The 57,671-nt window shown below is 72.2% G+C and carries 49 protein-coding genes, 3 rRNA genes, 3 pseudogenes and 1 riboswitch (2 of these 56 running past the window's edge); of the genes and pseudogenes, 48 read left to right on the top strand and 7 right to left on the bottom strand.

Features of this window, described 5'->3' with window-relative positions; genetic code table 11:
- The 3 genes from pafA to Athai_RS15340 all read left to right on the top strand — a co-directional run.
- Positions 1 to 353 carry the 3' end of a Pup--protein ligase gene (pafA, locus tag Athai_RS15350; RefSeq protein WP_203962105.1) on the top strand. Its footprint begins 1,006 nt before the window's first position, so 353 of the gene's 1,359 nt are visible here — the last part of the coding sequence; the start codon falls outside the window, past its left edge; it ends in the stop codon at positions 351 to 353.
- A 10-nt stretch (positions 354 to 363) separates the two neighbouring features.
- Positions 364 to 660, top strand: a complete 297-nt coding sequence (locus Athai_RS15345; protein WP_203966761.1) for a hypothetical protein — start codon at positions 364 to 366, stop codon at positions 658 to 660.
- Positions 661 to 785: 125 nt separating this feature from the next.
- On the top strand, positions 786 to 2,036 hold the full coding sequence (locus tag Athai_RS15340; protein ID WP_203962104.1) for an MFS transporter: 1,251 nt from the start codon (positions 786 to 788) through the stop codon (positions 2,034 to 2,036).
- A gap of 168 nt (positions 2,037 to 2,204) precedes the next feature.
- Here the strand turns inward: Athai_RS15340 and Athai_RS15335 are convergent, their stop codons facing one another.
- Positions 2,205 to 3,278 (bottom strand): DUF3866 family protein, encoded by a 1,074-nt coding sequence (locus Athai_RS15335; protein WP_203962103.1) that lies wholly within the window; start codon positions 3,276 to 3,278, stop codon positions 2,205 to 2,207.
- Between the two features lie 170 nt (positions 3,279 to 3,448).
- Here Athai_RS15335 and Athai_RS15330 point away from each other — a divergent pair, with 170 nt between their 5' ends.
- From Athai_RS15330 to Athai_RS15305, 6 genes are all read left to right on the top strand, one after another.
- Positions 3,449 to 4,435, top strand: coding sequence for a helix-turn-helix transcriptional regulator (locus Athai_RS15330; RefSeq protein WP_203962102.1), 987 nt, complete (start codon positions 3,449 to 3,451; stop codon positions 4,433 to 4,435).
- A 73-nt stretch (positions 4,436 to 4,508) separates the two neighbouring features.
- Positions 4,509 to 5,462 (top strand): helix-turn-helix transcriptional regulator, encoded by a 954-nt coding sequence (locus Athai_RS15325; protein WP_203962101.1) that lies wholly within the window; start codon positions 4,509 to 4,511, stop codon positions 5,460 to 5,462.
- Positions 5,463 to 5,595: 133 nt separating this feature from the next.
- Positions 5,596 to 5,847, top strand: coding sequence for a hypothetical protein (locus Athai_RS15320; RefSeq protein ID WP_203962100.1), 252 nt, complete (start codon positions 5,596 to 5,598; stop codon positions 5,845 to 5,847).
- A gap of 167 nt (positions 5,848 to 6,014) precedes the next feature.
- Entirely contained in the window at positions 6,015 to 6,284 is a 270-nt protein-coding gene (tatA, locus tag Athai_RS15315) for a Sec-independent protein translocase subunit TatA (protein WP_203962099.1), read from the top strand.
- Between the two features lie 73 nt (positions 6,285 to 6,357).
- A complete protein-coding gene (tatC, locus tag Athai_RS15310) occupies positions 6,358 to 7,245 on the top strand; it encodes a twin-arginine translocase subunit TatC (protein WP_420829784.1) in 888 nt (295 codons plus the stop codon).
- A gap of 65 nt (positions 7,246 to 7,310) precedes the next feature.
- A complete protein-coding gene (locus Athai_RS15305) occupies positions 7,311 to 8,213 on the top strand; it encodes a diacylglycerol/lipid kinase family protein (RefSeq protein WP_203962097.1) in 903 nt (300 codons plus the stop codon).
- Between the two features lie 89 nt (positions 8,214 to 8,302).
- Here Athai_RS15305 and Athai_RS15300 read toward each other — a convergent pair whose 3' ends face one another.
- Positions 8,303 to 9,013 carry an HAD family hydrolase gene (locus tag Athai_RS15300; protein WP_203965756.1) on the bottom strand — a complete coding sequence of 237 codons (711 nt, stop codon included), beginning with the start codon at positions 9,011 to 9,013 and terminating at the stop codon, positions 8,303 to 8,305.
- Between the two features lie 219 nt (positions 9,014 to 9,232).
- Between Athai_RS15300 and Athai_RS15295 the strand changes: the two genes are divergently transcribed.
- From Athai_RS15295 to pheT, 18 genes are all read left to right on the top strand, one after another.
- Positions 9,233 to 11,929 carry a DEAD/DEAH box helicase gene (locus tag Athai_RS15295; RefSeq protein WP_203962096.1) on the top strand — a complete coding sequence of 899 codons (2,697 nt, stop codon included), beginning with the start codon at positions 9,233 to 9,235 and terminating at the stop codon, positions 11,927 to 11,929.
- A 91-nt stretch (positions 11,930 to 12,020) separates the two neighbouring features.
- Complete coding sequence (locus Athai_RS15290) at positions 12,021 to 12,530, top strand: DinB family protein (RefSeq protein ID WP_203962095.1); 510 nt, start codon at positions 12,021 to 12,023, stop codon at positions 12,528 to 12,530.
- A 181-nt stretch (positions 12,531 to 12,711) separates the two neighbouring features.
- Entirely contained in the window at positions 12,712 to 13,347 is a 636-nt protein-coding gene (gene rpe / locus Athai_RS15285) for a ribulose-phosphate 3-epimerase (RefSeq protein ID WP_203965754.1), read from the top strand.
- Positions 13,344 to 14,339: a response regulator gene (locus tag Athai_RS15280; protein WP_239156955.1), complete on the top strand. Its 996-nt coding sequence runs from the start codon at positions 13,344 to 13,346 to the stop codon at positions 14,337 to 14,339. Before rpe ends, Athai_RS15280 begins: the two co-directional genes overlap by 4 nt.
- A 70-nt stretch (positions 14,340 to 14,409) precedes the next feature.
- A riboswitch (FMN riboswitch) is annotated at positions 14,410 to 14,566 on the top strand.
- Between the two features lie 112 nt (positions 14,567 to 14,678).
- A complete protein-coding gene (locus Athai_RS15275) occupies positions 14,679 to 15,287 on the top strand; it encodes a riboflavin synthase (protein WP_203962094.1) in 609 nt (202 codons plus the stop codon).
- Positions 15,288 to 15,304: 17 nt separating this feature from the next.
- Positions 15,305 to 16,549, top strand: a complete 1,245-nt coding sequence (locus Athai_RS15270; RefSeq protein WP_203965750.1) for a bifunctional 3,4-dihydroxy-2-butanone-4-phosphate synthase/GTP cyclohydrolase II — start codon at positions 15,305 to 15,307, stop codon at positions 16,547 to 16,549.
- Positions 16,549 to 17,028: a 6,7-dimethyl-8-ribityllumazine synthase gene (ribH, locus tag Athai_RS15265; RefSeq protein WP_203962093.1), complete on the top strand. Its 480-nt coding sequence runs from the start codon at positions 16,549 to 16,551 to the stop codon at positions 17,026 to 17,028. The genes Athai_RS15270 and ribH overlap by 1 nt, the downstream gene beginning before the upstream one ends.
- A gap of 123 nt (positions 17,029 to 17,151) precedes the next feature.
- Entirely contained in the window at positions 17,152 to 17,694 is a 543-nt protein-coding gene (locus Athai_RS15260) for a hypothetical protein (RefSeq protein WP_203962092.1), read from the top strand.
- A gap of 181 nt (positions 17,695 to 17,875) precedes the next feature.
- Positions 17,876 to 18,139, top strand: coding sequence for a phosphoribosyl-ATP diphosphatase (locus Athai_RS15255; protein WP_030446108.1), 264 nt, complete (start codon positions 17,876 to 17,878; stop codon positions 18,137 to 18,139).
- 52 nt (positions 18,140 to 18,191) lie between these two features.
- Complete coding sequence (gene hisG / locus Athai_RS15250; RefSeq protein ID WP_203962091.1) at positions 18,192 to 19,037, top strand: ATP phosphoribosyltransferase; 846 nt, start codon at positions 18,192 to 18,194, stop codon at positions 19,035 to 19,037.
- Positions 19,038 to 19,366: 329 nt separating this feature from the next.
- Positions 19,367 to 20,263 (top strand): DMT family transporter, encoded by an 897-nt coding sequence (locus tag Athai_RS15245; protein WP_203962090.1) that lies wholly within the window; start codon positions 19,367 to 19,369, stop codon positions 20,261 to 20,263.
- A gap of 31 nt (positions 20,264 to 20,294) precedes the next feature.
- A complete protein-coding gene (locus Athai_RS15240; RefSeq protein ID WP_420829783.1) occupies positions 20,295 to 20,831 on the top strand; it encodes a PH domain-containing protein in 537 nt (178 codons plus the stop codon).
- A 385-nt stretch (positions 20,832 to 21,216) separates the two neighbouring features.
- Entirely contained in the window at positions 21,217 to 21,774 is a 558-nt protein-coding gene (infC, locus tag Athai_RS15235) for a translation initiation factor IF-3 (RefSeq protein WP_203965746.1), read from the top strand.
- A 52-nt stretch (positions 21,775 to 21,826) separates the two neighbouring features.
- The gene (gene rpmI, locus Athai_RS15230) at positions 21,827 to 22,021 is read left to right on the top strand and encodes a 50S ribosomal protein L35 (RefSeq protein WP_203962089.1); all 195 of its coding nucleotides are present in this window, start codon (positions 21,827 to 21,829) and stop codon (positions 22,019 to 22,021) included.
- A gap of 90 nt (positions 22,022 to 22,111) precedes the next feature.
- Entirely contained in the window at positions 22,112 to 22,483 is a 372-nt protein-coding gene (gene rplT, locus Athai_RS15225) for a 50S ribosomal protein L20 (protein ID WP_203962088.1), read from the top strand.
- A 14-nt stretch (positions 22,484 to 22,497) separates the two neighbouring features.
- Entirely contained in the window at positions 22,498 to 23,505 is a 1,008-nt protein-coding gene (locus Athai_RS15220; protein ID WP_203962087.1) for a TrmH family RNA methyltransferase, read from the top strand.
- A 297-nt stretch (positions 23,506 to 23,802) separates the two neighbouring features.
- Complete coding sequence (locus Athai_RS15215) at positions 23,803 to 24,864, top strand: phenylalanine--tRNA ligase subunit alpha (RefSeq protein WP_203962086.1); 1,062 nt, start codon at positions 23,803 to 23,805, stop codon at positions 24,862 to 24,864.
- 3 nt (positions 24,865 to 24,867) lie between these two features.
- On the top strand, positions 24,868 to 27,363 hold the full coding sequence (gene pheT / locus Athai_RS15210; RefSeq protein WP_203962085.1) for a phenylalanine--tRNA ligase subunit beta: 2,496 nt from the start codon (positions 24,868 to 24,870) through the stop codon (positions 27,361 to 27,363).
- A 185-nt stretch (positions 27,364 to 27,548) separates the two neighbouring features.
- Here the strand turns inward: pheT and Athai_RS15205 are convergent, their stop codons facing one another.
- Together Athai_RS15205 and Athai_RS15200 are read right to left on the bottom strand one after the other, a co-directional pair.
- Positions 27,549 to 29,324 carry a DUF6311 domain-containing protein gene (locus Athai_RS15205; protein ID WP_203962084.1) on the bottom strand — a complete coding sequence of 592 codons (1,776 nt, stop codon included), beginning with the start codon at positions 29,322 to 29,324 and terminating at the stop codon, positions 27,549 to 27,551.
- Positions 29,321 to 30,019: a glycosyltransferase family 2 protein gene (locus tag Athai_RS15200; protein ID WP_203962083.1), complete on the bottom strand. Its 699-nt coding sequence runs from the start codon at positions 30,017 to 30,019 to the stop codon at positions 29,321 to 29,323. Before Athai_RS15200 ends, Athai_RS15205 begins: the two co-directional genes overlap by 4 nt.
- A gap of 293 nt (positions 30,020 to 30,312) precedes the next feature.
- On the opposite strand from Athai_RS15200, the gene argC reads away from it, so the two are divergent.
- The 8 genes and pseudogenes from argC (at position 30,313) to Athai_RS15155 (ending at position 38,484) form a co-directional block, all read left to right on the top strand.
- The gene (gene argC / locus Athai_RS15195) at positions 30,313 to 31,326 is read left to right on the top strand and encodes an N-acetyl-gamma-glutamyl-phosphate reductase (protein WP_203965744.1); all 1,014 of its coding nucleotides are present in this window, start codon (positions 30,313 to 30,315) and stop codon (positions 31,324 to 31,326) included.
- Positions 31,327 to 31,408: 82 nt separating this feature from the next.
- Entirely contained in the window at positions 31,409 to 32,560 is a 1,152-nt protein-coding gene (gene argJ, locus Athai_RS15190) for a bifunctional glutamate N-acetyltransferase/amino-acid acetyltransferase ArgJ (protein ID WP_203965742.1), read from the top strand.
- Positions 32,557 to 33,489 carry an acetylglutamate kinase gene (gene argB / locus Athai_RS15185; RefSeq protein ID WP_203962082.1) on the top strand — a complete coding sequence of 311 codons (933 nt, stop codon included), beginning with the start codon at positions 32,557 to 32,559 and terminating at the stop codon, positions 33,487 to 33,489. The genes argJ and argB overlap by 4 nt, the downstream gene beginning before the upstream one ends.
- 59 nt (positions 33,490 to 33,548) lie before the next feature.
- Positions 33,549 to 34,841 (top strand): annotated as a pseudogene (locus Athai_RS15175) (acetylornithine transaminase); the annotation flags it as partial.
- Between the two features lies 1 nt (position 34,842).
- Positions 34,843 to 35,835, top strand: a complete 993-nt coding sequence (argF, locus tag Athai_RS15170; protein WP_203962081.1) for an ornithine carbamoyltransferase — start codon at positions 34,843 to 34,845, stop codon at positions 35,833 to 35,835.
- Positions 35,832 to 36,371, top strand: coding sequence for an arginine repressor (locus tag Athai_RS15165; RefSeq protein WP_203962080.1), 540 nt, complete (start codon positions 35,832 to 35,834; stop codon positions 36,369 to 36,371). Before argF ends, Athai_RS15165 begins: the two co-directional genes overlap by 4 nt.
- A 72-nt stretch (positions 36,372 to 36,443) precedes the next feature.
- The gene (gene argH / locus Athai_RS15160) at positions 36,444 to 37,886 is read left to right on the top strand and encodes an argininosuccinate lyase (RefSeq protein WP_239156954.1); all 1,443 of its coding nucleotides are present in this window, start codon (positions 36,444 to 36,446) and stop codon (positions 37,884 to 37,886) included.
- Positions 37,883 to 38,484, top strand: a pseudogene (locus tag Athai_RS15155) (DNA-3-methyladenine glycosylase). Before argH ends, Athai_RS15155 begins: the two are co-directional and overlap by 4 nt.
- A 14-nt stretch (positions 38,485 to 38,498) precedes the next feature.
- Here the strand turns inward: Athai_RS15155 and Athai_RS15150 are convergent.
- A complete protein-coding gene (locus Athai_RS15150) occupies positions 38,499 to 38,900 on the bottom strand; it encodes a MerR family transcriptional regulator (RefSeq protein WP_203962079.1) in 402 nt (133 codons plus the stop codon).
- A gap of 58 nt (positions 38,901 to 38,958) precedes the next feature.
- On the opposite strand from Athai_RS15150, the gene Athai_RS15145 reads away from it, so the two are divergent.
- The 5 genes from Athai_RS15145 to rrf all read left to right on the top strand — a co-directional run bounded on the left by Athai_RS15145 (position 38,959) and on the right by rrf (position 47,031).
- Positions 38,959 to 39,834 carry an imine reductase family protein gene (locus Athai_RS15145; protein WP_203962078.1) on the top strand — a complete coding sequence of 292 codons (876 nt, stop codon included), beginning with the start codon at positions 38,959 to 38,961 and terminating at the stop codon, positions 39,832 to 39,834.
- Positions 39,835 to 39,889: 55 nt separating this feature from the next.
- Entirely contained in the window at positions 39,890 to 41,149 is a 1,260-nt protein-coding gene (tyrS, locus tag Athai_RS15140) for a tyrosine--tRNA ligase (protein ID WP_203962077.1), read from the top strand.
- A 654-nt stretch (positions 41,150 to 41,803) separates the two neighbouring features.
- Positions 41,804 to 43,325 (top strand): 16S ribosomal RNA (locus Athai_RS15135).
- A 373-nt stretch (positions 43,326 to 43,698) separates the two neighbouring features.
- Positions 43,699 to 46,820, top strand: a 23S ribosomal RNA gene (locus Athai_RS15130).
- Between the two features lie 94 nt (positions 46,821 to 46,914).
- Positions 46,915 to 47,031, top strand: a 5S ribosomal RNA gene (gene rrf, locus Athai_RS15125).
- Together the 16S, 23S and 5S rRNA genes form the textbook arrangement of a ribosomal RNA operon.
- Before the next feature lie 131 nt (positions 47,032 to 47,162).
- Here rrf and Athai_RS15120 read toward each other — a convergent pair.
- A complete protein-coding gene (locus Athai_RS15120) occupies positions 47,163 to 48,254 on the bottom strand; it encodes a hypothetical protein (protein ID WP_203962076.1) in 1,092 nt (363 codons plus the stop codon).
- Between the two features lie 270 nt (positions 48,255 to 48,524).
- Here Athai_RS15120 and Athai_RS35290 point away from each other — a divergent pair, with 270 nt between their 5' ends.
- Both Athai_RS35290 and Athai_RS15110 read left to right on the top strand, forming a co-directional pair.
- On the top strand, positions 48,525 to 50,243 hold the full coding sequence (locus tag Athai_RS35290) for a tetratricopeptide repeat protein (RefSeq protein ID WP_203962075.1): 1,719 nt from the start codon (positions 48,525 to 48,527) through the stop codon (positions 50,241 to 50,243).
- Entirely contained in the window at positions 50,240 to 51,283 is a 1,044-nt protein-coding gene (locus Athai_RS15110; RefSeq protein ID WP_203962074.1) for an HAD-IIA family hydrolase, read from the top strand. Before Athai_RS35290 ends, Athai_RS15110 begins: the two co-directional genes overlap by 4 nt.
- A 109-nt stretch (positions 51,284 to 51,392) precedes the next feature.
- Here the strand turns inward: Athai_RS15110 and Athai_RS15105 are convergent, their stop codons facing one another.
- Entirely contained in the window at positions 51,393 to 51,731 is a 339-nt protein-coding gene (locus tag Athai_RS15105) for an SCP2 sterol-binding domain-containing protein (protein ID WP_203962073.1), read from the bottom strand.
- Positions 51,732 to 51,850: 119 nt separating this feature from the next.
- On the opposite strand from Athai_RS15105, the gene Athai_RS15100 reads away from it, so the two are divergent.
- The 6 genes and pseudogenes from Athai_RS15100 to steA all read left to right on the top strand — a co-directional run.
- Entirely contained in the window at positions 51,851 to 52,423 is a 573-nt protein-coding gene (locus Athai_RS15100) for a phasin family protein (protein ID WP_203962072.1), read from the top strand.
- Between the two features lie 6 nt (positions 52,424 to 52,429).
- Positions 52,430 to 52,810 carry a hypothetical protein gene (locus tag Athai_RS15095; protein ID WP_203966739.1) on the top strand — a complete coding sequence of 127 codons (381 nt, stop codon included), beginning with the start codon at positions 52,430 to 52,432 and terminating at the stop codon, positions 52,808 to 52,810.
- Positions 52,811 to 52,834: 24 nt separating this feature from the next.
- Positions 52,835 to 53,656 (top strand): TlyA family RNA methyltransferase, encoded by an 822-nt coding sequence (locus Athai_RS15090; RefSeq protein ID WP_203962071.1) that lies wholly within the window; start codon positions 52,835 to 52,837, stop codon positions 53,654 to 53,656.
- Positions 53,653 to 54,540, top strand: a complete 888-nt coding sequence (locus tag Athai_RS15085) for an NAD kinase (protein ID WP_203962070.1) — start codon at positions 53,653 to 53,655, stop codon at positions 54,538 to 54,540. Before Athai_RS15090 ends, Athai_RS15085 begins: the two co-directional genes overlap by 4 nt.
- A 71-nt stretch (positions 54,541 to 54,611) precedes the next feature.
- A pseudogene (gene recN / locus Athai_RS15080) lies at positions 54,612 to 56,374 on the top strand (DNA repair protein RecN).
- A gap of 126 nt (positions 56,375 to 56,500) precedes the next feature.
- Positions 56,501 to 57,671, top strand: the 5' portion of a protein-coding gene (gene steA / locus Athai_RS15075; protein WP_203962069.1) for a putative cytokinetic ring protein SteA. The gene runs 11 nt beyond the window's last position; 1,171 of the gene's 1,182 nt are visible here — the first part of the coding sequence; its start codon is at positions 56,501 to 56,503; its stop codon lies beyond the right edge, outside the window.

The raw sequence follows: 57,671 nt of genomic DNA, 5'->3' as shown, positions 1-57,671 counted from the left end.
GGTACCGGGCGAAGCACGACCTGCCGCTGGCGCACCCACGGGTGGCTCAGCTGGACCTCGCCTACCACGACCTGCGCCGGGGCCGGGGGCTCTACCAGCTGATGGAGCGGCGCGGCGAGGTCGACCGGGTCGCGAGCGACGTGGAGATCTTCGAAGCGAAGGAGACGCCACCGCAGACCACCCGGGCCCGGTTGCGCGGCGAGTTCATCCGGCGGGCGCAGGAGAAGCGGCGCGACTTCACCGTCGACTGGGTGCACCTGAAGCTGAACGACCAGGCCCAGCGCACGGTGCTGTGCAAGGATCCGTTCCGGTCGGTCGACGAGCGGGTCGACAAGCTGATCGCGAGCATGTGACGGGCCCTGGGTGGCGGACGAGGCGACTGTGCAGACGATGGACGAGGGCAAGCAGCCGGCCGAGCGGGACGAGCCGGCGAAGGCGTCGGGCGAGGACACCGAACAGGAGGTGCCCTCGCTGCGCGACGAGCTGCGCACGGCCGCGCAGTACGGCGTGGCCGGGCGCTGGGCGACGCGGCGGCGGGCGAAGATCCGGGCCGAGATCGAGCGCAACCGGCGCGGCGACTACAAGGTGCCGACCTGGGTGCTGGGGCTGATCCTGGCCGTCGTGGTGATCGGCTGGGTGTTGCTGATCGTGCTCTCCTGAGTCCGGCCGCCCGGCCGCCCGGCCGCCCGGCGGCCCGGCGGCCCGGGTAACGGCCTCGTGGGGGTGACGAAGCTTACCGGAAAATCGCCGGCCCTCCCGGCTGCGCGACCCGCAGACTCGAAGTCATGTCCGCTTCTGTCGCCGAGTACCGCCGTGCGCTGGGAACGCCGGGAGCCCGCGGCCCGGTTGTGGCCTCGCTGTTCGCCCGGTTGCCGATCGCGATGATCGGCCTGGCCGCGCTGCTGTACGTGCAGCGCGAGTACGGCTCGTACGGGCCGGCCGGGCTGGTGTCGGCGGGCACCCTGGTCGGCGTGGCCGCTGGCTCGGTGGTGCAGGGCCGGCTGATGGACGCGTTCGGCGTCACCCGGCCGATGCTGGTGGTCGTCGCCGTGTACGCGGGTTTCGTGACCGCGGGCTGCCTGACGATCCAGGCACACGGGCCGGTGCCGCTGCTGGTGCTGCTGGCGCTGGGGATCGGCGCCTTCGAGCCGCAGGTGGGTTCGGCCTCCCGGGCGATGTGGCCGCGGCTGCTGCCGGCCGGGCCCACCCGGGACGCCGCCCTGGCGTACGAGGCGATCAGCATGGAGGTCTTCTTCATCCTCGGTCCGGGCATCGCCGGCCTGCTCGCGGCGGCGCCGTGGGCGGGCACGGGGCTGGTCGCCGGCGCCGGGCTGATGATCGCCGGCTCGCTGGCGTTCGTGCTGAACCCGACGATCCGCGGCCACCGCCCGGTCCGCGGTACCGGTGCCCGCAGCGTGCTGGGCGCCCTGGCCAGCCCCGGCCTGCGGACCGTGGCGCTCGCGGCGTTCGGCTTCGGGGTGGTGGTCGGGTTCGTCGAGGTGGCGGTGCCGGCGTCGGCGACCGCGGCCGGCAACGAGGCGGCCGGCGGCCTGCTGCTCAGCCTGTTCTCGGTCACCTCGGTGGCGTTCGGCCTGGTGTACGGGGTGCGTCCGTGGCCGCGCCCGATGCGGTTGCGGCTGCCGGCGCTGCTGGCCGGGTTCGCCGCGCTGGTGGCGCTGCTGGCGGTACCGACCGGGCTGGTCGGCCTCGCGCTGGCGCTGCTGGTGGCGGGGTGCCTGATCACGCCGCAGTCGACGGCGCACTCGGCGGCGGTGGAGCTGGTGGCCCCGGCCGGTACCGCGACCGAGGCGTTCGGCTGGATCGTGACGGCGGTGACGCTGGGCCTCGCCGGCGGCCAGTCGGTCAGCGGGCAGCTGACGGCGGGGGCCGGGCCGCGCCCGGCGTTCCTGCTCGCGGCGGGCGCCGGGCTGGTGCTGGCCGGGCTGCTCTGGTTGCTGCGCGGCACGGTCGGCGGCGACCGCCGGGCGCCGAGGCCCGACGCCCCGGCCGAGCCGCGGATCCCTGCCGGGGTGTGATCGCGGCACCGCAGTGGTGCGCTGGGCGTGCTGCGTGACCGCGCCGCGCTGCTGGCCGTGTCGCGCTGCCGGCTGGTCGGCGCCGTTTCACCGGTCCCCGCGGCGCCTGGCGGGGCCCCGCGGTGTGCCTGGCCGGTCGGTGCGGTGTCCGGCCGGTCGGCGGGCGGTTCAGCCGAGCAGGTCGGCGGCGTGCCGGCCGGCGGCGGCCGCGGCAAGGAAGTACCCGGTGTCCTGGTCCAGCCCGCGTCCCATGGTGGACAGCCGGACCGGGCTGGCCCGCAGCGCGTCCAGCAGCCCAGCGCCGTCCACCTCGACGATGCGGTGCCGGGCCGGCAGTTCGCGCAGGTCGGCGGCGACGCGGTCGGCGAGCGCCGGCGCCAGCCCGGTCGGTACCACCAGGTCGGCGCCGGCGAGCGCGACCCGCCCGTACGCGGTGCGGCTGTGGTGGCTCAGGCCCTGGTGCCGGGGACGCGGGTCGGCGTCCGAGATGCGCAGCGAGCCGACCGGCCGGCCTCCCAGCACCGCGACGGCGTTGACCGCCTCGCCGACCGTGACGCCGGAGTAGCCCCAGCGGGTGCCGGTACCGAGGTTGCCGGGGCCCTGGCTGACGATGGTGATGGCGGCGCCCAGGGCGTACCGGCAGGCGAGCAGCCCGGCATGGACGGTGGCCGCCTCCAGGTCGCCGCCGAACGCCTGGCCGGCGGTGACGGTGCCGCACAGCCGGTCGGACAGCCCGTCCAGGGTGCGGCTGAACCAGGCGGGCAGCGCCCCGCCGTCGGTCATCAGGTACGCGACCGGGATCCGCGCCGGGATCGCCGCGAGCACGGCGGGCAGCGCGGAGTGCAGGTCGGCCAGCACCACCGGCATGCCGGCCAGGTCGTCGGCGCCGGCGACCGCGGCACGGTGCGGCGCGCCGTCCTCGTCGACGGCCTGGACCACCGCCTGCAGCGGCGTGTACCGCGCCTTGACCACGTGGCCGGGCCCGGTCGGGTCGGCGGGCAGCCGGTCGGGTACGGCGACGACCAGCGCGTACCCGCCGGTGCCGAGCGACAGCGCGAGTGCGTTGGTGTTCAGCAGCACCCGGTCGCCAGCCTGCGGCGTACCGACCAGCTCGGGGTAGGCGAGCGCGCGGACCGTGTCCGGGTCGTCCGGACTGCGCGGATCAAGCCGCACCTGGTACTCGATCGCGCCGCGCCAGCGGCACCGCTCGCTGATCACCCGTCCGCTGCGCCACCGCACCACGCGCTCACCGTAGCCATCGCCGCCGATGCTGTCCCGACCGGGGCGCCCTCGGGTGTTTTGCGCTGCTTGCGACACTTCGCGGCGCCATGCCGGCTGCCCGTGCCGGCCGAACCGGCCGCCACGCCCGTCGTGCGGTGAGCGGCCGGCGGCGATGGGATAGCCTGGCCAGAGTGTCGCGCTCCCGCACCGAACGCCTGGTCAACCTGGTCATCTGCCTGCTGTCCACGCGCCGCTTCCTGACCGCCGCGCAGATCGCGGCGACCGTGCCCGGTTACCGGCACGACCCGGCCGACGCCCGCGAACACGAGGCGTTCCAGCGCAAGTTCGAACGCGACAAGGCCGACCTTCGCGAGCTGGGCGTGCCGCTGGAGACCGGCACCGACTCGGTGTTCGACGCCGAGCCCGGCTACCGGATCGCCCGCCGCGACTACGCGCTGCCGGAGGTGCGGCTGGCGCCGGACGAGGCGGCGGCGGTCGGTCTGGCCGCGCGGCTGTGGCGGCACGCCGGCCTGGCCCAGGCCGCGTCCTCCGGGCTGCGCAAGCTGCGCGCCGCCGGTGTCGAGGTCGATCCCCAGACGACCCTGGGGGTGGAGCCGGTGGTGAGCGCGGAACCGGCGTTCGAGCCGCTGACCCGCGCGGTCCGGGAGCGGCGGGCGGTCCGGTTCGACTACCGCACGCCGGCCGCGGACTCGCCCGCCACCCGGCGGCTGCAACCGTGGGGCGTGGTGTCGCTGCGTGGCCGGTGGTACGTGGTGGGTCACGACGAGGACCGCCGGGCGACCCGGTGCTTCCGGCTGTCCCGGTTCGCCGGCCCGGTGCGGCTGGTCGGCGAGCCTGACGCGTTCCGGCCACCCGAGCAGGTCGACCTGATCGACTACGTGGCGCACTCGTTCGCCGAACCGGCGCCGACCCGGACCGCGACGGTGCGGCTGCGGCCCGGCCGCGGCAACGGCATTCGCCGGCAGGCGCACGCGGTCGACGGTGACGTGGTTCGGCTGCGCTACTCCGACGTCGAGTCGCTCGCCTCCCGGCTGGTCGGCTACGGCGCGGACGTGGTGGTGCTGGAGCCGCCGGAGCTGCGCACGGCGGTCATCGACCGGCTGCGCCCGATCGCGTCCCGGGCCGGTACGGCCAGGCCGTCGGAGGTGAACTCGTGAGCGTGCGGGTGCGGCTGAGCCGGCGGCGTCGCGCACCGCGGTGCCGGAACGGCGTGACTTCGGGGGGACGGCGATGAGCGCGGCGACCGACCGGCTGGGGCGGGTGCTGAACCTGATGCCCTACCTGCTCGCGCGGCCGGGAATCCGGATCGCGGACGCGGCCGAGGATCTCGGCGTCACCGCCGCCGAGCTGCGCGACGACCTGCAACTGCTGTGGGTGTGCGGGCTGCCCGGGTACGGACCGGGAGACCTGATCGACATGTCGCTGGACGGCGACACCGTCACGATCACCTACGACGCCGGCATCGACCGGCCGCTGCGGCTGACCCCGGACGAGGGGCTGGCGCTGATGGTGGCGCTGCGCACGCTGGCCGAGACGCCCGGGCTGGCGCACCGCGACGCGGTGGAGCGGGCTCTGGCGAAGATCGAGTCGGCGGCCGGCGAGGCGGCGGACACCGCCGGCCGGGTCGCGGTGCGCGGTCCCGCCGACAGCGACCGCATCGCCGAGGTGCGTGGCGCCCTGGACCGGGGACGGGCGCTGCGGATCCGCTACTACACGGCCGGTCGCGACGTGTCGACCGAGCGGGTGGTCGACCCGATGCGGCTGCTGACCGTCGGCGCCTGGTCCTACCTGGAGGCCTGGTGCCGGCGGGCCGACGCGGTGCGGCTGTTCCGGCTGGATCGCATCGACCAGCTCACCGAGCTGGCCGAGCGGTCTGCCCCGCCACCGCAGGCGCAACCGTCCGACCTGCGCGGGGGCACGTTCCGGGCCACCGCCGACCAGCCACAGGTCACCGTGCTGGTCGACCGCGGCGCGCGGTGGATCACCGAGTACTACCCGTGCGAGCAGGTCGAGCCGCAGCCGGACGGACGCTGGCGGGTGCGGCTGCGCGCCTCCGATCTGTCCTGGGCGCGGCGACTGGTGCTGGGGCTCGGCGCCGATGCGGAGGTGGTGGGGCCGCCGGAGCTGGCCGCCGCCGTCGCCGACGAGGCCCGGGCCGCGCTCGCCGCGTACGGGATCGACTGAGATCCGGGGCGAACGGGCGACCGGTGCGCCGTCCTGGTCGGGCGCGGCGGGCAGCGATGTCGTTGTCGGGCGAATCGGGCGGCTGGCGTGCCGTTCCGGTCGGCCGGCGAGGCGATGACCTAGGGTGAGCGACGTGCATGCCATCTGGTTCGTCGTTCTTGCGATCCTGCTGGTCGGCGTGGTGCTGCTGGCGGTCGGCCTGGTGGAGCTTCGGCGCCGGCTGCCGGCGCTGCGGGCGGCCGGCACCGCGCTGCGCCAGCGGCGCGGTCAGCTGATGCTGGTGGCCGAGCGCACCGGCACGCTCGACCTGGAACTGGCCGCCGCCCGGTCCCGACTCGCGGAGGTACGGGACGAGCTGCCGCTGGCGGGTCGACACCGGTCATAGCCGTAAGATGGCGTCTGGTGTCGGGTTTCGGCCGCGCCTGGTTGACGGGGACGCATCCGGCCGGCGAGACTTGGCGCGCCGGGCCGTGCAGCAAACTGCTGGGCCGAAGACGTTCCCTACGGCGGAACGTAGGATGGGAAGGTCTTCGCACCGGGAGGTGGAGTTAGATGGGTGCCCTCAGGCCGTGGCACATCGCGATTCTCGTGGTGGTGCTGATCTTGCTGTTCGGCGCGAAGAAGCTGCCGGACGCCGCGCGTGGCCTGGGCCGCTCGTTGCGGATCATCAAGGCCGAGACCAAGACGCTGCGCGACGACGAGGACCGCGACGTGGCCGAGAAGGCCGACGCGCAGACCAGTCGTAAGCCGCTGGAGACCGACGACGTGGTGTCTCCGGTGCAGGAGTCCAGGTCGGCCAAGAAGTCCACCACGGACCTGTGACCTCGACCGAGTCGTGACTCCGGTTCTCCGCCGCCGTCGGGCGGAACAATTTCAACGAGCGGCCGACGGCTCCATGCCGCTCATGGAGCACCTGCGGGAGCTGCGCAGCCGGCTGTTCAAGTCCGCCCTGGCGATCCTGGTCGGCTTCATCATCGGCTACGCGGTGCACAAGCAGGTCATCCAGTTCCTGACCGAGCCCTACTGCGGTCTCGCGCTCGCCCATCGAAGTGGCAAGGCTTGTGACCTGATCACCTATCAGGTCACCTCGTACTTCGTGGTCGGGCTGAAGGTCGCGCTGTACATCGGACTCGCGCTGGCCTGCCCGGTGTGGTTCTACCAGCTGTGGGCGTTCATCGCCCCCGGGCTGCACAGCAACGAGCGCCGGTGGGCGTTCGGGTTCGTCGGCGTCGCCGTGCCGCTGTTCGCCGGCGGTGTGGTGCTCGCGTACTTCGTCGTCTCCCGCGGCCTGGCCTTCCTGCTACCCGGGATGGACAACCAGGTCAGAGCGATGCTCGACGTCAGCGGCTACCTCGACTTCCTGACGAAGCTGATGGTGGTGTTCGGCCTGGCGCTGGAGTTCCCGCTGATCCTGGCGCTGCTCAACGCGGCCGGCATCCTCAGCGCGAAGCGGCTGCTCGGCTGGTGGCGGATCGCGATCTTCCTGATGTTCGTCATCTCGGCGTTCGTGACCCCGACACCCGACCCGTTCGGGATGACCGCCCTGGCCATCCCGATGGTCACGCTGTACTTCGGTGCCGTCGCCTTCGCGTTCCTCAACGACCGGCGCAAGGCGCGCAAGCTCGCCGCCGAGTACGGCGCGGTCGACGACGACGAGGCTTCGGAGCTGAGCTACACGGCCGAACCGGTCGACGACCTGGAGCCGGTCGGCGCACCCGAGCCGCTGGACGAGGACGAGACACCGCGCTCGCGCCGCCGGTCGAACTTCGACGACACCATCTGATCGAGCGGCCGGGCCGGCGTCCACCGGTCTGGCCGCCCGTTGCCGGCTACCGGTACGGTCATGCCGTGAACGATGGCGCTGAGGTGGCCGTGCTGGTGAACCCGACCGCCGGTCGCGGCCGGCGGGCCGGGGTGCTCGCCGACGTGGTGGGCCGGTTGCGGGCCGCGCGGCTGGTGCCGCGGGTGCTGGCCGCGCCCGACCGGGAGCGGGCGCAGCAAGCCTGCCGGGAGGCGGTCGACCGGTCCCCGGCGGCGCTGGTCGCGGTCGGCGGCGACGGAACGGTCCATCTCGCGGTGCAGGCGGTCGCCGGCACCGAGGTGCCGCTGGGCGTGGTCCCGATCGGCACCGGCAACGACTTCGCCGGCGCGCTGGGCCTGCCGATCGACCCGGAGCCGGCGATCAAGCGGCTGGTGGCGGCGCTGACCCAGGGCCAGCGCACCATCATCGACCTGGGCCGGGCGACCGCCCCGGGTGCGGAGCCGCTGTGGTTCGGCACCGTGCTGTCGGCCGGACTGGACGCCTCGATCAACGAGCGGGCCAACCAGATGCGCTGGCCGAAGGGCCCCCGGCGGTACGACCTGTCGATCCTGGCGGAGATCGCCCGGCTGGCGCCGCACGACTACAAGCTGGTGCTGGACGGGGAGACCCAGGAGCTGACCGCGATGATCGTCGCGGTCGGCAACACCGCGCGTTACGGCGGTGGCCTGCCGGTGTGCCCGGCGGCCGACCCGGCCGACGGGATGCTCGACCTGACGGTCATCGGGCCGATCGGGCGGGCCACCGCGGTGCAGATGAAGTCGTTGATGCGCAAGGGAAAGCACATCGACCATCCGGCGGTGACCACGCGCCGGGTGCGCACCCTGGAGATCCACGGCGAGCCGCGCCGGACGTACGCGGACGGCGAGCGCGGCCTGCCGCTGCCGGTGACGGTGGAGTGCGTGCCGAACGCCCTGCAACTGCTTGCCTGAAGCGGCTGGTGAGCCCGCCCGGTGGCGGCCTGCCGGCCGGAAAGGCCTGCCGGCCGGAAGGACTGCCGGCCCGGTGCAGCGCGGTGGCCTCAGCCGGTGATGCCGAGCAGGTGCAGGATGGCGGCGAGGCCGTGCACCTGGTCCGGTTCGGTGGCCGGCAGCACGAGGGTGGGGCAGCCGATGGCGGCGGCGGCCGCATCGGCCTGGGTGTCGCCGACCATCAGGGTCTGCTCGGGTTCGTGCCGCACCGCGGCGCAGCCCCGCAGGAAGATCGCCGGGTCCGGCTTGCAGGTACCGAGCTGGTAGGACAGCAGCCAGTGGTCGATCAGGTCGGCCAGGCCGAGCGCGGCGGCGATCGGCAGCACGTCGAACCCGATGTTGCTGACCACCGCGACCGGTACGCCGGCGGCGCGCAGCGCGCGCAGCATCGGCACGGTGTCCGGGTAGAGCCGCCAGCCGTCCGGATCCAGCAACCGCTCGTACAGCGCGTCCGGCAGGCCGTCGATGCCGGTGTCGACGGTGGCGGCCAGCCCGGTGTAGGCGGTGCGGTGGGCCGGCTCGGACAGGTCCCGGTCGGCGTACGCCTCGGCCAGCTCGGGCGGGATCCGGCCGGGGCGGGGGCCGCCGGCGCGGCCCGCGGTGACCAGCGCGTCGGCCAGCCCGGCGCAGCGGTCCGCGGGAAGGTCGGTGCCGCATGCCGCCGCGGCCAGCCGTACCCACCGTTCGGCCGGCTCGACCTGCACGATGGTGCCGTGGAAGTCGAGCAGGACGGCGCGCGGACGGCGCGCTCCGTCGAGCAGGGAAGCGGCGGTGGGCGGGCCGCCTGATGCGGCGGAGGGGTCACGAGGCGTGGCATCCGGCACGTCAGCACGATACCGAGTGGGCCTGACGCCTCGACAACGGTGCGGGTATGGGCGGCAACGTGCCGGTACCGGATGGCGCGCCCGGATTGCGGTTTGTGTACCTCTCCCGGGATATGCGCGGGCGCCGGGGCCACCCGGGCGCCTAGCCTTGCGGGTATGAGCACCTCACCCGGCCGGCCCGCGTTCGCCGACTTCGCCGCCGACCTCGGTTTCGAACCCGACGACTTCCAGGTGGAGGCCTGTGCCGCGGTCGAGGACGGCAGCGGCGTGCTGGTCTGCGCGCCGACCGGTGCCGGCAAGACCGTGGTGGGGGAGTTCGCGGTGTTCCTCGCGCTGCGGCTGGGCCGCAAGGCCTTCTACACCACGCCGATCAAGGCGCTGTCGAACCAGAAGTACAACGACCTGGCCGCCCGCCACGGGTCGGCCAACGTGGGGCTGCTGACCGGCGACAACGCGATCAACCCGGACGCTCCGGTGATCGTGATGACCACCGAGGTGCTGCGCAACATGCTGTACGCCGGATCGTCCACTCTGGACGGTCTGGGGTACGTGGTGATGGACGAGGTGCACTACCTCGCCGACCGGTTCCGCGGCGCGGTGTGGGAGGAGGTGATCATTCACCTGCCGGCGTCGGTGATGCTGGTGTCGCTGTCGGCGACGGTGTCCAACGCCGAGGAGTTCGCCGACTGGCTGGTGACCGTACGGGGCCGCACCGAGGTGGTCGTCTCCGAGCACCGGCCGGTGCCGCTGTGGCAGCACATGCTCGTCGGCCGCCGGATGTTCGACCTGTTCCACGACCAGGCCGCCGCGCGCAAGCACGAGGTGCACCCCGAACTGCTGCGCAACACCCGCGAGCAGCTGCGCCGGCTGGAGTGGGGCGGCGGGCGGCGGGGCCGGCCGCGCCGCTGGCAGCCACCGGCGCGACCGGACGTGATCGACCGGCTCGACGGTGCCGGGCTGCTGCCGGCGATCCTGTTCGTGTTCAGCCGGGCCGGCTGCGACGCCGCGGTGACCCAGTGCCTGCGTGCCGGGCTGCGGCTGACCACGCCGGCCGAGCGCGCCGAGATCCGGACGCTGGTCGAGAAGCGGACCGCGGCGCTGGCCGGCGAGGACCTCACCGTGCTGGGCTACTGGGAGTTCCTCGAGGGGCTGGAGCGCGGCCTGGCCGCACACCATGCCGGGATGCTGCCCACCTTCAAGGAGATCGTCGAGGAGCTGTTCGTCCGTGGCCTGGTCAAGGCGGTGTTCGCGACCGAGACGCTGGCGCTGGGCATCAACATGCCGGCCCGCTGCGTGGTGCTGGAGCGCCTGGTCAAGTACAACGGCGAGGCGCACGTGGACATCACGCCGGGGGAGTACACCCAGCTGACCGGGCGGGCCGGCCGGCGCGGCATCGACATCGAGGGCCACGCGGTCGTGCTGTGGTCGCCGGACACCGACCCGCGGCACGTCGCCGGCCTCGCCTCGACCCGAACCTATCCGCTGCGCTCCAGCTTCCGGCCGTCCTACAACATGGCGGTCAACAGCATCGAGATGCTCGGCTTCGAGCGTTCCCGGGAGGTGCTGTCCCGCAGCTTCGCGCAGTTCCAGGCGGATCGCTCGGTGGTCGGCCTGGCGCACCAGGTGCAGCGCAACGAGGAGAACGCGCGGCGGCTGGCCGAGCGGATGCACTGCGAGCTGGGCGACTTCGCCGGGTACTTCGCGCTGCGTACCGCGATCACCGAGCGGGAACGCTCGCTCGGCCGGCGCAGCTCGGCCAACCGGCGGGCGCAGGCCGCGCAGGCGCTCGCGATGCTGCGGGTCGGTGACATCGTCCGGATCCCGCGCGGCCGCCGGGCCGGGCTCGCCGTGGTGCTCGATCCGGGCGACAGCGCCCGGGACGACCCGCGCCCGCTGGTGCTCACCGAGGACCGGTGGGCGGGCCGGCTGCCCGGTGCCGAACTCGGGGACGCCACGGCACTGGGCCGCATCCGGGTACCGCGGCACTTCAACCACCGTTCGCCGCAGGCCCGGCGGGACCTCGCGGTCGCGCTGTCCAGGGCCGAGGTCGCCGCCGGTGACGACACCCGGCGCGCCCGCCGCGGCCGGTCGGCCGCGGCCGACGACGAGCGGCTCGTCGAGCTGCGCCGGGAACTGCGCGCACACCCCTGCCACCGCTGCCCGGACCGGGAGGACCACGCCCGCTGGGCGCAGCGGTACGCGCGGCTGGAGCAGGAGACGGCGGCGCTGCAGGACAAGGTGACCGGTCGTACCGGGTCGCTGGTGCGCACCTTCGACGACGTGTGCGCGATGCTCGCCGAGCGCGGCTACCTGGCCGGCTCCGCGGGCGGGTACTCGGTGACCGACGCCGGCCGTACCCTGGCGCGGATCTGGTCGGAGACCGACCTGCTGGTCGCCGAGTGCCTGCGCCGGGAGGTGTGGGCCGGGCTGTCCGCACCGGAACTCGCCGCCGCCGCCTCGATCCTGGTGTACGAGGCACGCCGGGAGTCCGAGGACCGGGTGGCGGTGCCGCACGGCAACGCCGAGGCGGCGGTCGAGGCGAGCCTCGCGCTGTTCGGCGAGCTGTTCGCCGCCGAGCAGCGGTACGGGCTGCGGCTGACCCGCGAACCCGACCTCGGCTTCGCCTGGCCGATGTATCGCTGGGCCCGCGGCGAGCCCCTGGCCAAGGTGCTCGCGAGCGCGTCCGGGGTGGACGGCGAGATGCCGGCCGGCGACTTCGTCCGGTGGTGCCGGCAGGTCATCGACCTGCTCGAACAGATCGCGGTACCGGCCGACGACCCGCTGCGCCGAACCTGCCGGCAGGCGGTCGACGCGCTGCGCCGCGGTGTCGTCGCCTACACCTCGATCGGCTGATCCGGCGGTCCGGGCCGGACCGCCGCCGGCCGCCCGGCGCCACGCCGGACGGCGACCCCACGGCGGCGTGGTTTTGCGGCATCATGACCGGATGTCGTGGATCGCACCGGAGATCAAGCGCGTCGACGAGCCGTTCGTCGGTGACGAGCGCGCCGTCCTCGAAGGACTGCTGGAGTGGCATCGGGCCACCCTGCTGCATCAGTGCGCCGGTCTGACCGGCGAGCAGCTCGCGCGCTGGGCGGTGCCGCCGTCCAACCTGTCGCTGCTGGGCCTGGTGCGGCACATGGCCGACGTGGAGCGGCAGTGGTTCCGCCGTCGGTTCGGCGGCGCCGAGCTGCCCGAGCTGTACCCGGGTTCCGACGCCGACTTCGAGCAGGCCGACCCGGCCGGCGCGGCCGAGGACTACGCCACCTTGGTGGCCGAGCAGGAGGGCGCCCGCGCCGCGGTCGCCGCGTTGTCGCTGGACGCCACCTTCGAGCACCCGAAGCTCGGCACCATGTCGCTGCGCTGGTGCTACGCGCACATGCTGGAGGAGTACGCGCGGCACAACGGCCACGCCGACTTCCTGCGGGAGCGCATCGACGGCCGTACCGGCGGCTGACCCGCCGGCCGGTAGCCACCGGCACCGCGCCGATGCGGCCGCCCGGTCGGTCGCCCGCCGGCCGGGGCGGGGCCCGCCGGCCGGTTCGGCTGCCCGGTGGGTCGCGCCGGATGGGCCGGCTGGCCGGTCGGCCGTAGACTGGCCGACCGTGGAGCACATCGAGCCGCTGATCGCACCGAGCATGCTGGCCGCCGACTTCGCCCGGCTGGCCGACGAGGCTGCCGTCGTCGCCGACGAGGTCGACTGGTTGCACGTGGACGTGATGGACAACCATTTCGTGCCCAACCTGACCATCGGGTTGCCGGTGGTGGAGAGCCTGCGCCGGGCCACCGACGTGCCGCTGGACTGCCACCTGATGATCGACGACCCGGACCGGTGGGCGCTCGGCTACGCCGAGGCCGGGGCGTACAACGTGACCTTCCACGCCGAGGCGACCGACGACCCGGTGGCGCTGGCCCGGCGGCTGCGCGCCGCCGGCAGCAAGGCCGGGCTGGCCATCGACCGGGACACCCTGATCGAGCCCTACCTCGACCTGTTGCCCGAGTTCGACACACTGCTGGTCATGACGATCAAGGCCGGTTTCGGCGGCCAGCGGTTCCTGCCCGAGCTGCTGGACAAGGTGCGCGCGGTGCGGGCCGCCCGGGGTGAGCTGTCGATCCGGATCGAGGTCGACGGCGGCATCAACGCCGACACCATCGAGCAGGCGGCGCAGGCCGGCGCGGACGCGTTCGTCGCCGGTACCGCGATCTACGGCGCCAAGGACCCGGCCGCGGCGGCGCGCGCGTTGCGGGAACGGGCTCGGGCCGCGGCGTCGTGACCGAGCACCGGTCGGCCGGGCCCGGTCGGGTGCTGGTCGTCGACGACGACCCGGACATCGTCCGCTTCGTCGAGATGAACCTGCGGTTCGAGGGGTTCGAGGTGGCGGTCGCCGCGGACGGTGTGCAGGCGCTGGCCGAGATCGCCCGGCACCGGCCGGACCTGGTGCTGCTGGATGTGATGATGCCCGAGCTGGACGGCGTCGAGGTGACCCGCCGGATCCGGGCCGATCCGCTCACCGCCGGCCTGCCGGTGATCATGCTGACCGCCAAGGGGCTGGGCGCGGACCGGGTGGCCGGGCTGACCGCCGGGGCCGACGACTACATCATCAAGCCGTTCGACACCCTGGAGCTGGTCGCCCGGGTGCGCTCGACGCTGCGCCGCAACCGGGAGGTACGGGAGGCGTCGCCGCTGACCGGGCTGCCGGGGAACACCCGGATCCTGCGCGAGATCGCCGCCCGGGTCCGGCGGGACGACCGGTTCGCCCTGTGTTACGTGGACATCGACCGGTTCAAGAGCGTCAACGACGCGTACGGATTCGTCCGTGGCGACGAGTTCATCAGCTTGCTGGCGCACGTGCTGTACGAGGCGGTCACCGCGGCGGGCACCCCGGTGCCGTTCCTGGGCCACGTGGGTGGCGACGACTTCCTCGTGCTGTGCCTGCCCGGGCAGGTCGAGGCGATCACCGAGCACGCGATCGCGGCGTTCGAGGCCGGCGTGGTCGAGCTGTACGACCCGGCCGACGCCGCCGCCGGGCACCTCCGGCTCCCCGACCGGCGGCGCGAGATCCACACGTTTCCGCTGGTCACGCTGTCGATCGGGGTGGCGAGCTCGCAGCACCGCAGGTTCGGCGATCCACGCGAGGTGGTCGCCGTGGCCACCGAGATGAAGCAGGTGGCGAAGTCCCGGCCCGGCTCGTACGTGGCCGTCGACCGCCGGCGCAACCGCGTCGAGGCGGCCGGTGCCGAGCCGCCGCCTTCCGGGCCGCAGTGACCAACCAGACGCGGGTACTGCTCGGAGCCGCCGCCGCGACGTGCCAGACTGGAGGGTGCGAAACCAGCACGCGCGCTGGCGGGGTTCGGTGAAATTCCGAACCGGCGGTGACACGGCAAGCCCGTGAAGCCCGCGACCCGGCACTGTGGACGGCGACGACCACGGTGCCGGTGGATCCGGTGAGAGTCCGGAGCCGACGGTCAAAGTCCGGAAGGGAGCAAGCGCGCGGGCAGCGTCGGTGCGGCGTGCCGTGCCGACGTGTCGGCGATGCGTGTGCTTCGCCGTGTGCCCGCATGATGCCCTGCCCGCCTCGCGCATCGAGGAAGGAGCGCGGGGCACATGTTCACCGGGATCGTCGAGGAATTGGGCGAGCTGACCGCCGTCGAGCGGTTGGCCGATGCCGCTCTGTTCACGGTGCGGGGACCGCTGGTGGCAAGCGACGCGGGCCACGGCGACTCGATCGCCGTCAACGGCGTGTGCCTGACCGTGGTGTCGGTCGACACCGACGCCGGCACCTTCGTCGCCGACGTGATGCGCGAGACGCTGGAGCGTTCCACCCTGGACGGCCTCGTCGCCGGCGACGGGGTCAACCTGGAGCGGGCCGCGAAGCTCGGCGGCCGGATCGGCGGTCACCTGGTGCAGGGCCACGTCGACGGCGTCGGTACGGTGCTCGACCGCCGGCCGGCACAGCACTGGGAGGACGTGCGCATCGCCCTGCCGCCGGATCTCAACCGGTACGTGGTGGTCAAGGGGTCGATCGCGGTGGACGGCGTGTCGCTGACCGTCACCGACGTCGACGACGTGTCGTTCGCGGTGAGCCTGATCCCGACCACCCGGCGGGCCACCACGCTGGGCTGCCGGCCGGTCGGTGGGCTGGTCAATATCGAGGTGGACGTGATCGGCAAGCATCTGGAGAAGCTCGTCGGGTCGCCGGAGCGTGCGCGATGACCGGCGTGCAGTCGCCGGTGACCGGGTTCGGCACGGTCGAGCAGGCGATCGAGGACATCGCCGCGGGGCGGCCGGTCGTGGTGATCGACGACCCGGACCGGGAGAACGAGGGCGACCTGATCTTCGCCGCGGCGAAGGCGACGCCCGAACTGCTGTCGTTCATGGTGCGCTACACGTCCGGCTACATCTGCGTGCCGCTGCCCGGCGCCGACTGCGACCGGCTCGCGCTGCCCCCGATGTACCACGTCAACCAGGACCGGCGCGGGACCGCCTACACCGTGACGGTGGACGCCTCGGAAGGCGTCACCACCGGCATCTCGGCCACCGATCGGGCTCGTACGATCAGGCTGCTGGCCGATCCGGGGTCGACCGCGACCGACTTCCGCCGGCCGGGTCACGTGGTGCCGCTGCGGGCCCGGGAGGGTGGCGTGTTGCGCCGGCCCGGGCACACCGAGGCCGCCGTGGACCTGGCCCGGCTGGCCGGCCTGCCGCCGGTCGGCGTGCTGTGCGAGGTGGTCAGCCAGAAGGACGTCGGGATGGCCCGGGTGGACGAGCTGAGCGTGTTCTGCGCCGAGCACGAGCTGACCCTGATCACCATCGCCGACCTGATCGCGTACCGGCGCCGGCACGAGAAGCAGGTCGAACGGGTGGTCGGCACCCGGTTGCCCACCCCGTACGGGCAGTTCCGGGCGGTCGGCTACCGCAGCCTGCTCGACGACACCGAACAGATCGCGCTGGTCGCCGGCGACGTCGGTGACGGCGAGGACGTGCTGGTCCGGGTGCACTCGGAATGCCTGACCGGGGACGTGTTCGGCTCGCTGCGCTGCGACTGCGGCCCGCAGTTGGACGCGGCGCTGCGCACGGTGGCCGCCGAGGGCCGCGGCGTGGTGGTGTACCTGCGCGGGCACGAGGGCCGCGGCATCGGCCTGCTGTCCAAGCTCCGCGCGTACCACCTGCAGGACGGCGGTGCCGACACGGTGGACGCGAACCTGGCGCTGGGGCTGCCGGCCGACGCCCGGGACTACGGCATCGGCGCGCAGATCCTCGCCGATCTCGGCGTGCGCAGCATCCGGCTGCTCACCAACAACCCGGACAAGTGGACCGCGCTGGCCGGGTACGGGCTGCGCATCGCCGAGCGGGTGGCGCTGCCGGTGCCGGCCGGGCCGGACAACATCAACTACCTCAAGACCAAACGGGACCGGCTCGGGCACCTGCTCACCGATCTACCCGACTTCGACGAACTGCGGGAAGGACACGCCTGATGGCCGGGCACGCCGCACCTGACCTGTCCGATGCGCTACCGGCCGCGGCCGGGCTGCGGCTCGGCCTGGTCGCCGCCCGCTGGCACGAGAAGCTGACCGACCGGATGGTGGCCCGCGCCGAGGCGGCCGCCGCCGCGTGCGGCGTCACCGACGTGCGGTCGGTACGGGTCGCCGGGTCGGTCGAGCTGCCGGTGGTCGCGGCGGCGCTCGCCGAGCGCTGCGACGCGGTCGTCGCGCTGGGCGTGGTGATCAAGGGAGAGACCGAGCACTTCGAGATGGTGTGCCGGTCGGTCACCGACGGGCTGACCCGCGTCGCACTGGACACCGGGGTGCCGGTGGGGCAGGGGGTGCTGACGGTGCACACCGAGCAGCAGGCGCGCGATCGGGCCGGGCTGCCGGGTTCGCCGGAGGACAAGGGCTTCGACGCCACCATCGCCGCGCTGGATGCGGCGCTGACGATCCGCGCCCTGCGCGGCTGAACCGGGTGACGCCCCCGTCCTGGTCCGGGGCGGCGGGTTGCGGTGCCCACCTACCCTCCGGTCGCGATGTCTTCTGGGGGATTGGAATGTTCCGTGCGTATTCGTCGAATAGTCGGCATTGTGGTGTTCGCTGCGGTGGGGGTGGCCGCGCTCAGTGGTTGCAAGGACGGCAAGGACACCGCGAAGGCGCAGCCTCGGCCGAGCGCGTCCGCCTCGTCGGCCTGCGCCTCCGCGACCGCGTCACCGTCGGCAGGTAGCGACGGCGGCAACGGGAACGGTGGCCTCGGTGCACCGAGCCCGTCCGCCAGCGGCCGGTCCACCGGCGGCCTCGACGGCGGCCAGCGCGGGACGGGTGACAACGGCGGGTTGAACGGCGGCGACAACGGTGGCGGCTTGAACGGCGGGAAGAACCCGACCGGCGGCGGGCTCGGTGCCAGTCCCAGCGCCGGCGGCGGGCAACCGTCGACCACCGCCTCGCCGAGCCCGGACGGCCCACGGCCGTGCGGGCAGTCGGCAGCGGCCAGCCCGTCGAGCACTGCGCAGCCCGGCAGCGGCCCGTCGTCGAGTCCCGGCACCGGCGGCCGGCCCGGCCAGACCACGATGCCGGGCAACGGTACGACCACCGAGCCGGGCAACGGGATGCCGACCCTGCCGGGCGGGCACTGAGCGTCCGGCTGGTCGGGTACCGAGTGTCCGGCTGGCCGGGCACCGGGCGCCTGGCGGGCCGGCACCGGGCGCCTGGCTGGTCGGGCAGCGAGGGCCCGGGCCGGGAGCGTTCGGTGCCGGCTCGGGCGGTACCGCGGACCGGCCGTCGTCCCGCAGGGCGGAACTGCCAGAATGGGACACCGTGAAGACCTTCGATCAGCTGTTCGCGGAACTGTCGGCCAAGGCCGCCGCCGCCGATCCGGACTCCGGGACGGTCGCGGCACTGCAGGCCGGCGTGCATGCGATCGGCAAGAAGGTCGTCGAGGAGGCGGCCGAGTCGTGGATGGCGGCCGAGCACGAGGGTGCCGACCGGGCCGCCGAGGAGATCTCCCAGCTGCTCTACCACGCGCAGGTGCTGATGATCGCGAAGGGGCTCACGCTCGACGACGTGTACCGACATCTGTAGTCGGCCGCACCCGTCGTCGTTCACCCACCCGCCATCGTCCGGGAGTCGCTGCATGCTGCGCATCGCCGTACCGAACAAGGGGTCGCTGTCCGCGCCCGCCATCGACATGCTGCGCGAGGCCGGTTACCGGCAGCGCCGTACCGAGAAGGACCTGACCTGCACCGACGAGGCGAACTCGGTGCAGTTCTTCTACCTGCGTCCGCGCGACATCGCCACCTACGTCGGCTCCGGTGACCTGGATCTGGGCATCACCGGCCGCGATCTGCTGATCGACTCCGGTGCCCCGGCCGAGGAGATCCTCGAACTGGGCTTCGGTGGCTCGGTCTTCCGGTACGCGGCGCGTCCCGGCACCGTGGCAGAGCTGTCCGAGCTGGCCGACCGGCGCATCGCCACCTCGTACCCGGGGGTGGTGCACCGCCAGCTCGCCGAGGCCGGCGTGTCGGCGCACGTGATCCGGCTCGACGGCGCGGTGGAGAACGCGGTGGCGCTGGGCGTCGCCGACGTGGTGGCCGACGTGGTGTCCACCGGCGCGACGCTGCGCCAGGCCGGGCTGGAGCCGTTCGGCGCGCCGCTGCTGCGCTCCGAGGCGGTACTGGTGCGCCGGTCCGGGATGTCCGGCAACGGCGCGGTGACCCAGCTGACCCGGCGGCTGTCCGGGGTGCTGGTGGCCCGGCGGTACGTGATGCTCGCCTACGACGTGCGGGTCGAGCACCTGGACCGGGCGTCCGAGTTGACCCCGGGCATCGAGGCGCCGACCGTCTCGCCGCTGCACCGCGAGGGGTGGGTGGCGGTACAGGCGATGATCGCTCGCACCGACGCGCAGCGGGTGATGGACGAGCTGTACGAGGTGGGCGCCCGAGCCATCCTCGCGACGGACATCAGTGCCTGCCGGTTGTGACCGCGCCGCCCGACCGGGAACCGTCCGGGGACCCGCCTGCCGGGGCCACGGTCGAACCGGCGGGGCCGGCGTCCGGGGTCTCGCGCGTCGGGGGCACGGCCGAATCGGCGGGGTCGGCGTCCGGGGATCGGCGCGTCGGGGCCACGGCCGGAGCGGCGGCGACCGCATCCGGCGCCCCGCGCACCCGGGCCGCGGCCGAGCGGGCCGGGCCGGACACCGGTGATCGGTCCGGCAGCGCCAGCCGGGCGCGGCGGACCGGGACCGCCGGCGGATCCGCGGCGAGCCGGTCCGGCCGGCTGGCCGCCGGGTTGCTGCCGGCCCCGGCGGCGGTGGCGATCGCACTGACCGGTGGCGCCGGTTCGGCCGCGCAGGGAATGGTCAACGGCGCGCTCGCGCAGCGTATCGGCACCCCGGTACTGGCGGCGCTGATCTCCAACGGGGTCGCCACGGGGCTGTTGCTGGTGGCCGCGTGCGCGTTCCCGCCGGTACGGGCGGGGCTGCGCCGGTTGCGCCGGGGCCGGCTGAGACCGTGGCAGTACCTGGGCGGCGCGTGCGGCGCGCTGTTCGTCGCCGGCTCCGCGCTGAGCGTCCCGGTACTGGGCGTCGCGATGGTCACCGTGGTCCAGGTGTGCGGTACCTCGATCGGCGGCATCGTCACCGACCGGATCGGGTTGGGGCCGACGGGGCGCCTGCCGGTCAGCCCGGTCCGGCTGGGCAGTGCGGCACTCGCGGTCGCCGCGGTGGCGGTGGCGCAGTCGGGCCGGCCGGTCGGCCAGCTCGCGGTGGGCCTGGTCGGGTTCGTGTTGCTGCTCGGGCTGGGGTTGGCGGTGCAGTCCGCGCTCAACGGCCGGGTCAACCTGGTGGCGCGCAACGTCGGCTCGGCCTCGCTGGTCAACGCGCTGGTCGGGACCTCGGTGCTGTCGCTGGCCAGCGGCGTGTTCGCGGCGTTCGGCGGGCTGGCGCCGCACCCGCCCGGCGCCGGCTGGTGGCTGTATCTGGGCGGCGTGCTCGCCCTGGTGGTGACGGGCGCCAACCTGCTGGCGATCCGCACCCTGGGGGTGCTGCGTACCGGGCTCGCGGTGGTGGCCGGCCAGCTGGTCGGTGGCCTGCTGCTGGATCGGTTCGTGCCGGGCGCCACGCACCCGACCCCGACCGTACTGGCCGGCGCGGCGCTCACGGTGGTGGCGGTGCTGCTGTCCGGGGTCGCGGCCCGGCCCCGCCGGTGACCCGGCGGGCGCGGCGAGGCAGACTCGACGTGTGAGTGCTGACGCGAGTCATCCGATCTCGCCGGCCGCCGGCACGTCGGCCACCCCGGCCGTGGACGTGCGGCCGCGCAAGGTGCGCTGGATCTGCACGATCGCGGCGATCGCGATCTTCGTCGTCTTCGCCTCGACCGCGACGGCGCTGACCGGCAAGACCGAGGGCGGCGGCGTGTTCCATCGCGGCGACCAGGTGGCGATGGTGATCCTGGGTGCCCTGATCGGGCTCGGGATCATGACCATCGCGCGTCCGCGGGTCCGCGCCGATGCGAACGGCGTGACCGTGCGCAACATCATCGGTGGCTACCAGCTGCCCTGGGACGTGGTCCGCGCGGTGAAGTTCAACCGCAGCTCGCCGTGGGCGAGCCTGGAGCTGGCCGACGACGACGAGGTGGCGCTGATGGCGATCCAGGCGAGCGACAAGGAGTACGCGCTGGACGCGGTGCGCGCGCTGCGCCGGCTGCTGGCCGCGCACGGCGGTGCGACCGGACAGCCCGGAGCCGGACAGCCCGGAGCCGGGCCGCACCGGTCCTGACCGGTACCACGGCCGGTGGGGGTCGCTGCCGGGTTTCCGCGGCAGGCGGCTACACTGGGCCGGCGTGCCTTCGGGCCGACCAGGTGTCGGTTCACGAAGTCACAGGTAGTGTTGACAGGACACCAAGTGGAGCCCCGCTCCCACCCGAGTCGCCGCGTGGCGTCCGGGTCCGGTCCATCGTCCGGCCACTGGGTGGTTGGGCGGTCTTCGGCGGCCTTGCCGTCGGTGTGACCGGTTCGAGCGGGCCTCGGCATGACTGCCGGGGCCCTTTCGTGTGGTCGGGTGCCGCTTGGTGGGTCCGCCGCGCCGCGGCGGGCCGCGACCGCCGACCAACGGCGGTTGGCAGGCACCGAGTTGAGGAGGCCACATCAGCGCCGAGCCACGCATCAACGACCAGATCCGCGCACGCGAGGTCCGGTTGGTCGGCCCGGAGGGAGAGCAGGTCGGTATCGTCCCGCTCGACCAGGCGATCAAACTGGCTCAGGACGTGGACATGGACCTGGTCGAGGTCGCGCCGATGGCGCGCCCTCCGGTGTGCAAGCTCATGGACTACGGCAAGTTCAAGTATGAGAGCGCACTGAAGGCGCGCGAGGCGCGGCGCAACCAGCAGCAGACCGTCATCAAGGAGATGAAGCTCCGACCGAAGATCGACTCGCACGACTACGAGACCAAGAAGGGTCACGTCGTGCGGTTCCTCAAGGCCGGAGACAAGGTCAAGATCACGATCATGTTCCGGGGTCGCGAACAGAGCCGGCCCGAGCTGGGATTCCGACTGCTGCGCAAGCTCGCCGAGGAGATCGACGAGCTGGGCTACGTGGAGTCGGCCCCCAAGCAGGACGGCCGAAACATGATCATGGTCGTCGCGCCGCATCGCGCCACCAAGGAGGCCGCGCGTCAGGGCGGCCAGGCGTCACCGGACGAACCGGACGCAGACGCCCGCTAGTAACCCGTCCCCGCCGCTCCCGGCGGGGACGACGTCAAGGAGACAAACCTCGATGCCGAAGAACAAGAGCCACTCGGGCATGACCAAGCGGGTCAAGGTGACCGGGACAGGCAAGCTGCGCCACGAGCGCGCGAACCGGCGCCACTACGCAGAGTGGAAGCCGTCGTCGATGATGCGTCGGCTCGCTGGCACCAAGGAGTTTGCCAAGAACGACGTGAATCGGATCAAGCGGCTGCTGGGTCGCTGACCAGTCACCCCAGATCCGCCTCCCCGCGTCACCACCGCCGCCGCTGCGGCCGGTGGCTGACGTCTGAGCAGTGAGCAGGAGAGAAGACCCGTGGCACGCGTCAAGCGGGCAGTGAATGCCCAGAAGAAGCGCAGGACCATGCTGGAGACGGCCAGCGGCTACCGCGGCCAGCGCTCCCGGCTGTACCGCAAGGCCAAGGAGCAGGTCCTCCACTCGATGACCTACGCGTACCGGGATCGCCGGGCGCGCAAGGGTGACTTCCGCCGGCTGTGGATCACCCGGATCAACGCGGCGGCCCGCGCGAACGGGATGACCTACAACCGGTTCATCCAGGGCCTGAAGGCGGCCGGTGTCGAGGTGGACCGCAAGGTGCTCGCCGAGCTCGCGGTCAGCGACGCCAAGGCGTTCACCGCACTGGTCGCGGTGGCGCACCAGGCGGTGCCGGAAAGCGACGCCGCCTGAGCGGCGAGAACGGCATGACCGGGCGACCCGGGGACGTCGGCACGGTGTACACCGAGCGGACACCCCGGGTCGTTCGTGCCCGCACCCTGCTGCGCCGGTCCCGCCGCGACGAGCAGCGGCGGTTCCTGGCCGAGGGGCCGCAGGCCGTGTCCGAGGCCCTCGCTGTCGAGGATGCGGCCGGCGCTGTCGAGCCCCTGACCGGAGCGGGCGAGCGCCCGGCCGGCGCTGTCGAGGCGGTCGATGCCGAGGAGTTGTTCGGCACCGTCGAGGCGGTCGGTGCCGAGGAGTTGTTCGGCACCGTCGAGGCGGTCGGTGCCGAGGAGTTGTTCGGCACCGTCGAGGCGCTGTCCCGGTACGCCTCGCTGGTGGAGTCCGCGCGGGCGGCCGGGGTCCGGGTGTCCGCGGTGACCGACCGGGCGCTGGCCTCGTTGGCGGACACCAGGAACCCGCAGGGCCTGGTCGCCGTCTGCCGGTACCGTGACGTGCCGCTCGCCGACGTCCTGGCCCGGCGACCGCGGCTGGTCGTGGTGCTGGCGGGCATCGCCGACCCGGGTAACGCCGGTACGGTGCTGCGCACCGCGGACGCCGCCGGCGCCGATGCGGTCGTGTTCACCGACGACAGTGTCGACGTCTACAACGGCAAGTGCGTGCGGTCCTCGGCCGGGAGCGTCTTCCACCTCGACGTGGTGCGTGGTGGTGCGCCGCTGGCGGTGGTCGCGGCGTTGCGGTCGGCCGGGCTGTGGGTGGCCGCCACCGATCTGCGCGGGGCGTACGACCTGGACGACTTGGTCGATGCCGGCGCGTTCGCGGTGCCGACCGGGTGGCTGTTCGGTACCGAGGCGCACGGCCTGTCCGCCGAGCTGTCCGCGGCGGCCGACGCCCGGGTCCGGGTACCGATCCACGGCCGGGCCGAGAGCCTGAACCTGGCTGCCGCCGCCGCGGTCTGCCTGTACACTTCGGCCCGTGCGCAGCGCCCGCGGGGCGCCGCCGAGCCGAGCCGCACCGATGCCGAGGGGCGATGACGATGGCCGAGTCGTGGGCCGCGCGTCCGTCCCGGTCGGCGTGCCCGTCGACCAGCGTCGACCGCTGCCGGGCCGGTGCCGGATGCGGGCCGCGCCGCCGCGGCCCACGTCGCCGGCCGCTCTCGTTTAGCCGGCCCGCCTAGCGGCGGGCCGAGGAACCTCCTCGCCCGGTGCGCTGGGCGGGCTGCGGCATAGCCGCATGGCCCGCATCCGTAGACTCTGGCGCTGGCGTACCCATCGAACACGGGCGGTCGCCGGGCGACAGCAACCCCGCATCGGGGCCTTACCGGGAGAGTCATGTCCTATCGCAATGATCCGTACGACCCGAAGGAGGCCACGCTGCTCGACCCGGCCTCCCTCGACGCGGCGGTGACCGCCGCGGAGAAGGCGTTCGCGGCGGCCGAACGCGCCGACGAGCTGGCCGCCGCCCGGGTGGCGCACCTGGGCGACCGGGCGCCGGTACTGCTGGCCCGCCGCGAGATCGGCAGCCTGCCGCCGGCCGCGAAGTCCGACGCGGGCAAGCGGGTCAACGCGGCCCGCACCGCGATCCAGGCCGCGTACGACGCCCGGCATGCGGCGATCGAGGCGGCCGAACGCCAGCGGGTGCTCGACGAGGAGACCGTCGACGTCACGCTGCCGGTCGATCGCAGCCCGCTCGGCGCCCGCCATCCGCTGCCGGTGCTGATCGAACGCATCTGCGACCTGTTCGTCGGGATGGGTTACGAGGTGGTCGACGGGCCGGAGGCCGAGTCGAGCTGGTTCAACTTCGACGCGCTCAACATCGGGCCGGACAACCCGGTGCGCGGCGAGATGGACACCTTCTACACCGACACGCCGGGTCTGGTGCTGCGCACCCACACCTCGCCGGGCCAGGTGCGCACGATGCTCGACCGGCAGCCGCCGATCGCGATCATCTGCCCCGGCCGGGTGTACCGCACCGACGAACTGGACGCCACCCACACTCCGGTCTTCCACCAGGTGGAGGGGCTGGTGGTGGCCGAGGGCATCACCATGGCGCACCTGCGCGGCACGCTGGACCACTTCGCCCGCGCGGTGTTCGGGCCGGACGCGAAGACCCGGTTCCGGCCGCACTACTTCCCGTTCACCGAGCCGTCGGCCGAGTACGACATCTGGTTCCCGGAGCACCGGGACGGGCCGCAGTGGGTCGAGTGGGGCGGCTGCGGCATGGTCAACCCGCGGGTGCTGACCGCCTGCGGCATCGACCCGCAGCGCTACTCCGGGTTCGCGTTCGGGATGGGCATCGACCGCTCGTTGATGTTCCGGTACGGGGTGAGCGACATGCACGACATCGTCGAGGGCGACGTGCGGTTCAGCCGCGCGTACGGGATGGAGGTCTGAGCCGTGCTGGTACCGCTGTCATGGCTTCGGGAGGCCGTGGACGTTCCCGTCACCCGCACCGCCGCCGAGATCGGCGAGGCGTTCACCGCACTCGGCGTCGAGGTGGAGGAGATCAGTGACCTCGCGGCGAGCGTGCGGGGTCCGCTGGTGGTCGGCAAGGTGCTCGACATCGAGGAGCTGACCGGGTTCAAGAAGCCGATCCGGTACTGCCAGGTCGATGTCGGCGCCGCGAACGGCACCGGTGCGCCACAGAGCATCGTCTGCGGCGCGCGCAACTTCGCGGTCGGTGACCTGGTCGTGGTGATCCTGCCCGGCGGCGTTTTGCCGGGCGAGTTCACCATCGGCGCCCGCAAGACCTACGGGAGGCTGTCGGCCGGGATGATCTGCTCGGCCCGCGAGCTGGGCCTGGGCGACGACCACGACGGCATCATCGTGCTGCCGGCCGACACCGTGGCCGCGCCAGGTACCGACGCCCGGCCGGTGGTCGGGCTGGACGAGGTCGTGTTCGACCTGTCGATCACCCCGGACCGCGGCTACCAGCTGTCGATCCGCGGCCTGGCCCGGGAACTGGCCCGCGCGCTGGACGCGCCGTACCGGGACCCGGCGGACCGGCCGGCGACCGGGGGCTCGGCGCAGGCGTCGGCGGGTCGGCGGATCCTGGTCGAGGACGCGACCGGCTGCGACCGGTTCAGCGCCCGGTTGGTGACCGGCGTCGACCCGGCCGCACCCAGTCCACAGTGGATGGTGCGACGGCTGGCGCACGCCGGGATCCGGTCGATCTCGCTGCCGGTGGACGTCACCAACTACGTGATGGTGGAGCTGGGTCAGCCGATGCACGCGTTCGACGCCGGCACGCTGACCGGTGACCTGGTGGTCCGCCGCGCCCGGGAAGGCGAACGGCTGACCACGATCGACCACGTCGACCGGGCACTGTCCACCGAGGACCTGGTGATCTGCGACGACACCGGGGTGATCTCGCTGGCTGCGGTGATGGGCGGCGCGACCACCGAGGTCGGCGGGGCCACCACCGACGTGCTGTTCGAGGCGGCGCACTGGGATCCGGCCTCGATCAGCCGCACCGCTCGCCGGCACCGGCTGCTGTCCGAGGCGTCGAAGCGGTTCGAACGAGCCGTCGACCCGGCCGTCACCCTGGTCGCGTTGCAGCGCGCGGTGGACCTGCTGGTCGAGTACGGCGGTGGCACCGCGGGCGCCGAGGTCGTCGACGTGAATCAGGTGGTACCGCCGGAGACGGTGCTGCTGCCCGCGTCGCTGCCCGGCCGGGTCGTCGGCGTCGACTACCCGCTGTCGCGGGTGGTGGAGCTGGTCGAGGCGGTCGGCGCGCAGGTCGCCGTGGCAGACGACACGATGGCGGTCACCCCGCCGAGCTGGCGGCCGGACCTGGTCGACCCCGTCGACCTGGTCGAGGAGGTGGTTCGCCTCGACGGGTACGGCAAGGTGCCGTCGGTGTTGCCGCCGGTGGTGGCCGGCAACGGGCTGACCGACGCGCAGCGGCTTCGCCGGTCGGTGGCGCGGGCGCTGGCCGAGGCCGGCTACGTGGAGGTGCTGAGCTACCCGTTCGTCAGCCCGGAGTCGTTCGACGCGCTGGGGTTGCCCGACGACGACGCGCGCCGGACCGCGGTGCGGTTGGCGAACCCGCTGTCGGAGCGGGAACCGTTGCTGCGCACCACCTTGCTGCCGACGCTGCTCGCGACGTTGCGGCGCAACCTGGCCCGGGGGCAGCGCGACGTCGCGCTGTTCGAGTCCGGACTGGTGTTCCGGCCGGCGGCCGACACCCTGGCCGAGGTGCCGGCGCTGCCGGTGGACCGGCGGCCCACCGACACCGAACTGGCCGCCGCGCTCGCCGTGGTGCCGCGCCAGCCGTACCGGGTGGCGGCCGTCGTCACCGGTGAGGTGCAGCGGGCCGGCTGGTGGGGTGATGGTCGGGTGGCGGACTGGACCGACGCGCTCGCGGCGGCCCGGCTGGTGGCGCGCACCGCCGGCGTCTCGCTGGCCGTACGGGCCGACCGGCACGCGCCGTGGCATCCGGGTCGGTGCGCCGAGCTGACCGTCGGCGGGGTGCTGGTGGGGCACGCCGGCGAGCTGCATCCGGAGGTGTGCCAGGCGCTGGAGCTGCCCCGCGGTACCGCGGCGATGGAGCTGGAGCTGTCCGCACTGCCGGCCCGCGAACCGGTGCCGGCGCCGTCGATCTCGACCTATCCGCCGGCGTTGATCGACGTCGCGCTGCTGGTCGACGACGCGGTACCGGCCGCCGACGTGCAGGCGGCGCTGTCCGCCGGCGCGGGGGAGTTGCTGGAGTCGATCCGGCTGTTCGACGTGTTCCGCGGCGACCAGCTCGGGGCGGGGCGCAAGTCGCTCGCGTACAAGCTGACCTTCCGGGCCGCTGACCGGACGCTGACCGCCGAGGAGGCGGTGACCGCCCGGGACGCGGCGGTGGCCGAGGCGACCCACCGGGTCGGCGCCGCCCTTCGCGGCGCCTGAGCGCCCGGGCCACGGTTCCGGGCGCCCGGAACCGTGGCCCGACCCGGCGCCGGAACCGCGACCGGTCGCCGCGGCCGGGCACCGGGATGCGGAGTTGGCCACGGTCTGCTCGTGGCGGGCACCGTGCCGGTGTGTCGACGACCCGGCGGGGTCCCTGCCGGGCGAGAACCCGCCGGGAGTACCGCTCACCCGGTCGGGCGGACGTCCCAGTACCAGACACCGCTGGCGTAGCGGGCGTGTACCGACAGCAACCGGTCCAGGGTGTGCCGGACGGCGGTACCGTGCGGGGCGGTCGGATCCAACACCACGCAGTCGGTACGGCCGGCCGCGAGGTCGCTGCGGGCCCGGGCCCGCTCGGCGTCGTCGACCCGCGGTACCCGGCCGGTCCGGGAGACGCGCGCCGCGGTGCTGGCGAGCCGGCTGCGCGGGGTGCCCCACTGCGCCTTGCCGTCCGGGCCGGGGATCATCACCGCCCCGTCGGGTACCGCCATCGCCGCGTTCGTGCCGGACGACCAGCGCATCGACAGCCGGTCGGTGGCGAAGCTGGTCGGTACCGCGAGCACCGTGTGGCCGGCGCGCACGTGCTCACGCCAGCTGCCGGCGGTGAAGAACTGGGGGATCGGCGGCCGGTGCGTGACCGGCAGCGCCGTCGGCAGGATCGGCACCAGCGCCGCGGCGTACGCGGCGAGCCAGGGCGGCCGGGGCAGCCCGGTGCGCACCGCGCGGTCGGCGCCGAACGTGAGGATCGCGCCGAACGCGGCGATGGTGACCAGCGCGAGCCGGTCGGGGATCGCCTGTTCGATCAGCGGCAGCCGGGCCACCAGCGCCCACGGACCTGCCACCCCGGTGTGCGCCCGCATCAGCACGATCTCGGTGCCGAAGCTGCACACCGCGAACAGCAGCCCGGTCGCGGCCAGCGCGAGCACGGTGCGGCGCCGCCGCAGCCACCAGACCAGGACCGCCACCAGGACCAGCAAGCCCGGCCCGAGGAACGCGGTCTGCTCGGTGGCGTTGCCGGAGTAGACCCGCGCCGCCTGCGCAGCCCCGCCGAGCAGCGAGAACGCGTTGAACCAGGGCCAGGAGGCCACGTCGGTGCCGTAGATCCCGATGTCCCACGGGGTGCCGTGGTAGCTGTTCGGCCCGGCCAGCAGCACCCACAGCGGGTAGCCGGCGAGCACCGCGAACACGATCACGGCCACGCCGAGCCGGATCGCGAGGCCGCGCACCTGCCGCCGCGCCGCCGACGGCACGAACGCCGCCCACAGCAGGACGAACGCGCCGGCCCCGAGCACGGTGAACAGCAGCACCTCGGTACCGGTGAGCAGCTGCGCGGTGAGCAGCACGCCGAGCAGCGCGCCCCGGCGCACCGGGCGCGGTGCGCCGGGGGAGGGCAGCACGCACCCGACGATGAACGGCACCAGGAACTGCGCGGTGATGTGCACGTGCGCGTTGGACAGCGAGATCATGCCCGGCGCGAAGCCGATCAGCCCGGCGCCGAGCCCGGCGGCGAGCGCCGAGTCGGTCAGCCGGCGCCGGAACAGCGCGTACCACGCCGCCGCGGTGCCGGCCAGGCACAGCCCGGTGAACAGGACGAACGTGGTCGCCGCACCGAACGCCAGGGTGATCGGGGCGAGGATGAGCGCGGGCAGCACGATCGACGAGTTCGCCATCAGGTTGGCGCCGTGCGGCACCTGCACCGAGTCGGTCAGCAGCGGGTTGCTCAGGTGCGTCAGTGCGTACCCGCCGTGCGCGAACATCCACTCCATCAGCGGCTGGTCGTTGCGGTTGTCGGCGAGTAGCCGGGTGTCCGGTGCGACCCACAGCCGGCTGGTGACCCAGTAGCCCAGCGCCGCATAGCAGAGCAGGACGGCGAGGTGGCCGGGCCAGCGCCGTGCCGGCGCGGCGGGCGCGTCCTCGGTGGACGCGTCCGGAGCGTGCTCGTCGGCCAGCCGGTGACTCACCGCGTGCGGGGCACCGGCGTCAGTCGCTGCCGGGCCAGGATGCCCAGCGCCTTCACGCCGTCCAGCCAGGTGATCTTCTTGCCGTCGGCGCGGCTTCGCGCCGAGTAGCTGATCGGCACCTCGTACGGCCGGATGTGGCGGCGCAGCAGCTTGCCGGTCACTTCCGCCTCCATTCCGAAGCCGTGCGAGGAGATGTCCAGCTCCCGGTACAGCCGGGTGGGCATCAGTTTGAAGCAGGTCTCCAGGTCCGACAGGTAACAGTTGTACAGAATGTTCGCCGCCGTGGTGATGGCCTTGTTGCCCATCACGTACCAGAACGAGAAGGCGGCATGCCCGCCGAAGCTGCGGTTGCCGTAGATCACCGTGCCCTGCCCGTCGCGTACCGGCTTGAGCAGCTTCGGGATGTCCCGCGGGTCGTACTCCAGGTCGGCGTCGAGCACCACCATGTAGTCGCCGGTGGCCTCCCGCACCCCGGTGTGGATGGCGGCACCCTTGCCCTGGTTGGTGGTGTGGTGCACGACGCGGACCCGCGGATCGGCGAAGTGGTCGAGCAGCTCACTGGTGCGGTCGGTGCTGCCGTCGTCGACGACGAGCAGTTCCACCTCGCACGGGTAGCTGACCTCCAGGGTCTGCTTGATGGCGGTGATGACCCGTTGGTCCTCGTTGTACACGGGCATCAGGATCGACAGGCGCACTGGAAACACCCCAACCGATTGGCTCGCCGGGCCTGCGTCCCAGGCTGCCTGAGGCAGCGTCCCGGCCGGACACGAACGGCCTCCCCCGCACCCCGTGAGGTGAACCCACGGGCACTCCGTGTGCTTAGCCGCAGGACCTGATCGTAACCACGCCGGGGCCTCCGGCAGGCCGGAGCGACGGACATCTCGGTACCTCTTTACGGGCCGCTTGCCGGCTCGGACGTGGCGTGGGTAACCGGGCGGGAGGTTCGCATCGTGATACAGTGCGGTGCATAGACATGCGGGAGGTTGTCGTGGGCGTACGGGTGGCCGTGGCCGGTGCGAGCGGGTACGCGGGGGGTGAGCTGCTGCGCCTGATCGCCGGGCATCCGAGCCTGGATCTCGTCGCGGCCACCGGCGACAGCAGCGCCGGCCGGGCGGTCACCGACCTGCACCCGCAGCTGGCGACGCTCGCCGGGGTGCCGCTGCGGCCCACCGAGCCGGCCGAGTTCGCCGACGCCGAGCTGGTGTTCCTGGCCCTGCCGCACGGACACTCGGCCGCGCTCGCCGCGGCGCTGCCGGCCGGCGTCAAGGTGGTCGACCTCGGCGCCGACCACCGGCTCGTCGACCCCGCCGACTGGCACCGCTACTACCCGGGCGAGCACGCCGGCACCTGGACCTACGGGCTGCCCGAGCTGCCCGGCCAGCGGGCCGCGATCGGCGCCGCCGACCGGGTCGCCGCCACCGGCTGCTACGTGGTCGCCAGCACCCTGCCGCTGGCCCCGTTGATCGCCGCCGGCGTCGCCGATCCGGACGACGTGGTGGTCGTCGCGGCCTCCGGCACCTCGGGCGCCGGCCGGTCCGCGAAGCCGCACCTGCTCGGCAGCGAGGTGCTGAACGACGTCTCGGCCTACAAGGTCGGCACCCATCAGCACACGCCGGAGATCAAGCAGGCCACCGGCGCCCGCGGCCTGTCGTTCACCCCACTGCTGGCCCCGATGCCGCGCGGCATCCTGGCCACCGTCACGGCCCGCCCGACCGGCGCCGGCAGCGCCACGGCGGTGCGGCAGGTGCTCGCCGACGCGTACGCGGACGAGCCGTTCGTGACCCTGCTGCCCGACGGCGCCTGGCCGCACACCGCCGCGACGTTCGGTTCGAACGGCTGCCAGCTGCAGGTCACCGTCGACGGCGACGCCGGCCGGATCGTGGCGGTCAGCGCCATCGACAACCTGGGCAAGGGTGCCGCCGGCCAGGCCGTGCAGTGCGCCAACCTGATGCTGGGGCTGCCGGAGACGGCCGGGCTGACCGCGAACGGGGTGGCGCCGTGACACACCCGACCGGGTTCGGCTGCGCTGCAGGCGATGCGACGAAGGAGCGACGTTCATGAGCGGGCACGACGAGGGGCTGGAGATCGGCGTGACCGCGCCGGCGGGTTTCCGCGCCGCCGGCGCCACCGCCGGGATCAAGCCGTCCGGCGCGCCGGACGTGGCGCTGGTGGTCAACGACGGGCCGGACGCGACCGCGGCCGGCGTGTTCACCCGCAACCGGGTCAAGGCCGCGCCGGTGCTGTGGAGCGAGCGGGTGCTCGCCGCCGGCATCGTCAAGGCGGTGGTGCTCAACTCCGGCAACGCCAACGCGTGTACCGGCAAGGCGGGGTTCGGCGACACCCACGCCACCGCCGAGCACGTCGCCGCCCGGCTGGGCATCGGGCCGGCGGACGTGGCGGTCTGCTCCACCGGGCTGATCGGCGAGCGGCTACCGGTCGACAAGCTGCTGGCCGGGGTGAACACCGCGGCGAAGGGGTTGTCCCGCACCGGGGGCGCCGACGCCGCCGAGGCCATCCGTACCACCGACACCCGGGCCAAGCAGGTCCGCCTGGACGGCGACGGTTACGTGCTGGGCGGCATGGCGAAGGGTGCCGGGATGCTCGCGCCGGCCCTCGCCACCATGCTGTGCGTACTGACCACCGACGCGGTCGCCGACACCGACGTGCTGAACGACGCGCTGCGCGAGGCGTGCCGGGTCACCTTCGAGCGGGTCGACTCCGACGGCTGCCTGTCCACCAACGACACCGTGTTGCTGCTCGCCTCCGGCGCGTCCGGGGTGAGCGCCGACCCGGCCGAGCTGACCGACCTGGTCACCGCGGCGTGCGCCGATCTCGCCGGGCAGCTGCTGTCCGACGCCGAGGGCGCCAGCAAAGACGTGACGATCGAGGTGGTGGACGCGGCCACCGAGGACGACGCGGTCGAGGTGGGCCGGGCCATCGCCCGCAACAACCTGGTCAAGACCGCCCTGTTCGGCAACGATCCGAACTGGGGCCGCATCCTCGCCGCCATCGGTACCACCGGCGCCGCGTTCCGGCCGGACGAGCTGGACGTGGCGATCAACGGGGTGTGGATCTGCCGGGGTGGCGCGGCGGCGGCCGACCGGTCCGGTGTCGACCTCTCCGACCGGGCGGTGACCATCACCGCCCGGCTGGCCGCCGGTACCGCCTCGGCGACGGTGTGGACCAACGACCTGACGCACGGCTACGTGCACGAGAACTCGGCGTACTCGACATGACCGACGTGGTGGCCCCCGAGCTGGGGGACAAGCTCGCGGTCGCGATGGCCAAGGCGGAGGTGCTCACCGAGGCGCTGCCGTGGCTCGCGGAGTTCCAGGGCGCGACGGTGGTCGTCAAGTACGGCGGGCACGCGATGGTCGACCCGGCGCTGCGCCGCTCGTTCGCCGCGGACATGGTGTTCCTGCGCCGGGTCGGGCTGCGGCCGGTGGTGGTGCACGGCGGCGGGCCGCAGATCTCGGCGATGCTGTCGCGGCTGGACATCCGGAGCGAGTTCCGGGGCGGCCTGCGGGTCACCACGCCGGAGTCGCTGGACGTCGTGCGGATGGTGCTGGTCGGTCAGGTCGGCCGGGAGCTGGTCGGGCTGATCAACGAGCACGGCCCGCTCGCGGTCGGCATCTCCGGTGAGGACGCGCAGCTGTTCACCGCGGTCCGGCGGACCGCGCTGGTCGACGGCGACGAGGTCGACCTGGGCCTGGTCGGCGACGTGGCGACGGTCGACACCGGGATCGTCGACGACCTGCTGGACGGCGGCCGGATCCCGGTCGTCTCGACCGTCGCGCCGGACGCCGACGGCGTCGTACACAACCTGAACGCCGACACCGCCGCCTCGGCGCTCGCGGTGGCGCTGGACGCGCAGAAGTTCGTGGTGCTCACCGACGTACCGGGGCTGTATGCGAACTGGCCGGACACCGACAGCCTGATCTCCCGGCTGCCGGCGCACGAGCTCGCCACGCTGCTGCCCGGCCTGGCGGCCGGGATGGTGCCGAAGATGGAGGCATGCCTGCGCGCGGTGCGCGGCGGCGTGCCGCAGGCGCACGTGATCGACGGCCGGGTGGCGCACTCGATCCTGCTGGAAGTGTTCACCTCCGCCGGCTTCGGCACCATGGTCGTGCCCGGCGACGACAACGCGACAGGGGAGAAATCGTGACCGACGACCTGGTGGCCCCCAACCCCGGCGGCGATCCGGCGGCGTCGAACGGCGGCGATCTGGTGGCGCGGTGGGACGCCGCGGTGCTGCACAACTACGGCACGCCGGCGGTGGCGCTGGTGCGCGGCGACGGCGCGGTGGTCACCGACGAGCACGGCCGCGACTACCTCGACCTGTTCGCCGGGATCGCGGTGAACGCGCTGGGCCACGCGCATCCGGCGATCGTGTCGGCGGTCAGCGAGCAGATCGCCACCCTCGGCCACGTCGGCAACTTCTTCGCCAACCCGCCGCAGGTGGCGCTCGCCGAGCGGCTGCTCGCGCTGTTCGGCCGCCCGGCCAGGTGTACTTCGCCAACTCCGGGACCGAGGCCAACGAGGCGGCGTTCAAGCTGTCCCGGCGCACCGGTCGCCGCCACATCGTGTCCACCGTGGACGCCTTCCACGGCCGTACCATGGGTGCGCTCGCGCTGACCGGCCAGCCGAGCAAGGCGGCTGCGTTCGCCCCGCTGCCCGGCGAGGTCACCCACGTGCCGTACGGGGACGCCGAGGCGCTCGCCGCCGCCGTCACCGACGCCACCGCGATGGTGATCCTGGAGCCGATCCAGGGCGAGGCCGGGGTGGTCCCGGCGCCTCCCGGTTACCTCGCCGCGGCCCGCGAGATCACCGAGCGGCACGGTGCGCTGCTCTGCCTGGACGAGATCCAGACCGGCGTCGGCCGCACCGGCCACTGGTTCGCCCACCAGGCCGAAGGGGTACGCCCGGATGTCGTGACGCTCGCCAAGGGCCTCGGTGGCGGCCTGCCGCTCGGGGCCTGCGTCGCGTTCACCGACACCGCGTACGGCGACGTCGCGGCGCTGCTGCCACCCGGCTCGCACGGCTCGACGTTCGGCGGCAACCCGGTGTGCTGCGCCGCCGGCCTCGCGGTACTGACCACGATCGCCGACGAGCAGCTGCTCGACCACGTCAAGGCGCTCGGCGAACGCATCCGGGCCGGGGTCGCCGCGCTCGGCCATCCGGCGATCGCCGAGGTCCGCGGTACCGGCCTGCTGCTCGGCATCGTGCTGACCGCTCCGGTCGCGCCGGCGGCCGCGGCGGCGCTGCGCGACGCCGGATTCCTGATCAACCCGTGCCAGCCGGACGTGCTGCGGCTCGCGCCGCCGCTGACGCTGACCGCCGCGCAGGCGGACGGTTTTCTCGCCGCACTCCCGGCCGCGCTGACCGCGGCCACCACCACGACCGGCGGCACTGCCACCGGCACGGCCGCGGCGGGCGGCACTGCCACCGGCACGGCCGCGGCCGGCGGCACCGTCGGCAGCACCGCCGAGACCGCCATCGACACCGCCGGAGGCAACCAGTGACCCGCCACTTCCTGCGCGACGACGCGCTCAGCCCGGCCGAGCAGGCGCAGGTCCTGGACCTGGCCGACGCGTACAAGGCGGACCGGTACGGGTTCACTCCGCTCGCGCGCCGCGCGGTGGCGGTGATCTTCGAGAAGCCGTCGCTGCGCACCCGCAACTCGTTCGAGGTGGGCATCGCGCAACTCGGTGGCCAGCCGCTGATCATCGACGCGCGCAGCACCCACTTCGGCCGCGGCGAGACGGTCGCGGACGCGGCCCGGGTACTGTCCCGCTACGTGGACGCGATCGTGATCCGCACGTTCGGCGACGACCGGCTGGCCGAGCTCGCCGCCGCCTCGTCGGTGCCGGTGGTCAACGCGCTGACCGACGGCTTCCACCCCTGCCAGCTGCTCGCCGACCTGCAGACCATCCGGGAGCGCCGCGGTGTCCTCGCCGGGACGACGGTGACCTACCTCGGCGACGGCGCGAACAACATGGCGCATTCGTTCCTGCTGGCCGGTGCCACCGCCGGGATGCACGTGCGGATCGCCGGCCCGGACGGCTACCAGCCCGACCCGCAGGTGCTCGCCGAGGCGACCCGGATCGCGGGCGGCACCGGCGGCTCGACCGCGGTACTGACCGATCCGAAGCAGGCGGTCGACGGCGCCGACGTGCTCGTCACCGATACCTGGACCTCGATGGGCCAGGAGGACGACGGCAAGGACCGCACCACCCCGTTCCTGCCGTACCAGGTCAACACGGACCTGCTCGCCGCCGCCGCGGACGGGGCGTTCGCGCTGCACTGCCTGCCGGCGCACCGCGGCGAGGAGATCACCGACGAGGTCCTCGACGACCCGGCCGGCGCGATCTTCGACGAGGCGGAGAACCGGCTGCACGCGCAGAAGGCGCTGCTGGGCTGGTTGCTCGACGACGCCCGGCAGACCGGCGCGGGTCGGCCCGGCGCCGGTGCGCAGGCCGGGGGCAGCCCAGCGCAGGGGGGTACGACATGACGACCGGCATCCAGGACGGCGACCCGGGTACCGCGCCGCGGCCGGTGACGAAGGCGGCCCGGCACGCCCGCATCGCCGAGCTGATCCGCACCCGTACCGTGCGGTCGCAGACCGAACTCGTGCAGTTGCTCGCCGACGGCGGCATCACCGTCACCCAGGCCACGCTGTCCCGGGACCTGGAGGAACTCGGCGCGGTCAAGGTCCGCGGCACCGACGGCGGTGCGTCCAGCTACCTGCTGCCGGAGGAGGGCGGCCCACCGATGCGGCCGGCCGAGCAGGCGCCGGCCCGGCTGCAGCGGCTGCTGCGTGAACTGCTCACCGGTGCCGACGCGAGCGGCAACCTCGCGGTGCTGCGTACCCCGCCCGGCGCGGCGCAGTTCCTCGCGAGCGCGCTGGACCGGTCGGGCCTGCCGGAGGTGGTCGGCACCATCGCCGGCGACGACACCATCGCGGTGATCGCCCGGGAGCCACTGTCCGGCGCCGACCTCGCCGCCCAGCTGCTGCGCTGGGGCGGCACCGACGAACCCGAGAGCTGACCCGCCGCGGTGCCATCCGGGCGCCGCGAGGGCAGCTCGTACCCATCCATCGCACCCAGGAAGAATGGCGGCGTGAGCGAACAGCAGCAGAACGCGACCGAACCGACCCGACTGTGGGGCGGCCGGTTCGCCGGCGGCCCGGCCGAGGCGCTGGCCCGGCTGAGCCTGTCGGTGCACTTCGACTGGCGCCTCGCGCCGTACGACATCGCCGGTTCCCGCGCGCACGCCCGGGTGCTGGCCCGCGCCGGCCTGCTCGACGCCGACGAACTGGGCCGGATGCTCGCCGCGCTGGACGACCTCGCCGCAGCCTGCGCGGCCGGCGAGTTCACCCCCACCGTCGAGGACGAGGACGTGCACACCGCGCTGGAACGCGGCCTGCTGGAGCGGCTCGGTACGCTCGGCGGCAAACTGCGGGCCGGCCGCAGCCGCAACGACCAGGTCGCCACCGACCTCCGGCTGTACCTGCGCGACCACGTGCGCGGGCTCGCCGGCCGGCTGGTCGACCTGGTCGAGGCGTTGACCGAGCAGGCCCGCAACAACGTCGACACCCCGGCGCCGGGCATGACCCACCTGCAGCACGCGCAGCCGATCTCGTTCGGTCACCAGCTGCTCGCGCACGTCCAGTCGTTCGGCCGTGACCTGGACCGGCTCGCCGACTGGGACACCCGCGCCGCGTACAGCCCGCTCGGTGCCGGCGCCCTGGCCGGCTCCTCGCTGCCGCTGGACCCGGCGGCGGTCGCCACCGAACTCGGCTTCGACGCGCCCTGCGCGAACTCCATCGACGCGGTGTCCGACCGGGACTTCGCCGCCGAGTTCCTGTTCGACGCCGCCCTGATCGGGGTGCACCTGTCCCGGCTCGGCGAGGAGATCGTGCTGTGGACCTCGCAGGAGTTCGGCTGGGTGGAGCTGGACGACGCGTTCGCCACCGGCTCGTCGATCATGCCGCAGAAGAAGAACCCGGACGTCGGTGAGCTGGCCCGCGGCAAGGCGGGCCGGCTGCTCGGCAACCTGACCGGCCTGCTGGCCACGCTCAAGTCGCTGCCGCTCGCGTACGACCGGGACCTGCAGGAGGACAAGGAACCCGTCTTCGACGCGATCGACACCCTGGAGGTTCTGCTGCCGGCGCTGACCGGGCTGGTCACGACCATGACCGTGCGGGCCGACGTGCTCGCCGCCGCCGCGCCGCAGGGCTACACGCTCGCGACCGAGGTCGCCGACTGGCTGGTTCGCCGCGGCGTACCGTTCCGCGACGCGCACGAGATCTCCGGCGCCCTGGTCGCCCTGTGCCTGTCCCGCGGCTGCGCCCTCGACGAGGTGTCCGACGCCGACCTCGCGGCGGTCAGCGATCGGCTGACCCCGCAGGTCCGTGAGGTGCTGTCGGTGCCGGGTGCGCTCGCGGCGCGCACCACGCCGGGCTCGACCGGCCCCGGCCCGGTCACCGACCAGCTGGCCGCGCTGGACGCGAAGGTCACCGGCTGGCGCGGCTGGGCGGACACCCAGGTGGTGCCGCGCTGAGCTACCGGTTCCTGTCGGCCCCGGCCGAGCAGGTCGACGCCACCGCGCGCGCCCTGCTCGGCTGGGAGCTGACCGCACACGGGGTGCGGCTGCGCCTCACCGAGGTCGAGGCGTACGCGGGCACCGGCGGCGACCCCGCCTCGCACGCGCACCGCGGCCGTACCCCGCGCAACGCGGTGATGTTCGGCCCGGCCGGGTACGCCTACGCGTACTTCGTGTTCGGCGTGCACTGGTGCTTCAACATCGTCTGCGGCCGCTCCGGCGAGGCGGCCGCGGTGCTGCTGCGCGCCGGCGAGGTGATCGACGGCATCGAGCTGGCCCGCGAACGCCGTCCCGGCGCCGCCGACCGGGACCTGGCCCGCGGCCCGGCCCGGCTGGGGCGCGCCCTCGCGGTCGGCGCCGAGGTCAACGGAACCTCGGTGATCGACGGGACTGGCCCGCTGCACCTGACGCCGCCGACCGCTCCGGTACTGCCGGAGGCGGTCTCTGCCGGCCCCGGGTCGGGGTGGCGGCGGCACACGACGTGCCGTGGCGCTTCTGGATCACCGGCGACCGGACCGTCAGCCCGTACCGCCGGCACGTGCCCCGGCGCCGCTGACCCCCGGGGCGCGGTCAGGCACCGGCACCGGCCGCATCGAGTTCGGCCAGGGACGTGGCGAACGGCCGATCCCGGTCGGCGATCAGGCTGTCGAGAAGGTCCCGCGCCGCGACCAGCCGGCGCACCGAGGCGGTGATGCGGTCCCGCTCGGCGCCGAGGCCGTCGAGCAGCTCCGGGCAGACCGGTACCCGTACGACGGCCGGGTCGGCGAGGCACGGCAGGATCTCCGCGATCACCGCGGTACCCAGTCCCGCGGCCAGCAGGACCTGGATCTGGCGCACGGTGCGCTCCGCGGCCTCGGGATAGTCGCGGTATCCGTTCGGTCGTCGCGCCGGGGTGAGCAGCCCCTGCTGTTCGTAGTACCGCAGGGCGCGCCGGCTCACGCCGGTGCGCGCGGCGAGGTCTCCGATCTCCATGTGAGCCAGTCGACCAACTCTTGACCTTCACGTCAACGTCAACCCTTAGCGTCGCGCCATGACAGAAACCACCACCTCGCAGGTCACCGTGCTCGGACTCGGCCCGATGGGTACCGCGCTCGCCGCGGCGTTCCTCGCCGCCGGGCACCGCACCACGATCTGGAATCGCACCCCCGGCCGTACCGCCGCTCTGGCCGAGCGGGGCGCCACTCCGGCGGACACCGCCGCTGCCGCGGTCGCCGCGTCCCCGCTGGTCGTCGCCTGCGTACGCGACTACGCCGCGCTCCGCACGGTGCTCACCGGCACCGGCGCCGACTGGACCGGCCGTACGCTCGCCAATCTCGGCTCGGGACGCCCGGACGAGGCGCGCGCCCTCGCCGCCTGGGCCGGTGCGCAGCGCCTCGGCTACCTGGACGGCGCGATCCTCACCCCGACCCCGACGATCGGCACCGCCGCCGGCACCGTGCTCTACAGCGGACCCGAGGAGAGCTTCGCGGTACACCGACCGACCCTGGCCGCGCTGGGTGGCCGCCCGGCGTACCTGGATGCCGACCCGGGCCGGGCCGCGGCGTACGAGATGGCGCTGCTGGACCTGTTCGCGACCGCGGTGCACGGCGTCGCGCACTCGTTCGCGCTGGCCCGCGCGGAGCGGATCGCGCCGACCGACCTCGCCCCGTACGCGCGTGGCATCGGCGGCCTGCTGCCCGAGATGATCGACCGGGCGGCCCGGCAACTGCAGGCGGGGGAGTTCCCCGGCGAGGTGTCCACCATCGGCTCCGCCGCGGCGACGATCCGGCACGTCGCCGAGACGGCCCGGGCGCACGAGCTGGACACCGGTGCGCTCGACGCGGTGCGCGCGCTGGTCGACCGGGCCGTCGCGGCCGGCCACGGCGGCGCCGGGCTCGGCCGCCTGGCCCTGTCCGTACCGCGCTGACCGAGCGGGCGAACTAGCTGGCCGGCCCCGCGCGGGATGCGGAACAATCACCACCGTGACCGACATCGTTGCCGACCTCCAGTGGAGAGGTCTCATCAAGGACAGCACCGACCCGGACGAGCTGGCCAAGCATCTGGCCAACGGGCCGGTGACGTTCTATGTCGGGTTCGACCCCACCGGACCGAGCCTGCACATCGGCCACCTGGTGCAGATCCTGACCGCGCGGCGCCTGCAGCAGGCCGGCCACCGGCCGCTGGTGCTCGTCGGCGGCGCGACCGGACTGATCGGCGACCCGAAGGACGCGGGCGAGCGCACCCTCAACGCGCCGGAGGTGGTTGCCGGCTGGGTGCGCCGGTTGCAGGACCAGCTTGCCCCGTTCGTCACGTTCTCCGGGGATCTCGCCGCCCGCGCCGTCAACAACCTCGACTGGACCGCCGAGATGTCGGTGGTGGAGTTCCTGCGCGACGTGGGCAAGCACTTCCCGGTCAACCAGATGCTCTCCCGGGAGATCGTCCGGGCCCGGCTGGCGGCCGGTGGCATCAGCTTCACCGAGTTCAGCTACCAGCTGCTGCAGTCCAACGACTTCTTCCAGCTGCACCGCCGGTACGGCTGCACGGTGCAGTTCGGCGGTTCCGACCAGTGGGGCAACATCACCGCCGGGGTGGACTACTGCCGTCGCCAGGGCGCGGCGGTCCAGGCCTTCACCACTCCGCTGATCACCCGCGCCGACGGCACCAAGTTCGGCAAGACCGCGGACGGCCAGTCGGTCTGGCTGGATCCGGCGATGACCAGCCCGTACGCGTTCTACCAGTTCTGGTTCAACACCGCCGACGCCGACGTCGGCCGGTACCTGCGGTGTTTCAGCTTCCGCTCGCACGACGAGATCGAGGAGCTGATCGCCGCCGGCACGGCGCGCCCGGCGGCTCGGGCCGGCCAGCGCGCCCTGGCGGAGGAGCTGACCACGCTGGTGCACGGTGCGCACGAGACCGCCCAGGTCGTCGCCGCGAGCCAGGCGCTGTTCGGCCGCGGCCAGCTCGACGGGCTGGACGAGTCCACTGTGGACGCCGCGTTGCGCGAGGCCGGACTGCTGGAGGTCGCGGAGTTGCCGAGCGTGGCCACCTTGTTCAAGCAGTCCGGGCTGTGCGCGAGCCTGTCCGAGGCGCGCCGCGCGGTGGCCGAGGGCGGCGCCTACGTCAACAACGAGCGGGTCGCGGACGCAGAAGCTGTTCCGGGGCCGGATCGGTTGCTGTACAACCGTTTCCTGGTACTGCGTCGGGGCAAGCGAACGGTCGCCGGGGTGCAGTTGACCAGCTGAGGTGTGCCGGCCGGGGTGGCGCCGTCCGTCTGGTGTGGACGGACGGCGCCTCGTGTGAGCGGGGACACCGCCCCCCGGTTTGACGCGGCGATCATGGGTCGCGTAACTTACTTCTTGCCCGCGGGGAACACGGACAGGGCCGGACGCGAAAGCGGCCGGTGGCCGGCCCGGGGCGACGATCAGGTCGAAAGACAAGATCGTCGGGCGGTGCAGGAGCATCACCGGGAAGCCGGGTTTGCATCTGCGAGACCGACCATGTACTCTGGAACACCGCAGGAAGCCGGACGAGCCGGTCGACGTGCGAGATCTTGATCTTGCGCGAGACCCGGAAGGCCGGTCTGCGACCCCCGGATGAGAGCCCAGAAATGGGAGCGCTAGTCTGGGGAGGCCCAAGAGACAACGAGGCCGCCTCGAGCGGTGGGTTTCTTGCGGGCACATGGGAACAAGCCCCTGTGGTTGCCACTTAGTGGTCGTCGTAGGTGTGCGTTTGTTTCTTGAGAACTCAACAGGGTGTTGAAAAGCCAGTGCATTATGTTTTGCCCCGTTGCCATGGCTGACCGTTGGTTGGTTGTGGTGGGGTTCCTTTGATGCAGTTCGCCTGGCTCCTTCGTTGGTGGAGGGGTTGGGTGTGTTGCTGGGATTTTCTTCAAGTTTTTGGTGGAGAGTTTGATCCTGGCTCAGGACGAACGCTGGCGGCGTGCTTAACACATGCAAGTCGAGCGGAAAGGCCCTTTCGGGGGTACTCGAGCGGCGAACGGGTGAGTAACACGTGAGTAACCTGCCTTCAGCTTCGGGATAACCCCGGGAAACCGGGGCTAATACCGGGTATTCATGTCGTCTCGCATGGGATGATGTGGAAAGGGTTTACCGGCTGGGGATGGACTCGCGGCCTATCAGCTTGTTGGTGGGGTAGTGGCCTACCAAGGCGACGACGGGTAGCCGGCCTGAGAGGGCGACCGGCCACACTGGGACTGAGACACGGCCCAGACTCCTACGGGAGGCAGCAGTGGGGAATATTGCGCAATGGGCGGAAGCCTGACGCAGCGACGCCGCGTGGGGGATGACGGCCTTCGGGTTGTAAACCTCTTTCAGCAGGGACGAAGCGAAAGTGACGGTACCTGCAGAAGAAGCTCCGGCTAACTACGTGCCAGCAGCCGCGGTAAGACGTAGGGGGCGAGCGTTGTCCGGATTTATTGGGCGTAAAGAGCTCGTAGGTGGCTTGTCGCGTCGGTTGTGAAAACCTGCAGCTTAACTGTGGGCGTGCAGCCGATACGGGCGGGCTAGAGGCAGGTAGGGGAGAGTGGAACTCCTGGTGTAGCGGTGAAATGCGCAGATATCAGGAAGAACACCGGTGGCGAAGGCGGCTCTCTGGACCTGTTCTGACGCTGAGGAGCGAAAGCATGGGGAGCGAACAGGATTAGATACCCTGGTAGTCCATGCCGTAAACGTTGGGCGCTAGGTGTGGGGACCACTCCACGGTTTCCGTGCCGTAGCTAACGCATTAAGCGCCCCGCCTGGGGAGTACGGCCGCAAGGCTAAAACTCAAAGGAATTGACGGGGGCCCGCACAAGCGGCGGAGCATGCGGATTAATTCGATGCGACGCGAAGAACCTTACCTGGGTTTGACATCGCCGGAAATCCTGCAGAGATGTGGGGTCCTTCGGGGCCGGTGACAGGTGGTGCATGGCTGTCGTCAGCTCGTGTCGTGAGATGTTGGGTTAAGTCCCGCAACGAGCGCAACCCTTGTCCGATGTTACCAGCGGGTTATGCCGGGGACTCATCGGAGACTGCCGGGGTCAACTCGGAGGAAGGTGGGGATGACGTCAAGTCATCATGCCCCTTAAGTCCAGGGCTTCACGCATGCTACAATGGCCGGTACAGAGGGCTGCGATACCGCGAGGTGGAGCGAATCCCTTAAAGCCGGTCTCAGTTCGGATTGCAGTCTGCAACTCGACTGCATGAAGTCGGAGTCGCTAGTAATCGCAGATCAGCAACGCTGCGGTGAATACGTTCCCGGGCCTTGTACACACCGCCCGTCACGTCACGAAAGTCGGTAACACCCGAAGCCGGTGGCCTAACCCCTTGTGGGAGGGAGCTGTCGAAGGTGGGACTGGCGATTGGGACGAAGTCGTAACAAGGTAGCCGTACCGGAAGGTGCGGCTGGATCACCTCCTTTCTAAGGAGCGTCTGGCAGCTGAAAGGTTGTCCAGGGCCAGGCAGGAGCGGATGTCTTCTGTTGGTTGCTCAGTGGTGGAGTGCTGGCTAGTTCTGTTCTGGCGACGGTTCGCGTGGTTAGTACTGTCATCTGCCTGTGGGTGGGTGGTTCAGGAAGGGGCGTGGATGCGGCTGGGATGGTCGACACCCTGTTGGGTCCTGAAGGAACAAACTGTTGTTTGTTTTTTCGGGTTGGTTGCAGGTCCTGCATGGCCAATATACCGCTTCTGATGGTGCCGGGTTGTCTGGTGTTGTTGGGGGGTTTGGTGTTGGTGTGGTGTGTGGGGTTTCTGCCCGTTGTTTGAGAACTACACAGTGGACGCGAGCATCTTTGTGGTCAAGTGTTTAAGGGCGCATGGTGGATGCCTTGGCACCAGGAGCCGATGAAGGACGTGGGAGGCTGCGATATGCCTGGGGGAGTTGTCAACCGAGCTGTGATCCCAGGATTTCCGAATGGGGGAACCCAGCACCAGTCATGTGGTGTTACCCGCGCTTGAATATATAGGGCGTGTGGAGGTAACGCGGGGAAGTGAAACATCTCAGTACCCGTAGGAAGAGAAAACAATAGTGATTCCGTGAGTAGTGGCGAGCGAAAGCGGATGAGCCTAAACCGAGCGCATGTGATAGCCGGCGGGCGTTGTGTGTTCGGGGTTGTGGGGCTTGCTGTGATCCTCCCGCTGGGGGGTCGGGCAGTGAGAAAGTCGTGTGCTAGCTGAAGGGTCTGGAAAGGCCTGCCGTAGAGGGTGAGAGTCCTGTAGGCGAAAGTGCGCGGCCTGTCTATGTGAGTTCCCGAGTAGCGGCGGACCCCGGAAATCTGCCGTGAATCTGCCAGGACCACCTGGTAAGGCTAAATACTCCCTGGTGACCGATAGCGGACTAGTACCGTGAGGGAAAGGTGAAAAGTACCCCGGGAGGGGAGTGAAAGAGTACCTGAAACCATGTGCCTACAATCCGTCAGGGCTGCACCGTTGGGTGTGGTGATGGCGTGCCTTTTGAAGAATGAGCCTGCGAGTTAGTGGTGCGTGGCGAGGTTAACCTGTGTGGGGGAGCCGTAGCGAAAGCGAGTCCGATAAGGGCGTTGAGTCGCGTGTCCTAGACCCGAAGCGGGGTGATCTACCCATGGGCAGGCTGAAGCGCGGGTAAGACCGTGTGGAGGGCCGAACCCACCAGGGTTGAAAACCTGGGGGATGACCTGTGGGTAGGGGTGAAAGGCCAATCAAACTCCGTGATAGCTGGTTCTCCCCGAAATGCATATAGGTGCAGCGTCGCGTGTTTCTTGCCGGAGGTAGAGCACTGGATGGCCTAGGGGGCTTACCAGCTTACTGAAGTCAGCCAAACTCCGAATGCCGGTAAGTGAGAGCGCGGCAGTGAGACGGCGGGGGATAAGCTTCGTCGTCGAGAGGGAAACAGCCCAGATCACCAGCTAAGGCCCCTAAGCGTGTGCTAAGTGGAAAAGGATGTGGGGTTGCCGAGACAACCAGGAGGTTGGCTTAGAAGCAGCCATCCTTGAAAGAGTGCGTAATAGCTCACTGGTCAAGTGATTCCGCGCCGACAATGTAGCGGGGCTCAAGCACACCGCCGAAGCTGTGGCATTCACATGTGTATCTGGCTCGACTCTTTGTGGGTTGGGTCTAGGTGTGTGGATGGGTAGGGGAGCGTCGTGCCACGGGTGAAGCAGCCGGGTGACCGAGTTGTGGACGTGGTGCGAGTGAGAATGCAGGCATGAGTAGCGATAGCAGGGTGAGAAACCCTGCCGCCGGATGTCCAAGGGTTCCAGGGTCAAGCTTTTCTGCCCTGGGTAAGTCGGGGCCTAAGGCGAGGCCGTGAGGCGTAGTCGATGGATAACGGGTTGATATTCCCGTACCCGCGTAGAAGCGTCCCTGATGAAACTTTCTGTGCTAACCCGTGATGTTGGTTGAGGTCTTCGGATCGAGGCTGGTGGATCGGGGATCCTGGTTGGGAGTAGTCAAGCGATGGGGTGACGTAGGAGGGTAGCTGAGCCCGGCCGGTGGTTGTGCCGGGGTAAGCGTGTAGGGCGTGGTGTAGGTAAATCCGCATCGCATGTGCCTGAGACGTGAAGCCGAGCCGATTTTGGTGAAGTCAGTGATCCCATGCTACCGAGAAAAGCCTCTAGCGAGCTTCGAGCGGCCCGTACCCTAAACCGACACAGGTGGACAGGTAGAGAATACCGAGGCGTTCGGGTGAACTGTGGTTAAGGAACTCGGCAAATTGCCCCCGTAACTTTGGGAGAAGGGGGCCGGACGCGTGAACACCCTTGCGGTGGGAGCGTGGTATGGCCGCAGAGACCAGGGGAAAGCGACTGTTTACTAAAAACACAGGTCCGTGCGAAGTTGTAAGACGATGTATACGGACTGACGCCTGCCCGGTGCTGGAACGTTAAGGGGACCGGTTAGTTGCGTTTCGGCGTGGCGAAGCTGAGAACTTAAGCGCCAGTAAACGGCGGTGGTAACTATAACCATCCTAAGGTAGCGAAATTCCTTGTCGGGTAAGTTCCGACCTGCACGAATGGCGTAACGACTTTCCCGCTGTCTCAACCACAGGCCCGGCGAAATTGCATTACGAGTAAAGATGCTCGTTACGCGCGGCAGGACGGAAAGACCCCGGGACCTTTACTATAGCTTGGTATTGGTGTTCGGTTCGGCTTGTGTAGGATAGGTGGGAGCCGTTGAGTCCTCGACGCTAGTTGGGGCGGAGGCAATCTTGAAATACCACTCTGGTCGTACTGGATGTCTAACCTCGGGCCATGATCTGGTTCAGGGACAGTGCCTGGTGGGTAGTTTAACTGGGGCGGTTGCCTCCTAAAGGGTAACGGAGGCGCCCAAAGGTCCGCTCAGCCTGGTTGGCAATCAGGTGGTGAGTGTAAGTGTAGAAGCGGGCTTGACTGTGAGACTGACGGGTCGAGCAGGGACGAAAGTCGGGACTAGTGATCCGGCACTTGCGAGTGGAAGCGGTGTCGCTCATCGGATAAAAGGTACCCCGGGGATAACAGGCTGATCTTCCCCAAGAGTCCATATCGACGGGATGGTTTGGCACCTCGATGTCGGCTCGTCGCATCCTGGGGCTGGAGTAGGTCCCAAGGGTTGGGCTGTTCGCCCATTAAAGCGGTACGCGAGCTGGGTTTAGAACGTCGTGAGACAGTTCGGTCCCTATCCGCCGCGCGCGTTGCAGATTTGAGAAGGGCTGTCCCTAGTACGAGAGGACCGGGACGGACGAACCTCTGGTGTGCCAGTTGTCCTGCCAGGGGCACGGCTGGTTGGCTACGTTCGGAAGGGATAACCGCTGAAAGCATCTAAGCGGGAAGCCTGCTTCAAGATGAGGTCTGCTGCCCCGGAGACGGGGGTAAGGCCCCCAGGAGATGACTGGGTTGATAGGCCGGAGGTGTAAGCGCGGTAACGTGTTGAGCTGACCGGTACTAATAGGCCGAGGGCTTGACTACAAGGTTGTGTGCGTCCACTGTGTAGTTCTGGAACCACGGTCAGAGTGCCCCGTTTTGGTGTGGGGTGTGTGTGGCTGGCTGGTTTGAGAGATGTTTCGGTGGTTGTAGCGTGAGGGAAACGCCCGGTCCCATTCCGAACCCGGTAGCTAAGCCTTACAGCGCCGATGGTACTGCACTCGGGAGGGTGTGGGAGAGTAGGTCGCCGCCGAAGCTCACGTGAGGGCGGGTGGAACAGCGGGAAGCTGTTCCACCCGCCCCTTTTTCTGTGTCCTGATTCCGGTGCATAACAGCCCAGCGGCCTGGCGCCGGCGCGTAGAGGAAGATGTTGCCGTGCCATCGAATTCAGACGACCAGCGTCGTCAGCCGGGCCGAGACGCCGACCGTGATCAGCGCGACCGCAACGCCGGTAGGAGCCCGCGACGAGGAGACGGCCCGGCCCGTGGCCAGGGCCGTGGCAACGGGGCGGACCGTGGCCAGCAGGGCCAGTACCGGTCCGGGGGTCATCGTGGCGTCGGGCAGGGCGCGTCCGGCGACCGTCGCTGGAACGACGACCGCGGTGCTGCGGCGCGAGGCGGTGGGCGTCGCGACGATCGGTCCGGCCGCGCTGGTGAGGACCGGGGCCAGCGTCGCGAGTGGCGACCGTCCGGCGGGTCCGATCGGGACCAGCCGCGTCGTCATCAGGCGCCACGGGACCAAGGCCGGCGAAGTGACTTCGGCGGCCGGTCGAGCGAGCGTCGGACGGGTGACCAGCGACGGAGCGATCAGCCGCGGCGCGGCAGCTGGGGCGGCGGGGACGATCGGCGACGCGACGGCGGCCGTTCGGACGGGGGCTACCGTCCGCGCGGCGAGGGCGACCGTGCCGGTGGCCGCGGGGGCGGCTATCAAGGGCGTGGCGGTGCCGGGCAGTTCGGTGGTCGCTCGCAGGCCGGCCCACCACGCGAGTCCAGGGACGGTGTGCGCGGTCAGTACCGCGGTGATCGTCCGCAGTCCAGCGGTAGTGACCGCCGCGGTGGGTACGACGGTCGGGCACGGGGTCGCGACGACCGTCGGGACGACCGGTACGAGCGTCGCGGCGGTGGATACCCTCGGGACGACCGGCAGGGCGACCGGGACGGTCGGGCAGCTAGCAGTGCGCGGGAGAGCCAGCGGTCCGGCTCCGGCTACCGGGACGACCGCCGGGTTGCCGGGTCGGGCGACTCTCGTCGCGGTTCCGGGTCGGGCGACTCTCGCCGCTCGGCCGGTCCACGGGAGGATCGCCGCGGCACCGGAGTCCGGCACGATCAGCGGTCCGGCTACCGGGACGACCGGCGCGCCGGTGGTGGCCGGCAGGACGACCGCCGCGGCGGCGCCCCGTTCGGGCGTGACCACCGGGAGACTCGTGACTCCGGCCACCGCGGCGATCGGGGTTTCCGGGGCAGCCCGCGCGACCAGCAACGCTCCGGCGGGTACCGGGAGGCTCGTGGTGCCACGGGAGACCGCCGCGGAGTGACCGGTCACCAGGACCGGGAGCGCCGTGACGGCGATCGGCGCGGTGATGCGGCCGGCCGCCGGGGCACGGACACCCGGCCTGGCGACCGTCGGTATGACCGGCAGGGCTCCGACCGGTCGGGCGGGTATGGGCACGACCGGCGACGGTCCGACAAGCCGCGGTCGGATCGGACCGACCGGCCCGCCGGTGGCCGGCAACAGTGGCCGGAGCGGGTGGTGGAGCCGCGCGCCCCACGCCGCAGCGAGCTGGCCGGGCCGGACCCGGCGTTGCCCGACGCGGTCGGGGCGCACGAGCTGTCCCGTGACGTTCGCGCCGAGTTGCGTGCGCTGTCCCGGATGAGCGCGGACACCGTGGCACGCCGGTTGGTGGCCTCGGGCGAACTGCTGGACGTCGATCCCGAGCTGGCACTGCGGCACGCGATGGCGGCGCGGAAGGTCGCCTCGCGCATCGCGGCGGTGCGGGAGGCGGTCGGTCTCGCGGCGTACCGGTGCGGTCAGTGGCAGCTGGCGATGTCCGAGTTGCGGGCGTTCCAGCGGATCACCGGTCGCAACACGCATCTGGCGGTGCTGGCGGACTGCGAGCGGGGCCTGGGTCGGCCCGAGCGGGCGGTCGACCTGTTCCGGCATACGGACCGGAAGACCGTCGGTGCGGCCGAGTGGATCGAGCTGCTGATCGTCGCGGCCGGTGCGCGGCGTGACATGGGGCAGATCGCGGCCAGCGTGACGATGCTGCAGGTGCCGGGCCTGGAGGTGAACGGCACCGAGGAGTGGCGAGCGCGGCTGCGGTACGCGTACGCGGACGCCCTGGAGGCGGCGGGACGGATCGAGGAGGCGTACCGCTGGTTCGCCGGAGCGATCGAGCTGGACCCGCAGGGGTTGACCGATGCGGTGGACCGGTTGCTGGCGCTGGAGGGGGTCGCGATCGACGGCGACGACCTTCCGGACGACTCCGATGACGCAGACAACGACGCCGATGACGCAGACAATGCGGACGGTGCGGGCAACGCAGCCAGCGCGGACGACGAGGACGAGTACTCGGATGGCGGCGAGGCCAGCGGGTCCGTCGCCGCGGGTGGCGAGGACTCCGCAGAAAGGGCTGGCGGTCAGCGTGACCGATCCGCCGTCGAAGACCGTGCCGACCAGGGCCGGGACCAGGACCAGGGCCAGGAGCGGGACCAGGGCCAGGAGCGGGACCAGGGCCACGAGCGGGACGCCGGCCGCGAGGGCGGAAACGGCAAGGGCCAGGACGGCGGGTCGCTCGATGCCGGCGCCGCCGTCGTCGGGGAGGCCCGCGACGTCGAGGAGGGCGATGCCCCCGCCGCCAGGGCCGAGGATGACCGGTTCCGCGGGGCCCACGGCGGTCGCGAGGTCGCGGACGCTGGCAGTGCCGGCGTTCCGGCCGGTACGGCCGGGGACCGTCAGGGCGGCGAGGTAGCTGTCGCCGGTGCGACCGGGGCGCAGCAGGTGGGCGTCATCGGCCCGGACGAGAAGCCCGGCCGGCGCTCGGACGAGCACCCGGGCGTTCCGGCAGGCGCTGACGCGGACCCACGAGCAGGCGCGGACCCGCGAGCAGGAGACGAGGAGGCGCGGCCGGCCCGTACGGTGCCACCGGCGCAGTTCTCCGACCTTGCCTCGGCAACCGACACCCCGATCTCGCCGCCGTCGGGCGATCGCCACACCGGGGACGAGACGACCGTGTCGGACGCGTACCGCCCGGGCGCGATGGGCTCGAGCACGGCGGGATCGAACGCCCCGTCTTCGGACGCCGCGACGACTTCGGATGGCGCGGCCTCGGGTGCCCCGACTTCGGATGGCACGAGTTCGGCCGGGACCGGCTCGCCCGCCGCGGACCGGAACGATTCGGGCCCGGGGGACGCGAGCGCATCGGGTGCGCCGCGCACCGGTACCCCGGCCGGCGGTGGGGAAGCGCAGTGAGCGCCGGCACCCCGCAGCCCGCCGATCGGCGGCCCCTGGTGGCGGCGTTCGACGTACTCCTGCTGGATCTGGACGGCGTGGTCTACCTCGGCGACGAGCCGGTGCCGGCCGCGGTCGAGTCGCTCCGGCAGGTCCGCGAGCACGGTGTCGGGGTGCAGTTCGTGACCAACAACGCGCGGCGTACCGCGGGCGAGGTCGCGGAGCGGCTGTGCGCGCTCGGTGTCGACGCCGCTGGCGAAGAGGTCGTGACGTCGGCGCAGGGTGCCGCCGGGCTGCTCGCCGAGCGGTACCCGGCTGGGTCCGCCGTGTTGGTGGTGGGGTCGTCGGCGCTGGTCGGCGAGGTACGCGCGGCGGGCATGGTGCCGACCGACACGGCAGCCGAGCGGCCGGTCGCGGTGGTCCAGGGCTACGCGCCGGAGATCGGTTGGCGGCAGCTGGCCGAGGCGACCGTGGCGGTGCGGGACGGCGCCGACTGGGTCGCCACCAACCTGGACACCACCCTGCCCTCCGAACGGGGCCCGTTGCCCGGTAACGGCTCACTGATAGCCGCGGTCGCCGCGGCGCTCGATCGGCGGCCGGATCTGGTCGTGGGCAAGCCCGAGCCTGCCCTGTTCGAGCTGGCGGTACGCCGGTGTGCGGCGCGGCGACCGCTGGTGGTGGGGGACCGGTTGGACACCGACATCGAGGGGGCGAACCGGGCCGGGCTGCCCAGCCTGGCGGTCCTGACCGGGGTGACGACCCCCGCCGACCTGATCGCGGCGCCGCCGGCGGTGCGGCCCACCTTCGTCGCTGCCGACCTGGCCGGTCTGCTCGCTCCGCGACCCGAACCGGCGGTGGACGAGGACGGCGTCGCCGTGGGTGGCTGGCAGGTGCGCTACCCCGGTGGGGCGGCGGAGCTGACCGGGACCGGCTCCGGTTCTGGTACGGCGACCGAGGCGCTGACGGCACTGTGCACCGCGGCGTGGCGCACCGGGCTGCCGGTCCGGGCCGGCGACGCGCCCGCCGCCGCGATGCTCTCGGAGTTGGGGCTCGGCGGCTGACCGGTGCGAGCCGGGCTCGGCCGGATCGAGCGGCGTGCCTGCCGACGGGTGGCGCACCGGCCGGTGGCGAGCCGGCCATCGCGGACACCAACCTGGTGCGACCGGCCGGTCAGAGCAGTTTGCGAAGTTTCAGCAGATCCAGCACGTTCGCCTTCACCGAGACCCGGCCGGCCGCCCAGGAACGGGCGAAGTCGAGCCGCCCGTCCACCATCGCCACCAGATCGTCGCTGGTCAGCTCGATCTGAATGCGCGCGTTCGGGTCGTCGCCCGGCTCGATCTCGGTGATCGCACCCTCGTTCATCCGGCCCTGGAACGACACCCCGAGGTCGCGCAGCCGCAGCACCATTCGCCGGTCGAGATTGACCTTGGAGGTCAGCTCCGCGGCGTGCGCTGTCATCCGTTCCGACAGCGTGTCGAGCGCCTGCCGGCACTCTTCGACCGTGGCCATGGCACCTCCGATGGGGATCCGCCGCTCGAACGGCACGGTACCGCACGGCGCCGGGTGATCGCCCGGTAGCGTTCAGGGCGTACGTGCGGGATCCGTTGCCTGTACTCAAGGGGGCACACATGCAGCAGGACGCCTGGCGCACCTACCTGGAACTGGCTCTGGGGTTGACCGAGAAACCGCGGAAGCGGGCGAAGCAGGCCATCGACACGCTCGCCGCGCAGAGCGGCGCGAGCGTCGACCAGCTGCGTTCGATGACCGAGGAACTGGTCGAGACCAGCGTGGCGAACCGGGAGGCGGTCGCGAAGCTGGTGCGTAGCGAGCTGGACAAGGCGCTGCGCGCGGTCGGCCTGGTCAACGCCGACCGGCTCACCGAGATGCAGTCTCGGATCGACGAGTTGGAGCGCCGCCTGGCCGAGACCGAGTCGGCCGGGACATCGTCCGCCGCCGGCTCGGGTGCGGCGACGAAGGCGGCCGGGACCAAGTCGGCCGGGAAGAAGGCGGCTGCGAAGAAGGCGGCCGCCAAGAAGGCTCCGGCGAAGAAGGCCGCCGCGAAGAAGACCGCGGCGAAGAAGACCGCGGCCAACAAGGAGACGGCCAAGAAGGCGACGGCGACGAAGTCGGCCGCGAAGAAGGCCGGGACGAAGACAGCGACGGCGCGGGCGGCCGGGTCCGCGGCCGGAACCGGTGAGTGAGCGCGAATGACAGAGGAAGCACAGCCGGCGGCGCCGCGGCCCGGGCCGCACCTGTTCGGCGCCGGTCCGACCGCGAGCCGGCCGGCGAGCGGTACGCCGGGCTCGGCGACCGACCACGGATCACCAGCCGAGAACGGGCCAGAGCAGGCGCCGGTGTCCGCGACCGGTTCGCCGGCGCAGGAGGAGACGCACCCGGAACCGGCGGACCCCGGTGCGCCGCTGCGGGCGGCGGTCGGGGGCCTGGAACCGACCGGGGAACCGCGGGTCGACGAGGCGCTGGCCGTACTGGAGGAGCTGGCGGGGCGGCCGACCGGCGACCAGGTGGCCGGGTACGAGCAGGTGCACCGGTCGCTGCAGGACGTGCTGGCCGCGGTGGACGACGCATGATCGGCGTCGCGGGAGCGGCCCGGCATGGCGCGTAGGGTACGGCTGGACGCCGAGCTGGTCCGCCGTGGCCTGGCCCGGTCCCGGGAGCAGGCGGGCGAGCTGGTCGGCGCGGGGTTGGTGGAGGTCGCCGGGGTGGTGGCGCGCAAGGCGGCCACGGCGGTCGATCCGGCGATCGCGATCCGGGTGACCGATGCGGGACCACACTACGTGTCGCGCGGCGCGACCAAGCTGCTCGGCGCGCTGGCCGCGTTCGCCCCCGAGGGGCTGACCGTCGAGGACCGGCGCTGTCTGGACGCGGGGGCGTCCACCGGCGGGTTCACCGACGTGCTGTTGCGCAACGGGGCCCGCGAGGTGGTCGCGGTCGACGTCGGGTACGGGCAACTGGCCTGGTCGCTGCGCACCGACGAGCGGGTCGCCGTGCACGAGCGCACGAACGTGCGCACCCTGACGCCGGAGACGATCGGTGGCGCGGCGCAGCTGTGCGTCGCGGACCTGTCGTTCATCTCGTTGCGGCTGGTGCTGCCCGCGCTGGTGGCCTGCCTGGAGCCGGATGGCGACCTGGTGCCGATGGTGAAGCCGCAGTTCGAGGTCGGCAAGGACCGGGTCGGCGCGGGTGGCGTGGTGCGGGACGAGGCGCAGCGCGCCGAGGCGGTGCTCGCGGTTGCCTCGGCGGCGGGTGAGCTGGGGCTGGGGGTGGCCGGGGTGACGCCGAGCCCGTTGCCGGGGCCGTCCGGGAACGTGGAGTTCTTCCTGTGGCTGCGGCGCGGTGCGGCGCGCGTCGATCCCGCCCAGGTGTACGCCGCGGCTGGCGCGAGGCCGCCGCAGGCCGAGGGGGAGCGCCGGTGAGCCGAGAAGCGTTGCTGATCACCCACACCGGTCGGCGGGCGAGTACCGGGCATGCCCAGACGGTCGCGCAGGACCTGCTGCGCGCCGGGTTCCGGGTCCGGGTGCTCGCCGACGAGGCCGGCGACCTGGGCGTGCCCGGGCTGGTACCGGTAGGGGCCGAGGAGGCCGCGGACGGGGTGGAGATCGTGTTCGCGCTGGGCGGTGACGGCACCCTGCTGCGCGCCGCGGAGCTGGCCCGTCCGGTGCGGGCGCCGCTGCTGGGCATCAACCTGGGCCGGGTCGGGTTCCTCGCCGAGGCGGAGTTCGACGACCTGGACGCCGCGGTCCGCGACGTGTGCCGTGGCTCGTACCAGGTGGAGGAGCGGCTGACGCTGGACGTGGAGGTGATCCGGGACGGCGAGGTGGTGGCGCGTTCCTGGGCGCTGAACGAGGCCAGCGTGGAGAAGGGCAGCCGGGAACGGATGCTCGAGGTGCTGGTGGAGGTCGACGGCCGCCCGCTGTCCCGGTACGGCTGCGACGGTGTGGTGTGTGCGACCCCGACCGGCTCGACGGCGTACGCGTTCTCCGCCGGTGGCCCGGTCGTCTGGCCGGGGGTGGAGGCGCTGCTGCTGGTACCGGTGAGCGCGCACGCGCTGTTCAGCAAGCCACTGGTGGCGGCGCCGACCTCGACGCTGTCGGTCACGGTCGAGCCGTACACCACGTTCGCGCTGCTCAACTGCGACGGTCGGCGGATGTTCGAGCTGGATCCGGGCAGCCAGGTGGTGGTCCGGCGCGGCGCCGAGCCGGTTCGGGTGGTGCGGTTGCAGCCGCAGCCGTTCACCGATCGGTTGGTGAAGAAGTTCGCCCTGCCGGTGGATGGCTGGCGGGGTGCGCCGCAGCGCTGACCGCCCGGCTAGCCACGGCGAGGTGCTCACCGACCGACCGGACTGTCGCCGGGTGCGGCTATGGTCGTCGTGTGCTGGAGGAGCTGCGCATCACCGGGTTGGGCGTCATCGACGACGCGACGCTGCCGCTGGACTCCGGTCTCACCGTGATCACCGGCGAGACCGGTGCCGGCAAGACGATGGTGGTGGCCGGCCTCGGTCTGCTGTTCGGTGGCCGGGCCGACGCCGGCCGGGTCCGAGCCGATCCGGGGCGGGCGGTGATCGAGGGGCGGCTGCGCTGTTCCGGCCGGGTGGCGAAGGCGGTCGCGGCGCGGGTCAGCGAGGCCGGCGCGGAGCCGGACGAGGACGGATCGGTGCTGCTCGCCCGGTCGGTGAGCGCCGAGGGCGGTCCCGGGCGCACGTCGGCGGGCGGTCCGTGCCGGTCGGTGTGCTGGCCGACATCGGCGCCCGGGTGCTCGCGGTGCATGGCCAGTCCGACCAGATGCGGCTGTTGCAGCCGGCCGAACAGCTGGCCACCCTGGACCGCTATGCCGGCGCCGACCACGAGAAGCTGCTCGCGCGCTACCGCGAGGTGTTCGCCGCCTGGCGGCAGCACGACACGGAGCTGGCCGAGCGCCGGGCGAACGCCCGGGAACGCAACCAGCGCGCCGACCTGCTTCGGTTGGGCCTGGCCGAGATCGGCCAGGTCGATCCGCAGCCGGGCGAGGATGTCGAGTTGCGCGCTCTGGCGCAGCGGTTGGAGCACACCGAGGGCTTGCGGGCCGCGGTCGCGGCGGCGCAGCAGGCGCTGGCCGGTGACGCCGACGACCCTACCGCCGGCACCGATGCGTCCACGTTGCTCGGCGCGGCCCGGCACGAGCTGGCCGCGCAGGCGGAGGTGGACGAGGCACTGGGTGAGCTGTCCGGCCGGATCGAGCAGGCGGCCAGGCTGGTGTCCGATGTGGCCGGCGAGCTGGCGAGCTACGCGGCGGATCTGGACGCGGATCCGGCGCGGCTGGCGCAGGTGCACGAGCGGCGGGCCGCGTTGCGCGCGCTGACCCGCAAGTACGCCGAGGACGTGGACGGGGTGCTCGGCTGGGCCGACGACGCGCAGCGCCAGCTCGCCGAGCTGGACTCGTCCGACGAGACGCTCGCCGCGCTGGAGTCCGAGCGGGACCGGTTGGCCGACGAGGTTGCAGAGCTCGCGGGCCGGCTGGCGGCGTCCCGCCGGGAGGCGGCGCAGCGCTTCGGGGTGGCGGTGAGCGGCGAGCTGACCGGCCTCGCGATGCCGCACGCGCAGGTGGTGGCGCGGGTGCTGGCCCGGCCGGTGGCGACGGGTCAGCCGACCGCCACGGTGGACGGCGCCCCGGCCGGTGCCGGCCCGGACGGTGCGGACGAGATGGAGCTGCAGCTGGTTCCGCACCCCGGTGCGCCCGCGCTGCCGGTGCAGCGGGGTGCCTCGGGCGGCGAGCTGTCCCGGGTGATGCTCGCCGTCGAGGTGGTGTTCGCCGGCGCGGGTGGCCCACCGACGCTGGTGTTCGACGAGGTCGACGCGGGCGTCGGCGGCGAGGCGGCGGTGGAGATCGGTCGCCGGCTGGCGATGCTCGCCCGGCGGCACCAGGTGCTGGTGGTCACCCACCTCCCGCAGGTCGCCGCGTTCGCCGACCGTCACCTGGTGGTGCAGAAGGGCTCCAGCGGTTCGGTCACCACCTCCGGGGTTCGGGTGGTGGAGGACAGCGAGCGGGCCCGGGAGCTGGCCCGGATGCTCGCCGGGCTGCCGAACTCGGATCTCGGGGTCGCGCACGCCGAGGAGCTGCTGGCGATGGCCCGGTCCGGCCGGGGTCGGCGCCGGTGAGGCCGGCGGTTCGTTACCTCCGGGCGGTTTCGAGGTGACTGGCCGGATCGGACGGGCCGACGCTGATAGATTTGCATGCATGTCGCGGTCGGGGTTGTCGAGCCCTGAGTGTCAAGATTGGTAGCGATGCGGCTACCTACCCTCCGTCGGGCTCGGACGGCAGAAGCAGGCGCGGTCAGCGGACCGGCGCGACTCGATCGGCGCACGAAACGGCTGACGGGTCGGCTGCGACCCGGTGACGTCGCCGTGATCGATCACCTCGACCTGGATCGGGTCGCGGCGGACTCGTTGGTGAGCTGCGGCGTGTCCGCGGTGGTCAACGCGAAGCCGTCGATTTCCGGTCGTTACCCCAATCTCGGCCCGGAGGTGCTGGTCAAGGCCGGCATTCCGGTCATCGACGATGTCGGCGAGGATGTCTTCCAGAAGGTGCGGGAAGGCGCCACCGTCCGCATCGACGGCGGCACGGTGTTCCTCGGCGAGCAGAAGGTCGCCACCGGCGCCCGGCTGGATGCCGAGACGGTGGCCGCGGCGATGGCCGACGCGCGGCAGGGGTTGTCGGCGCAGCTCGAGGCGTTCGCCGGCAACACGATGGAGTACCTCAAGCGCGAGCGTGATCTGTTGCTCGACGGGGTCGGGGTGCCCGATGTGGCGACCGACCTGGCAGGCCGGCACTGCCTGATCGTGGTGCGTGGCTACGACTACAAGGCCGACCTGGAAGTGCTGCGGCCGTACATCCGCGAGTTCAAACCGGTGCTCATCGGGGTGGATGGTGGCGCGGACGCGTTGGTGGAGGCGGGATACACGCCGGACATGATCGTCGGGGACATGGATTCGGTGTCCGACGACGTGCTGCGGTGCGGTGCCGAGGTCGTCGTCCACGCGTACGCGGACGGGCGGGCGCCGGGCCTGGCCCGGGTCGAGGCGCTGGACGTCCCGGCGGTGGTGTTCCCGGCCGCCGCGACCAGCGAGGACCTCGCGATGCTGCTGGCCGACGAGAAGGGATCCACGCTGATCGTCGCGGTCGGCACGCACGCGACGCTGGTGGAGTTTCTGGACAAGGGCCGCGGCGGGATGGCCTCCACGTTCCTGACCCGGCTCAAGGTGGGCGGCAAGCTGGTCGACGCGAAGGGCGTGTCCCGGCTGTACCGCCAGGGCGTGTCCACGTCGTCGCTGCTGTTGCTGGTGCTCGCCGCGATCGCGGCGCTGGCCGCCGCGGTCGCGGTGTCCACCATCAGTCGCTCCTATCTTCAGGTCCTCGCCGAGTGGTGGGACAACTTGCTGTTCCATGTGCAGAGGC

The sequence above is a fragment of the Actinocatenispora thailandica genome, assembly GCF_016865425.1.
In the GTDB taxonomy this organism is placed as follows: Bacteria; Actinomycetota; Actinomycetes; order Mycobacteriales; family Micromonosporaceae; genus Actinocatenispora; species Actinocatenispora thailandica.
This window is presented reverse-complemented; position numbering and strand designations above follow the sequence as displayed.

Coding starts and splice junctions, on each gene's coding strand:
- ribH (WP_203962093.1), top strand. CDS start 16,549: ATGGCCGGGCACGCCGCACCTGACCTGTCCGATGCGCTACCGGCCGCG.
- Athai_RS15295 (WP_203962096.1), top strand. CDS start 9,233: ATGAGCACCTCACCCGGCCGGCCCGCGTTCGCCGACTTCGCCGCCGAC.
- argB (WP_203962082.1), top strand. CDS start 32,557: ATGACCGACGTGGTGGCCCCCGAGCTGGGGGACAAGCTCGCGGTCGCG.
- Athai_RS15090 (WP_203962071.1), top strand. CDS start 52,835: ATGGCGCGTAGGGTACGGCTGGACGCCGAGCTGGTCCGCCGTGGCCTG.
- rpe (WP_203965754.1), top strand. CDS start 12,712: ATGCTGGCCGCCGACTTCGCCCGGCTGGCCGACGAGGCTGCCGTCGTC.
- Athai_RS15290 (WP_203962095.1), top strand. CDS start 12,021: ATGTCGTGGATCGCACCGGAGATCAAGCGCGTCGACGAGCCGTTCGTC.
- Athai_RS15220 (WP_203962087.1), top strand. CDS start 22,498: ATGACCGGGCGACCCGGGGACGTCGGCACGGTGTACACCGAGCGGACA.
- Athai_RS15095 (WP_203966739.1), top strand. CDS start 52,430: ATGACAGAGGAAGCACAGCCGGCGGCGCCGCGGCCCGGGCCGCACCTG.
- Athai_RS15100 (WP_203962072.1), top strand. CDS start 51,851: ATGCAGCAGGACGCCTGGCGCACCTACCTGGAACTGGCTCTGGGGTTG.
- Athai_RS15105 (WP_203962073.1), bottom strand. CDS start 51,731: ATGGCCACGGTCGAAGAGTGCCGGCAGGCGCTCGACACGCTGTCGGAA.
- rpmI (WP_203962089.1), top strand. CDS start 21,827: ATGCCGAAGAACAAGAGCCACTCGGGCATGACCAAGCGGGTCAAGGTG.
- Athai_RS15340 (WP_203962104.1), top strand. CDS start 786: ATGTCCGCTTCTGTCGCCGAGTACCGCCGTGCGCTGGGAACGCCGGGA.
- Athai_RS15145 (WP_203962078.1), top strand. CDS start 38,959: ATGACAGAAACCACCACCTCGCAGGTCACCGTGCTCGGACTCGGCCCG.
- tatC (WP_420829784.1), top strand. CDS start 6,358: ATGCCGCTCATGGAGCACCTGCGGGAGCTGCGCAGCCGGCTGTTCAAG.
- Athai_RS15150 (WP_203962079.1), bottom strand. CDS start 38,900: ATGGAGATCGGAGACCTCGCCGCGCGCACCGGCGTGAGCCGGCGCGCC.
- tatA (WP_203962099.1), top strand. CDS start 6,015: ATGGGTGCCCTCAGGCCGTGGCACATCGCGATTCTCGTGGTGGTGCTG.
- Athai_RS15165 (WP_203962080.1), top strand. CDS start 35,832: ATGACGACCGGCATCCAGGACGGCGACCCGGGTACCGCGCCGCGGCCG.
- Athai_RS15275 (WP_203962094.1), top strand. CDS start 14,679: ATGTTCACCGGGATCGTCGAGGAATTGGGCGAGCTGACCGCCGTCGAG.
- Athai_RS15325 (WP_203962101.1), top strand. CDS start 4,509: ATGAGCGCGGCGACCGACCGGCTGGGGCGGGTGCTGAACCTGATGCCC.
- Athai_RS15215 (WP_203962086.1), top strand. CDS start 23,803: ATGTCCTATCGCAATGATCCGTACGACCCGAAGGAGGCCACGCTGCTC.
- hisG (WP_203962091.1), top strand. CDS start 18,192: ATGCTGCGCATCGCCGTACCGAACAAGGGGTCGCTGTCCGCGCCCGCC.